This is a genomic window from Parabacteroides sp. FAFU027, assembly GCF_022808675.1.
Classification (GTDB): domain Bacteria; phylum Bacteroidota; class Bacteroidia; order Bacteroidales; family UBA7332; genus CAXXIC01.
On sequence record NZ_JAKZKV010000011.1, the window covers coordinates 1 to 57671 of the forward strand.

Here is a 57671-nt window from a genome sequence, read left to right on the forward strand (position 1 = left end):
GCGTTACTCACCCGTGCGCCGGTCGCCACCCGAAGTGCTGCCCCTCGACTTGCATGTGTTAGGCCTATCGCTAGCGTTCATCCTGAGCCAGGATCAAACTCTTCGTTGTATTATTTGTTTTTTGTGATTGGTAAACCAATCGTTTTAATACCTTCAAGTTAATCCTTACTCCAATTATTGCTAATTGACGGTTTAATTTTTCCCTTGCTTTATTCTTTACCATCACTGGTCTTTATTGAACAAAGCAGTTTTTGTACTACTTGTCTATCTATAATTTCTTCAATGAACTCTTTTCATTTTGCTCCACCAAAAGTTTTAGCGAAACGGCTGCAAAGATAACGCTTTTCTTTTTTATCTTCCAAATCTTTTCAGATTTTTATTTCCAAAAGTCTCAAGCAATCTTCGTTGGGCCGCTGCCCTTCCTGTTTAGCGAGTGCAAAAGTAGTCGGTTTATCTATTCGCTCCAAATTATACGACGCCTTTTTTCTGTTAAAGAACATAACCTACTGAGCGTAAGTATAGGGATTGTGGGGGGTGAGGGACGGAGGGAGTGGCGATTTGTAGAGATTGAGAGGAAAACGGGTTGAAATTCTATTTTTCAGTGGGTGCGTTTTGTTTCCAAATGGAGGAATTTTTGAGGATTGATTACGGATTGGGGGATATTTTGTGGGGAAAAACTTTACCAAAGTTCGAAACTTTGGTAAAGATGGGGTTTAATAAACCTCCAGGGTTTTGGAAACCCTGGAGGTTTGGTGGGGTATCGGAGAGCCTGAAGGTGACTTCTGCGCGAGGGATAGCAGCGGAAAGCCCGCAGCGAGTGCGCGAGCGAGGACTGAAGCGGATAGCCCGACACGACCACCGGAGGGACGCGCCCTAAGGATAGGGATTGAGGGAATGAAGGACTGAGGGATCGAGAAAAACGGCTCTGCATTCCGAAGAAGACAGAGCCGTGGGAAAATTTGCAAAATTAAAGAATGAAATCAGTCGGGGTACAACTCCAGCGAAGCAGGTTTTTTCTTGCGGAAGAGTCGTTTGAAGAAGGCTTTTCCTTTTTCCATCGTTACATAAACGGATGGAACAAGCACTAGTGTCAATAATAAAGAACTGGAAAGTCCTCCGATAATTGCCCAGGCGAGGCCGTTTTTACTTTCAGCAGAGGCTCCGGTGGCCAGCGCTATGGGTAGCATACCGAAAATCATCGCGAAAGTGGTCATCAGTATTGGACGGAGGCGCTCCTTGCCCGCTTCGATGAGGGCTTCGGTGACTCCAAGGCCACGGGCTCGCAAGTGGTTGGTGAAGTCGACAATCAGAATGGCATTTTTCGCCACCAGACCAATCAGCATGATAAAACCGATAAAGGTGAATATCGAAATGGTTTTACCCGAAATGGCCAACGCTATCAAGGCTCCGATAATCGCCACCGGAATGGAAAACAACACCACGAACGGATATAAATAGGAGTTGTAAAGCGCAACCATAATAAGGTACACGAAGATGAGCGCCGCCCCGATAACGAGGAACAAGCTCCCGAATGCTTCGGACTGACGCTCGAGCTGACCTTTATAATCGATGGTAATGTTGCCCGGATGAATTTCTTTCGCAACGAGGTCTTTAATCTCCTGTCCTACGGTTCCCACGGGACGACCAAACACAGCTGCATTTATTGTCAGCGAAGAGATACGGTCGTAACGTTGGAGTTTATTTGGCCCTAATGACTGGTGAACCGTTGCAAAATCGGACAACTGCACCAATTTGCCTGCACTATTCTTAACGGTAAGAGCATTCAGGTTTTCCACCTGACGGCGGTCTGCCAGGTCAAACTGGACATTAATATCGTAGTCTTTGCCCAACTCTGAGAACTGAAGGTCGGTATTTCCGGCGAATGCCAGACGAAGCGTATTAGCCACATCATTTACCGAAAGTCCCAGCAAGGCCATTTTATCACGGTCGAGTGCAATTTGCAGCTCCGGCTTACTTTTATCTATAGAAAGCTTCACGTCGCTGGTTCCCGGCACAGTTTTCATTACCTTCATGACGCTATCGGCCATAACAAACAATTTGTCCACTTCCGGACCGCGTAGCAACACCTGAATCGGCGCATCATCGGCATTACCCATCAGCGAGGTTGCTGTTGCCGTTACTTTAATACCGGGAATTTGCTGTAACTCATCTTTAATCATCGCGGCATATTCCTGAACAGTCTGTTTGCGTTCTTCTTTCGGAATAAGCGTCACCGTAATTTCACTTTTATTCTGTTCGCTTGTTCCCAGTCCGGCCTGTCCGCTGGAGAATCCGATATTGGAAAATACTTTTACCACTTCCGGTTTGCTGTAAAGGATTTTTTCCACCTTTTGGGTTAGCATGTTGGTTTGGTAAATGGTATTCTGTGGGTCGCCTTCAAGCTTGATGGTAAACTCTCCTCGGTCACCATTAGTCATAAACTCGGCTCCGATAAAGCCTTTTGCCACCAGAGCAAAAGATGAGATGAGCAGCACGGTAGTAATTGCATACACGGTTTTGCGGTGACCTAAACCCCATTTCAGAGCTTTTTCGTAAGTATGAGTCACTTTGACAAAGAGCGATTCGAAGCCTAATGCCAGGCGGCCTAAGAGAGAGGATTTATTCAAATGCTCGATTCGACCAAAACGGGAAGCCAAAAGCGGAGTAATGGTAAACGATACAAACAAACTCATCAGGGTAGAGAATACAATAACCAGCGAGAATTCGCGCAACATACCTCCAATCATACCGGTCACCAGTGAAAGCGGTACGAATACCACCACGTCCACCATCGTAATCGCTACTGCGGTAAAGCCGATTTCGTTACGTCCTTCCAATGCTGCACGCTGCGGGTCTTTACCCATGTGCAGGTGTCGGTGAATATTTTCAAGTACCACAATAGAGTCATCCACCAGGATACCGATGACAAGCGAAAGCGCCATCAGCGTCATCAGGTTGAGCGAGAAGTCGAAGATGTACATCGCGGCAAATACCGAAACGATAGAAGCCGGAATAGAAACCAACACAATCAACGAGTCGCGGTAACTGTGCAGGAAGAGGAACATCACGATAGACACCAGGATAATCGCCAGCAAAAGGTCCTCCATTACGCCATGTGCCGAAGCCAATGTATATATAGAGGTATCGGATGCAATATCGAACTTGATTTGTTGCGCAGCGTATTGTGTTTCAATCTTTGCCAATTGCTCACGAACCAGCTTACTCACCTCAACGGTATTGGCATCGGATTGCTTCTGAATCTGAACACCGATAGATGACAGACCATTAATGCGATTCAGGTTGGTCACTTCAGCGCTTCCATCCACCACATCGGCAATATCCATCAATTTCACGACACTTCCGGTCGCTGACTTTGAAATCGCCACGTTACGAAAATCATCGAGTGAATGTGCTTTTCCGGCTAAACGAACAGAGTATTGCTTGGTGTTTCCTTCGATTTTACCGGTCGGTAATTCCAGATTGGCATTACCGATTGCCTGGTAAACCTGTGAAATAGTGAGATTATAGCTTTGAAGCTTCTCCTTATTGATGTCAATCTTGATTTCGCGGTCGGTACCTCCAATCAGATTTACCTGCCCTACCCCATTGATTTTGGCGATTTGCGGTTTAATCTGGTCATCAATCAGGCGGTAAAGTTGCGTTGCGGGCATTTTACCCGTTATCCCCAACTTGATAATGGGCATATCGTCCAACGAGAATTTATTCAACGTTGGGGATTTGGCACCAGTAGGTAGTTGGGAAAGATTGGCATTGATTTTACGTTGTGCATCCTGCAAAGCCAGATTGGCATCGGCAGTAGCCTGCAACTCAATCGTTACAGTTGAAACGCCCTCCATAGACGAAGACTGGATGCTTTTTACATTTTCCAAAGAGGAAATGGCATCCTCGATTTTCTTGGTCACCGAACTCTCCACCTCGGCAGCTGATGCTCCGGGGTATTGTGTAATAACGGTCACCACCGGAATATTCATTTTGGGAACCAGGTCATACTTCAGGTGAGTATAACTGAAGATTCCCAGCAGCCCCAGTACGGTAAAAAGTACAACCACCAGCGTGGGGCGTTTTATGGCAATATTTGTTATGGAAATCATTGCATTTACAATTTAGTCATTTACCATTTACGATTTATAAATGGCTGAAATTTAGTTTGCTACTTTGATGGCTTTGCCGTCTTCGAGATTAATCTGGCCGGAAGTAACCACTACGTCACCTTCGTTAAGACCTGACTGAACTTCAAGATATTTGTTATCCGCTTCCCGCACAACGATATTACGCAAATGCGCTTTGCCGTTTTCATCCACATAAACTTTTGCATCACGGGTGCTTCCCTGAAGAGCTTCACGCGGAATGTAGAGTTTCTTGCCTACAGCCGGTTGGTCGATTAATGCATTGGCAAATGTTCCGGCTTTCAATGGACTCTTTTTGCTATTCACTACCTGAATCTCCACATCGTAATTGTGGCTTTCATCACCTTTTGCACTCACGAAGGTCACTCTACCCTCAAAATTCTCACCCGGATAAATATCGGTAGTGATGGTCGCTTTTTCACCTAACTTAATCTTATACACATTGCTCTCCGAAACACTCAGTTTCAACTTCAGTTTGGAAATATCCACAATAGAAGCGATGGCGGTTCCCACATTAATAAATGCACCTTTATCCACCAATTTCTTTGTAATCACACCGCTGATAGGCGCTTTTACGGTAGCATCGGTCAATTGCTTCTGAGCTTGCTCGAGGGTGATAACTGCATTTTCCAAAGCAGTGCGGGCATCGTCCACCTGTTGTTGGGTAGCACTACCGCCTCTCAAAAGGTTTTCGTAGCGGGAAAGGTCACGTTTTTGCTTCGCCAATGCCACCTTTGCAGAACGAACTGCCAGTTGTTTGAGCTTACTGTCGATAGACGCGATGACCGCTCCCTGGCTTTTTACCTGACCAGGCTCAACATTCAACGTTGTGATTTTACCCTGAGCTTCAGCAGCGATATTCACTTCTGAGTTAGGTGAAAGCGTTCCCACCAGATTGAGCGCCTGGCTGATTTCCATCGGTTGCACGGTGTAGGTCTGCACACTGATAACGCTCGAAATACCGCTATTCAGGTTTTTCGTTGAATTTATCTTATCGTGATTTGCCTTCATTTTGAATCCGGCAGCCAGGATGAGCGCCAGAATAATTACGCCGGTTATTATCTTCTTCATAGTCTAAACGTCTGATTTATTTTATGTTGTTGATGTAATTCATTAAAGTACCCTTTGATTGTTCCAAATCAAGACGGGCGATAAAGAGTGAGAAAAGTTTGTTGAAATAGTTGTTTTGCGATTCACGCAGCGAACTTTCGGCTTGAACCAGTTCGAGCGCCGTGCTGATTCCTTCGTTGTATTGCAACTGGGTGTTGGAGTAAACGTTTTGTGCCAAATCCAAATTTTCCTTCTCGTTGCGGATGTTGTCAATCGCATTTTTATACTGAATCTCGTAGTTGGAGACATTCACCTTGATGGATTGCTCGGTCAGGCGAAGATTTTCCTGCGCTTTGGTGATATTTAAGCGGGACTGGGCAATACGCGACTTTCTTTGTAATCCATCAAAAATTGGCACTTTGAAAGTAAATCCGATGTTGTAACTATTGAACCAGGGCTGATTGCCATCGAAGAAGTTAAACTCTTTGCGCATAGCATTATAGTTATATGCCGCATTGAAACTCAATGTAGGCAAATAACCCACCACATTGCGTTGTTTATCCAACTCCTGAACTTTTATATTTGTCTTTTGCAATTGGTAATCTACACGGTTCTCTACATTCAGGTCACTTTTTGAAGCCAGATATTCGCGGTCGATATCAATATCTAAAGCCGTGGTATCAGACAGTGAAATAGGAGAATCCACCGGCATACCCATCTGATATTTCAGCATATTCAATGACTGTTGGTAACTCAATTCGCTCTGCTCCAGTTGCGAACGGGTATTGTTGCAGCTGACGCGGATTTTATCCACATCAATCTTTTTGGCCATCCCGTTTTTGTACTTCAACTCGGTGGAAGCCAGCAATTTCTCAGAAGCAGTCAGCGTTGCACGCAGGACTCCGCTTCTTTTTGCAATAACCAAAGTCTGATAATAAGTTGAACTTACATTGTAAGTCGTCTGCTCGGTAGTCTTCTGCTGGCTTTGATTGGAATATTGTTCATTCACCTTCGCGGCTTTGAGTGCTACAACCACAGTCGGGTCAAAAATCTTCTGATTCAACTGCACTCCGGCTGTCAGGTTGTGTTTGATTCCCATCTGAACAGCGATTTTTTCACCCGGTTTTCCCATTAATTCACCCGGTAAAAGGGTGGTTGAAAGCTTCAGGTTGTCAGTGTATGATGCCGAACCATCAATCTGCGGCAACATCGTCCCAATCTGCTCACCTACTTTTTTCTGCGCAACAGCTGTTTCATAGCCAGCAATTTTCTGATTTCCGTTGTTATTGCGCGCATAATCAATGCACTCCTTCAACGAAAAACTTTGCCCGAATGTCAGCCAGGGGCTAGCACTCAGGCACAATAACCAAACCATCTTTCTTTTCCTCATATACCTACGTAATAAAATCTTACTTTGTTAGATTACAAAAAACAAATACCTATTGAATGATGCAAAAGTAAACTCATTGAATGATTTGAGACTTACATTTTCTACTTACAAGCGAAATTTACCGATAAACGAACCGATTTTCAGGATAACTAATATTTCGCAATGCTATTGAGAAACCGTTCGATGAAGCCAATATATACCTCACGGGGTTCACGATAAGTCTTCACAATAGATGACGGCGGAGGCATTTTCATTTTCATAAATGAAGAGATTGTACCGTTTTTCAGACACATCCAGTTGAATATTATCTCCAGTACATCATCCTCTGTTTTGCCGGTTAACTGCACAAACAACTCTTTAATCTCAAAAAAACGAGCCAGCATCTCCTCATCATGCACAGGCCGTTCAAGGCTAAACATCAACTGGTAAAGTTCCTGGTTCTGAAAGGCAAAATCCCAGTGATTCAGTGACAATTTCATTATCAATGCCTTGGGGTCTGTTTCTGTCTGACGTTCCTCTGTAAACTTATGATGCAATTCCCTGAAACCACTCTTGATGATTTCATGCAATAAATCTTCTTTATTTTCGAAATGCTCATACACAATCGGCGGTGTATATTCTATCTCGGTCGCAATTTTGCGGATAGTCACCGCAGCCCAGCCTTCCGAGGCTGCAATCTTCCGGGCTGCATCCAGAATCTTTTGCCGGTTAGCTTCTTTATCGCGTTGCTTGCGTTCTATATGCCCCATATTATATTCTTGTTATTATTTCTAACATTGTTAGACAAAGGTAGAGGTTAATTCAATATCAATGGGTAAATCATTAAGAATTAACACATCTTCATGTTGTATCACAACACTCCGGATGATCAGATTCAGGATAAGAGTATAAGCAAAAAAAACGAATTGAATTAAACCTGTTTGCGAAAAACTGACCCGAAAAGTTAATGATGTTACTTGCGATAAACAGACAGAATAAATTATATGTTTGAATTGAATATCAGGGTATAGAGTTTTGAGTAGATACTCTTGGCAAAACGTTCAATTCATTGTAAATATGAGACTTTATAGCATTATCTTACTTATATTACTGGTTACAGTCCCTGATTGTATTGCCTCGACTCTGTCTGCCACAAAACAATCTGTAGCATTAAGCGCCAACCAGCTCACAACAATTGATTTTACCTATTCGCCAAACAATCCATGCTCAGGTACCGATGTCACATTTACCCCTTCAGTAAGTGGAAACGGCTACACATTTAGTTGGGATTTCGGGGATGGAAACACCTCTACAGCTGTAAGCCCAACCCATAAATTTGAATCTTTCGGTACCACCTCTAAAACATTCAAAGTCAAACTTTCGGTTTCCGATAAGGACACATCATTGTCTGTATTTAAAGATGTAACCGTAACTCAATCCCCTGATCCGACTTTGAACGGTACAGGTTCCGGTGAGTTTTTTAATGGAACTCCCGCTTTCAAAGTTTGCAGTAACACGATTTCAACGTTCTTTTTCACAAATGCCTCAACCACAAAAGCCAACAATACCCGATATACAATCAACTGGGGTGATGGTTCTGCTGATTTTATCCAGACAGACTGGACATCAACCACACATACTTACCAGATTGGATTATGGTATCTGAAATATACCGTAGAGGGTTCAAACAGTTGCCCTATCACAAAGACATACATCGTATTTGTCGGTTCAAACCCGGCTGTATCGTTGGGAAACCCCGGTAATACAGATATTTGCAGCAATAATGTGGTAGAATTTCCCATTACCGGTACGCAAAACAACCCTCCCGGTACAACCTATACCGTTACCTTCAATGATGGCTCAACCGAACAGGTCTTTAATCATCCACCACCTGCTTCTGTAAAACATACATTTGTAAAATCCTCTTGCGGAACAACCAGTTCAAACGGAACGATCGCTTTCCCAAATTCATTTTCAGCCAATATTGTAGCCAGCAATCCATGCGGCACTTCTGCAGTCGGAGTGGTTCCCATTTATGTATCCACGACCCCAATAGCCGATTTTATATTGCCCAAAACCTCCACCTGTACAAATACTCCGATTTGTATATTAGACACAACCCAGGGAGGGACTATAGCTACAGCCACAAAATGCCTGAGCCCGAATATTGTCTGGTCCATAACTCCATCAACCGGAGTTACTTTGGCGTCCGGCACATTAGGTAGTGATATGGGACTGTCAGATCCTTCCTTATGGACATCTGGATCCGAACAAATATGCCCCCAGTTTTCCATTCCGGGCACCTATACCATAGCGCTGAAAACCGGAAATCGTTGTGGAGTCATCAGCCAGAAAGAAAAAACCATTTGTGTGGAAGCCCCCCTGGTTCCACAATTTACTGTGAACAACGAAAGCGGATGTGCACCACTGGATGTGACAATAGCCAATACAACCGATGTCTCTAAAAGCTGTGTACCTCCGACCTATTCATGGGCAATCAGCTACACTGCCGCAAACTGCGGAACATCGTCGGCATTTAACTACACGAGCGGAACTTCCACTTCTGCATCCCCTTCAATACGTTTTACTAATCCGGGGAAATATACACTGACGTTAACCACTACCAGCACCTGTGGTACCCTGTCATTCAGCAAAATCATAACGGTCAAGAAACCGCCTACCGTTTTCATTAACACCATTCCTACAGCATGTGGTACTGCTTCAATCACTCCAACCGCAGTGATCAACAGTTGTACTCCCGATGCAGGGACATTGACCTATGCATGGAGTTTCCCCGGCGGTACACCGGCGACCTCATCAAGCCAAAATCCGGGAACGGTTACATACAGTGGACCGGGGACTTACACCGTTTCCCTTACGGTAACAAATGAATGTAATGTGGCTGTTTCCGATTCAAAAAACTTCTCTGTCAAAGAAGTTCCAACCGTTACCAATACCTCTTTGGCACAAACGATCTGTTCCGGATTTCCAACAGTCGCTATTCCATTAACTGCAAGCCTCTCCGGAACAACATTTACCTGGACAGCAACGGGAACAGCCGGTACCAGCGGATACACGGCCGGCTCTGGAAATACAATCCCTGCACAAACTCTTTATACGACCGGTACTACCCCCGGTATAGTCACTTTTGCTATTACGCCATCCAACGGATGTACCGGTCCGGTGACCAACTATGTGGTTACTGTAAATCCGGCGCCGAGAATCAAAGACCAGCCTCAATCCAGCTATGTCTGTCTGGGTGGAAAAGCCACCGACTTATCCGTTACGTATGAAAACGGGACAGGTACACCTTCATATCAATGGTATAGCAATATCCTCAACGATAACCTAACCGGAATAATCATACCCGGTGCGACCTTCTCTGCATATACCCCATCGGTAGATAACGCAGGTACAACCTATTATTATTGCAAAATATCACTTCCATCCAGCGAATGCTCTGATTTGGTCTCCAATACGGCATTCGTTACCGTTGATTCCATTCCCGTCATTAAGACACAACTCCTCACCAACCAACAGGTCTGCGTGGGTGGAACCATAAAATCGCCACTAACACTTTCTGTAAAAGGAGGTGCCGGTACAGTTATATACCAATGGTATCAGAATACCACGAACACAAACAGCGGCGGCACACCAATCAGTGGAGCAAACCTGTCAACATTTACCCCTCCTGTATTTACCTCAACGGGGAAATATTACTATTACGTCGAAGTTTCCTATTCCGGAAACAATTGCGGAAAAGTCGCCAGTAACACAGCTGAAATCGAAGTGGTCGCTGACCCTGTAGTAACCAGACAACCTTTAGCCACTCAGGAACTATGCCAGAATACCAGTTCAGAAGCTCTGTCAGTCTCTGTAAGTGGAGGATTGGGGTCGTTTGCTTATCAATGGTTTAGAAATAGTGCCAATAATACCACTTCCGGCACCCCCATCACCGGAGCCAATGATTCTATTTATGTTCCATCAACCTCAACCATTGGCACCACCTATTATTATTGTATCATAACCCAACCTAACGGTCCCGGATGTAATGCAATTACTTCAGCCTCGATGGTAAAAGTAAATGCAGCTCCCACCATTACGAAACAACCGGCATCTAGCACAGTCTGTCTGGGAAATGCAGCCACAACGCTATCTGTAACTTATACCAATGGGGTAGGCACACCTTCTTATCAATGGTATAGTAATTCAACAAACAGTAATTTAACGGGAACTCCCATTAACGGGGCAACCGGCTCAACATATACCCCACGGACAGATTCCGTCAGTACGAATTACTACTACTGCATAATTAAACTGAGTTCCGGTGGATGTGATATCATGGTTTCCAATACCGCATCGGTTACGGTCAACGCGTATCCCGTGATTTCCGATACCACCATCGAAGTGGCTAGTGAAGTGCCGTTCAATTATACTCCCGTAAATAGTGGCGTTAATATTGTGCCGACAGGAACAACCTACACCTGGAGCGCCCCGGTTATTGCTCCGGCAGGTACCTTAACAGGAGGAAGCGCCCAAAGTACTCCCCAGACCACCATTTCCCAAACATTAAAAAACATAACCACGGCTCCGGCCTCTGCCACCTATACCATCACTCCATCAGCAAACGGTTGTACGGGACAGCCATTTAAGTTGACGGTAAATGTTACTCCGCTGATCAATCCCAAAGCAGTCGTAACTAATTGTACCTGTTACGGGGTAAACAACGGATCCATTCAAACCTCTATCGAGGGTGGAATGCCATTTACGACAGGGGAGCCATATCACATCACCTGGAGTGGTCCGAACGGCTTCACCTCTACTACCGCCACCATTACCAATCTGACGCCGGGCATATATACCCTGAAAATCGAAGACGCGAGCAGCCGTCCGTTTACAACTACCTATACGGTTACCCAACCGGCTGAAGTGGTTATCCAGACCGATTCGCAAAAAGACGTTTCCTGTAACGGGGCGAATAATGGCTCGGTATCCATTACGGTAAGCGGAGGAACACCTCCTTATGTTTACAGCTGGACAAAAGACGGAGCCAACTTTTCAACATCTGAAGATATCAGTGGACTGGCTCGGGGAACTTATGTTGTTTCAATCACCGATAAGAATAATTGCAGTCCGAAAACGGCTTCCTATTCCATCACCGAACCCACCGGACTATCCGTTGTTTTGATTAGTCAGACCGAACTCAAATGTAACGGTGATTCAACCGGGGTAATCCTGATTCAGGCATCGGGGGGAACTCCGATAGAAAAAACGCCCGGTGTGTTTGATTATAACTATACCTGGACGGGCCCAAACGGATTTACCAGCACCAAAGCCAATCAAACCGGTCTGTTTGCCGGAAATTACCACGTGACCGTAACCGATAAGAACGGTTGTATGCAGAACCTCTCTGTTACGATCAATCAGCCCCCGGCTATGGATATCAAAGTGACAACCACCCCTATCACCTGTTACGGGGACAATAACGCATCCATCAAACTTGATGTTACCGGTGGCATTCCACCATATAGCGCACAATGGAGCGATTTCAGCCAGGGGTTATATGAGGATAATCTCTCTGCCGGAAATTACATCATCACTGTGACCGATGCCAACAATTGCCACAAAACTATTCATGTAAACATCCCCGAAGCAACACTCTTCAAAGTCTCTCCGGTGGTGAAGAATGTTTCCTGCCACGGTGCACACAACGGCAGCATCAGCCTGAACTTTGTCGGAGGAAAAGCGCCTGTCAAACTGGTGTGGGATGATAATCCTACTGCCGGAACAACACGTAACAATCTGGGCCCGGGTGCTTATACCGTGACCATCACCGATGCCCAGCCCTGCAACATTTACCGGACATTTGTCATTCAGGAACCGGACGAACTGGTACTTACAGCCGGTATCACCGATGCGCTGGATTGTAACAACATCAGCAGCGGAGCCATTGACCTGACTGTTAATGGTGGCACCCCGCCATTCACCTACAGTTGGTCAAACGGAAAAACAACCCAAGACCTGGCAAATCTCATTGCCGGTACATACATCGTAATAGTCACTGACTCCAGCGGCTGTACCAAAACGGCACAATATACCGTCAAACGTCCGGCACCGCTCACAGTAACCGTGGCGGAAAAGCGGGACTACAACTGCTCTACCGGGGTATTAAGCCAAATCAATACCGCCCAGGCCACGGGAGGCGTTCCTCCTTATCAATTCACCTGGTCAGGCGGCACAACAAGCGGTGCAAACGGTGAAATCATGGAGACTACCCAAAACGGTATTGTCCTGCTTCATGTCAAAGATGCTATCGGTTGCACTATCGATTATTCATTCTATGTCACCATACCGTTTGCCGGAATCAGCTATCAGTTGCTGGATTGCAACGCGCATACCTTCCAGTTTGATGCCGTATCTCCTTTTGATCAAAGCGGTGGGGATAGTTACAATTGGGATTTCGGAGACGGAGGCAGCTCTACGTCGAAAAGTCCATCGCACTCATTTGCCAAAGCCGGTAGCTATCGGGTGCGAGTTACGGTGAAAGATATTCTTTGCAATGCAGTTTATGAGCAAATCATAGTAGCCGAAGAGTCGCCTACGCTTAAACTCGACCGCGAGCCCGTATTCTGTCAGGGAGATACCATCACGGTGCATGTCAGTGGCGCCGATTCGTACAGGTGGGCAAACGGTTCAACTGCCGATAGCATGATGATTTACGAAGCGGGAAGTTACAGTGTAACCGGCATTTCGAAAGCAGGATGTTCAGGCTCCCTCAACTTCACGGCCAAATATCTCGGTCTGTTCAACTATACCATCCAGTCCGATAAGGAAGAAGTTACTCCGGAAAATCCGACGATTCAGGTCTGGACAGAAGACATACCGGGGTCTCTCTATTTCTGGGATTTTGATGATAGTACACAGGTGCAGGGCAATCATCTGGAACACACCTTCAACATCACCCACGACGGATTCTACACCATTAAGCTGAAGGTAATCAATCCCAACGGTTGTACGGAGTGGGCGACCAAACGCATCTGGGTGACGGGGCCGCAACTGCCCAACACCTTTACCCCCAACGGTGACGGAGATAATGATATCTTCATGAAAAACTGGCATATTCAGATTTTCAACCGCAATGGACTGCTTTTATATGAAGGAACAGAAGGTTGGGACGGAACCTACAAAGGCAAACACGTATCCAACGACACCTATTTCTACGTGTTGCAATATTTGACTAAAACCGGATTGAAATACAAAACCGGTTATGTAACGGTCGTTCGATAAAATCATGGAGCGTATGAAACGAATTCTATACATATTCCTGCTGAATATCGTGACGATCGGGGCTGCTGCCCAGTCGAATATCCGGTTAAACAACTACTGGGAGAATCTTTACAGCATCAACCCTGCTGCCATTGACAACCAATACCGTGTACTGGTGAGCCTGGGAGACCGCAAGCAGTGGATTGGTTTCCCCGGAGCGCCCAATACGATGTATGCTTCGGCGACTACGTATATCGAGAAGTTTAACACCCAGCTCGGGGTGCGTTTGTTTCGGGACAATATCGGTTATACCTCGACGACCCACGTTGCACTCTCATACGCTTATGCCGTAAAGCTCGATGATATCTGGACACTCAACATGGGACTTGCCGGCAACCTGCACAGCCTTTCTTATGATGTAGATAAAATAAATACCGGAACCATTCCCGAAACGAAAGTCTATCAGATTCTGCAAAATACGAATGACTATAGTTCGGAGGTGGGAGCCGAACTGGTCAGTACCCAATGGCGATTCGGGGCATCGGGACAGAATCTATTCTCCATTTTCTCCCAAGAGAAGGCGAAGCAATATCCTTATACTACTTTTTTGTATGGAAAATACCGGACCCGTAACGGTACATTGCTTGATACGGGCGCAGGTATCAGTGGTATCCAGGCTGGCAATCTCTACCAGATGGAGGTGAATGCTACTGGATTTCTTAAGAACTATGACCAGGAAGACCTGATGCACTTCGGAATCTTTTACCGTACCATGCGTGAAATGGGCGCGATCTTCGGGATCAATCTGGGCAGCTCACTCTATCTCTCCTACAGCTGCGACTTCAACATCAGCGGCATCAGCCGCAATTCTGCTGGTACGCACGAACTGATCCTCGTACTAAAGCTGAATAAGATTATTAATTGCCGGTGTAATCAGTATTAGCCCCTATACCGGCCAGCAGCTTTAAGCCGCTATCCGGATTGAAAATAGACACACTCTTTTATCGAAGCTTTCTCTATGAGCGAAAGCTTCGAATGGGAATATCAGAGGCTCTCTATGAGCGAGCCTCTGGATAATTGTCGTACCGCAATATTATTTTCATTAAATCAGCGGTTTGATCCCGATAGCTATCGCGGACGCTTCACCCAAGAGATTCTACTTATTCATAAACTTTATTCATTTGTAAGAACAAACGGGTGTCGCGGTTTGTAACCGCGATTATTATCGAATATAATCAGTGCTTGGAACCGCTTCTCCTGAAATAACAATGCAGAAATCACAGTATGCAACAATGATTAGAACTGCATAAAAAATCTTCTTACTACGTGTCAAGCGGCCTGAAGCGGCCAGAACACTAGCGCCCCCACATCCCGATATATCTCTCCACATCAAACTTCCGCTTACACCCCTTATCATTCATAAAACGGATTTTACCAAATACGGGGCGAGTCGTCCAGGGGCGGTCATGCAATCCACAGATGGCCCACTGGCAACCGACATATCCGTTCGGATCGCGTCCGTCGATGGCGTATTTATCATTCAGGTAAATGGCAATTTGCAGTGCTTCCTGCGGTGAAGGCGTCCATTCCAGAATCTTCTTCGCCCAATACATCCGCATATATCCATGAATCTTTCCCGAACGGAGCAGTTGCACCTGAGCCGCATTCCAGAGTGGGTCATGCGTCTCTGCATTTTCAAACTGTGACAGCTCGTAGAGATATTCCCGTTCGTCGGCAGCGTGAGATAGCAAGGTCTCTTTTGCCCAATCCGGAGCACCTTCCCAACGATCATAACTAGTATTGTAATAGCAGAAGTTATCCGATAGCTCCCGCCGCACAATGACCTGCTCAAGAAAAGCAGCCCGGTCATTCTCCGGAACATCGGCTTGCTGTACTTCCTGCGTCAACCTTTGCGCCGACAACTGTCCAAAATGGAGATAGGGTGACAAATCGGACTGATGGTCCAGCTCCGGCAGATTGCGCTGTTCGTCATAACCAGCCAGCCTTCCAGAGATAAAGTGCTGTATCGCTTCACGGGCAGCCTCTTCCCCCGATGGTAGAGATAAAGCGGACACGGTGCGAGCCAACTGCATCTCGTCCAACAGCGCGTTTGCAGAAAATACTTTTGCAGCACTTCCTTCCCCTACCCGCTTCAAAAGCTCTTCCTGCACCAAAAGCTCCGATAGGTCATTCAGGTAAAAAGGAAGCAGCCGGTTGATCTTCGGACGGAGCGTGTAAGCCCCGTACTCCTGCTTCTGTGAAGCCACCCGGCAGGGAACGATATTGTGCGCATCCACCTCGAAGTGGGCAACATGAATCTCCCGGTTGACCTCCTCCTTCCACTGCCGCTTAACCCGCAATGGATCAAAGTCGGAGAATAATGCAGCACAATCATTTGCCTTCAGATACCGGACCACCTCAACGGAGGGTTCCCCCCGAAGCAATTCAATGCGAATCCCCAGCTCCGACAATCCCTGCGCCACCTGCTCCAGTCCCCTCAACATAAAATCAAACGAACGCAGGTTGGCTCCGGGGAACTTTTCATCCAGACAAAAGAGCACGCGGAGCTTTCTATTGCTTTCAGCCGCCAATTGGGCCGCAGCCAAGAGTGCGTGATTGTCCCACACCCGCTGATCACGGCTCATCCAGTAGATGACCAGCTTGCTGTCTGTAACGGATTGGTTATTGAGTAGGTTAATGCGGTCTGACATATCAGATTGAGTTTTTTGCTTAAAACAAAAGTAACGCAATGAAGTTGATGAGAGGCACTGAAAAGTACAAGCCATAGGCTTGTTTTTAAAGAAAGCGTAGGCGGAATCATACGTTAACGGCAGACTGCGGAAATTAAATGTTGTGGGATTGAGTGGCGGATAGGCAACAACCAAATGGGAATTATATGATCGTTGAATATCAGCGGATTACTATTTGGCTACTTAAGATTATTGCGAAAATAGAGAACATTATTCGAGCTTCAATGTACATTATAGCGCCGATAATGTACATTGTAGAACCAATAATGTCCATTATTCGAGCTACAATGGACATTATTCGAACTACAATGGACAAAATTACTTCAATATTGTACAATGTAGAAGCTACAATACGCATTGTAGCTCCAATAATGTATAATGTAGAAGCTACATTGTACATTATTCCGACTGTAATGTCCATTGTAGCTCCGATAATGTTCAGTGTTTGGCCGAAAATGGACAGTAATGAAGCGGTATTACCCTATACTGCCACTCCATTGTGCCTTGATGGGGGAGCATAGCACTACATAATCCTTATCAATCACAATGCAATTATTGCAAGCCATTAACGCCCGACAATAATGTGATTTGTTGCCGGAGTAAAATTGTTTGTTTCTTTTGTGTTTTATTGGTGTGATTTGGTAAAAGATTTGGAAATGTGTGTACTTTTGTGGGGGAAGGGGGCTTTGACGTGGCTATAAGCGGTTGGGATTTGTGGCACAATCCTGATGGTTTCATGAGATGCTTCGTTAAACATGCGCTTGAAAATGTAAACACTGAGATTAAGAACAAAAAACAACGCTTCTATATAGCAGCCCAGATTTCTGTATGCGCAACTGCTTGAAAATAACAAATTTGTATAATCGCTTGGAAAATAGCGGTATAATAATTTTTTATGCTGTTTGTATTGCGGAAATATGCGCAATGCTATTGCGCATACAGGAATGAGTTGCGTATAGGGGGATTTATGCGTCATTTTAAAAAAATGAAAACGAAGATAAGAATACTCGCTATTTTATCGACTTGTGGACTGATTTTCACTGGTTGTTCATTGTGTGCGACAAAACCTAAACAGACAACAACAGTAGAAAACCAAGTAATCTCATTCGACTCTTTGAAATCAAGATTCGAGAAAGGAGACAAAATCATTATTAACGACTGGATTTTAATAGGACCAACGGACTTTTTTGATTCTGTGTCGATTGACAAAAACACTTTAAAAGGAACTCTATTACCAAAAGACACGATTCTAAAACGATTCGGATGCAATAGAGCTTTTTACGAATTGAAAATCAAAGACATGGATTTGCTTCCACAAGGAAACTTTATTGACATAAAAGCTTATAGATTTTTGAATCCAAATGAGGAAATTTTTTATCTTATAAATGGAAGTCCCTGTGATTCATATTCAAAGACTTTACAAAGAATTACAAACAAGCGAATAAAAGAAATAAACAAACTCGACTCTTATTCTGCCACCAAAATTTGGGGTGACAACTATGGTAAAAATGGTGCTCTGATTATAAACACATATAACGAATTTGAAGCGCAAGAGATATTTAGACCATTTAATTCTTCCAGTATTAGTCGAAAGATTACTAAAATAGACAGTTTGGAATTTTATTCCAACAAAGTGATTTATAGCAGAATCAGTCAACCTTCTACAATAAAGAAGAAAAATAAAACAATAAAAGTACCTATTGGTAACTCAGCGATTGAATTTCATGATAACGCTAACATTGATAATCCGATAAACTATATTGTAATTGGACAAGATAAGAAGTACGAATGGATTTTGATTAAAGGAGAAGATGAACTTCAGGACTATTATTATATAGTCAACCAGAATCTGAATAAAATAGACACATTGGTTGGGAATCCAATGATTTTCGGCGACAAATTACTTTGTCAAGAAGGCTCATACACAGACGGCACTGACTTTATTGAACTATGGGACACTACAGACGGAAAGTTGAAACGTATAAAAAAGTTCAGTTTGAGGACTTTTGGCATATATGTAGACGAAATTTATCTTAAAGGCGACATGATATTTGTGAGGTTCAAAACAAACAAATATTTGAAATTGAAAATATAAAAAACGAACGCATAACACCCGCCTATGGTCATTGGCTGGCTGACGTGCATTTAGCAGGTTTTGCTCCCGCATTCACTTTGTCGCAGTGCGACAGCGAATGCTCCCGCAACCCGCCAAATGCCCATAGCCTCAGTCGGTTAGGTGCAGTACTAAAAAAATAAAAACATGAGCATTCTGAATAAGATTAAAGGACTGATTACGAAAAGAGAAGAGATTCCAAACTCAACAACACAAGAGAATACAGAAAAGAAAATTACCGTTTATGACAAAGATGGTAATCAATACGCTATTACTCAGAAGTATTGGATTGACAACGTTCTCCCGACGGAATTTGAGAAAGTATGGAACAAACCAGATGACCTATATAGTTTGATTGTAATGTGTTTACAAGACGAAGTCTATGATTCTACGATTTTACCAGCCCAACACTTATTTGAAATTGACTTTGACAAACAAAGAGCAATTTTAATTCTAGGCTTAGTCTATCTGAAAAACAATAAGCTTGAATTATCTGAAAAGACATTTAAAGAAGCGATTGAATTATTCCCTAATGACGGCTACTTACAGACAAATTTAGCAAAAGTGTACGCAGAGAAAGGAGATGAAAAACTATCATATGACACATTATGGAAGGCATTATTAACTGACCCGAATCAAGAAAATGCAATCATTTGGATTGCAGCAATTCATTACGAGAAAGGTGGAAACACCGACAGACTAAAGATTTTAGACAGTTTATCTATGATTCCAGGTAGTTGGCGACCACAACTTTGGATCGCAAGAGATCTATTAGAGAATGGAAAATTTGAAGAAGCGAAAACAATGTATAAATCAGTCTTAAGTGTAGCTTCTAAGTATAGTGACGCTATGTTGATGATTTCCGGTGATCTCGGCAAAAACAATAGAGTTGAAGAAGTATTTGAGCTTGTATTTCCACTATTCAACATAAAACAACATGGAATTAATACTGCACTTAATCTTGTACAGTCAAGTATTATTAGCGGACGAAAAGAAGTTGGACTTGAAATTCTTGCTGACATAAAACAAGAGCAAAGGCTTGACTATGCAGAACTTGTAAATCGATTTGAGAAACAACTTAATGAAATATAAAGTACTAGCACTAACCCCTCTTTCGCGCGAGTTTAAGAAGTAACTTCTGGCGCGGGTTTAGCGAAAGCGTAACCCGTGCCCAAAACTCAGACAGCTTGTAGCTGTCGTATTTGAAAAGTCTCAATGCGCCTAAGTTGTTGCCTTCTGGAGTACAGAATTCTTCGAATTCTAAAACAGCTACAAGCTGTTTGGATTTCCAGCACGAGATATGCTTCGCTAATCTCGCGCTAGTGGGAGTAGGCGGAGCCATATGTTTAACGGCAGACTGCGAAAATTAAATGTTTTGGGATTGGGTGGTAGATAGGCTCCATCCAACCGGGGAATGTGATATTTATACCCTATTATCAGACAAAATAAATGCTCCGACTTACCACAATAGTTTAAGTCGGAGCATTGAATAAAGTGAGCATGTACGTATTTACTCTTCTGAATTCTTCTTGTGCAAATACTTCATTTCCACAATAAAAGCAATCAATAATCCCAGTCCGCCGAATAGTAGTACCGAAGCACCATAAATAACTCCTACTGCCTCATAGGCATTATGGCTCATATTCTCATAGTTGAATCCCACCACAGTGTTTAGGCAGATAAAATAACCGATCAACAAGCCCAATCCGATGCCCAGTAATAAACAGGCGATTTTCAGAGTTCCGAATCTTTGCAATCCTTCCAGTCTTATCGGAAGCGAATGTTTTAATTCGAGCATCGAAGGGTCAAGTTTATCACCGAGCTTTTCAATAATCGTAAGACGCTCTTTTCTTCGTGCAAAAAGTTCAAACAGTTTGTAAATTCCCAGGGTAATGATCCCGACAACCAAAGGGACTGTAATAAATTCCATCATAGTGTTTTCATTTTAGGTGAATAATTTGGTTCTTTGCAAGGTTTGACGCAACTTCACGAAAACGGTTACAGGATTTGTCTGTTTTTTATTTTTCCTATTCAAGACTGTAACCAAACCGGAACCATTGCGTCTATTCTCTATATGGACAATCAGGAGGAATTAAAATATATTCAACGCATTTGCAATGGAGAGACTTATTTGTTTTCGTCTCTTCTCAATCGCTACAGCCGTTCTATATATTCGCTAATTGCGCGGATAATTCCTTCCCGGGAAGATGCTGAAGAGTTGACACAGGACACTTTCATGAAAGCGTTCAGGAAACTGGATTCCTTTAAAGGTGATTGCAGCTTCTCTACCTGGCTTTTTCGCATCGCCTATAACACGGCAGTGTCTGCCACCCGGAAAACCCGGATTGTGTTTCCGGTTATAGATGAGGCTATTATCGACCGGGTTTCTGATGATGCTGCGGAAGCTGCTTTCGAAGAAGATGCAAATGAAGAACTGTTGCATAAACTCGAAACTGCCATTGGTAAGCTGAATATAGAAGAAAGAATGTTGATCACACTTTACTATTCAGAAAACAAACCGATTGCGGAAGTGGCATCCATTCTGGAAATGTCCACTGACAATGTGAAGATTAAACTCTTCAGGGTCAGAAAAAAGTTGTATGTATTAATGGATATAAACAAACCATCATGAAACGGGATAAAGCTATAATCAAAGCATTGGATAAGTTTGAAGCACCGCCGCTTTCGGCTGATTTTAATACTCAGCTGATGAAGAAGATATCGGAGGCTGCTGCCCAAAAAGAGAAACGGGCTTTTATCGTCAATATCTGTATAATATCTGTCGTTTCATTGGGGCTGGTAGCTATGGCGATTTATCTTCTCAGGGATTATATCACTTCAGACATAGCCTTTCGAATGCCGGTATTTCATATTGTTTCCGGTCCTGCATCGCACTATCTCTTTTTTGCTTACATTGCGTTTCTTGCTTTATTATTGTTGGGACTTGACTATTTCTTCCGTCACCTGAGAGAGAAAAAGAAAGATAAGTACCTGAAGCATTCCCATTGATGGTGAGAATAAGCTAAATGTATGACCGGTGGCCTCCCTTTTCACGCAAGTATAAATACATGCCGTGTATAGCGCAAGAGTCTTGAGCTCCTCTTTCGCGCGAGTTTGAAAAGTAACTTCAGGCGCGGGTTTAGCGAAAGCGTAACCCGTGCCCAAAACAGAGACAGCTTGTAGCTGTCATATTCGAAAAAGCTCAATGAGCCTAAGACTATCGTTTTTCTTGCAGTCTATAGGAATGCAGAATTCATCGAATTCTAAAACAGCCACAAGCTGTTTGAATTTCCAGCACGAGGTTCGCTTCGCTAACCTCGTGTCAGAGGGGATTCTTAGGTTTTGGTTACAAGCTAATAGGCTCAGAAGAATCTACATCCGGATAAAGGCAGAGTTATGTATAGTCTAAAATCCGGAAGAAGAGAATAATCAATCATGATTTAAGCACTAATTTCTTCCCTTTGTAAATACGATTCAACATATCACTAATTGGAGAAATCGAATGATCATGTTTGTTGAAATCACGTTTCAATTCAATCATCCTGATTCGGATAGAAATAGCGTCTTCAATAGAAGAGGATCTTTGCAATTGAGTTTTTAGGTCTTCAAGGGTTTTCATTGTTATATAAAGAGTGAAGGGTTACTTCTGTAGTACAACTATCTTCCGGCACTTCTAATTCATCTATATAGCAAAGATAGTTCAGTGCTGCACTCGTATCCTTTCACTTTTAAATATTCAATTTCGGATTTTGAATAATTCCCCTTTAAGCACCGTCCACATGCTGCCGTTTGGAAAAAGCTCTGCTTTAGCCATTGCCTGAAAACAGTCTCCCGGCAAGCTCAGGCATCTACATCAAAAACCTCGTAATGTAACTCTCAGAATCCCGTATTCTGCATTGCTTTCTTTTCATCGGCTGTGAGTGGCCTGACATTTTTATGAATGGCGTCGAGCCAGGATTGCGGTATCGGGCGCAGGCAGTGATACGGTTGGAGGTTGGTCGCATCGCTCTCCTTCGCATTCGGGAATCGATTGAAGGCTTTGGTGCGGAGATAAAACGTCTCCGTGCGTTGCAGATCAGTCCAGCGGTTCAGCTCACCCGTCATTTCGCGGGTCCTTTCATTGAGCATAAAGTGGATAAAGCGCTCCTGCGGGGTCTGCGCATTTACCTTATCAAACATCTCCTGACGATCGTAGCCTGACGTGGTAAAATATTCCGGTGTCACTTTGATCTTGTCATAAGTTCCGGTTGAATTCATATTTAACCCATCTTCGAAGTACCAGTGCAGGGGCTTCGTTTCCCCTTCCTTGAAGGCGGCTCGTTTACGCAGCACATTGATGTAATCGCAGGCAGTTTGATAGTCCCCTTTACGACCATAAGCTTCTGCGATGATCAGGTTAGTCTCCCCCAGTCGGGCCAGAATGCCGTCTTTGGTTCCCATCGTCTCATTGACACTGGCACGGTAAGGATCCACCTGCTTGATCATGCAGGGAGAGACATCACGGGTAAATCCGCTCACCACTTTTCCCGAAAAATCTTTCTTATAACGCGGCCACACCTTGTAACGAAACTTCTTATCCAACTCGTTATCGGTAAGCGTCTGCAGGCTGTCATTCAACACCAACACAAAAGCTGTATCCCCCAACGCAAAGCGGGGCTTACCCACCATATTCGGTGTGGGGGCATTCACACTCGTCCAGGTATTATTATCGGCACTGGCCTTGCTGTTGCTGTTAAACATCAGTTTGAAGGTTTTGGAAAAACGGGAGTCATTTTCCCGGTCAAAAACATCCAGCGCATAATCGGTCACGGTCATCCTCCGGTAGGGGCGGCCAAACATATCGCGGGTCATTCCGGCCTGCGTGTCATACTGGATAAGCCAGTAGAGGTGAGACGAATTACCATAACGTCCCATATTGGCTTTGGCATCATCAAACTGAGCCGAGAAGATCACCTCTTTGCTCCGGTAGTTTTTCCCGGTAGAGAGTGCATAAGAGTTGCTCGAACGGGTATAAACAGGCACGCCATAAATCTGGCCAAAATCTTCCTCCAGTGCATACCGGTTACTCTTGATTACGCGGTCGGCAAAGTAGATACAGCTATCGAGATCGGTCGGACGCATCCCCCGCTCTTCCTGCACTGCACTGGCACGGGTCAGGTAAACCTTCGCAAGATAGTGGTAAGCCGCCCCCTGTACAGCCCGACCATAATCGGTAGTGGTCTCTGGTAGATTTTCTGCCGCATATCGCAGGTCGGAAATGATGGTTTTATACACGTCTGCCACCGAAGCACGGGTAAATTCCCATTGCGGTTCGGTGGAGCTTTTCAGCACCAATGGAACGCCTCCGTATTGCTGCACCAGATTGAAATAGTAAAAGGCACGCAGAAAACGCAGCTCACTCAAACGGATCGTGGCATTGGCCGGATTCTTCTCAAACTGCACCTGCGGAATTGCGTCAATTGCAGCATTGCAGTTATTGATCATGGCGTAGGTAACATTCCATAATTCAACAATACCACCGCTTCCAGGCGGTGCAGAATTATAGTTGGCCGGATCATAGGTATTGTAATAAAACCAAGTGGTCTGCGAGCCATAGGTATATTCATCCAGGCCAAAACTGGTCAGGCAGTAGCTCCATTCATAACTGAAGATAAAGCGTACCCCTTCATAACAGGCTCGTGTAAGATCCTCTATCCCCTGCTCGGACTTGACGTAATCGGCAGTCAGGGTACTCACCTGTTCCTCTTTCAGGTAATCGTTGCAGGAGGAAAACAGCATGGCTGTCAGAAGGAAATATAATATTGAGATTTTCTTGTGCATTTTTCCGGATTTCAAATAGATAGCTTAATTCCACACACAACACTCTTATAGCTCATGATATCCCCTTCCGGGTCCAATCCTTCAAAGTGATCCGAGACAACAAACGGGTTGACCATTTTCAGGTAAAGACTAAGCTTCTTTGCTTGGAGTTTTTGTGTCCAGGTTTTAGGAATTGCATAGCTCACGCCTATATTCTTCACTTTTAAAAAAGAGCCTTTGCGGTACCCCATGGAAGAGATATAATTGGGAGATTCCTGCAACACATTCGGTCGGGGATACTCCGCATCCTGATTATAGGGCGTCCAGTAGTTTACATTGCGACATTGAAAAATGCCAGACAAGGTAGGTTTATAGTAATTACTGTTCAACATCTGTCCGATCCGGGCAAACAACATACAGGAGAGCTCGATGCCTTTATAGGAAAAAGTGTTGGTCATACCGGCTGACCATTTCGGGACGCCGGTGCCAAGAATCACTTTGTCACTCGCATCGATCTTATAGTCGTGATTCTGGTCTTTAATGCGGATAGAACCGGGCGAAAAGCTGGATCCCTTTGCTGCAAACTTTGCCATTTCTGCTTTATCGGCTTCGGAAGTGCTCCAGATTCCGTCGTACTGGTAATCATAAAAAACGGTGATAGGCTGTCCGATAAACCAAAGGTTGGCAATATCATCCTGCTTGCCGTTTGACAATGCCGCGATCTCTTCCTTGTTTTTGGTAAATGTAACGTCAGTCGTCCAGGTCAGTTTCTTTTTATCGATATTGACAGTATGCAACGACACTTCGATACCGCGGTTTTGAGTAGCGCCAATGTTATTGATCCACGAGGTAAATCCATTTGTGGAAGGGATAATCTGATTCAACAGGAGGTCATACGTTTTAGCCAGATAGAGATCAACCGTACCGCTGACCCTGTTTTTCCAGAGACCGAAATCAACACCGAGGTTGTATTGCGAAGTCTTTTCCCAACCTAGTCTTTTATTAGCCATACTGCCCTGGGTAGCTCCCAACGAGCCGAAACCATAACCCGAAGCGGCAGATTCTCCAAATACATACACAGTGCGGACCAATGTTCCGCCGGTCTGGTAAGGATTGATGGCCGAGTTGCCAGTCTGTCCGTACCCGATGCGAAGCTTCAGGCTATTGATCACTTTATTGTTTTTGAGAAAATCCTCTTCATGCATCTTCCAGGCCAGGGCCATCGAGGGAAAGGCTGCCCACTTATGCCCCTCTGCCAGTACCGACGAACCGTCCCAACGATTCGAAACTGTCAGCAGATAACGGTTATTGTAGCTGTAATTCAACCGCCCCATAAAGGACTCACGCGCCTGATGGCTGTACCAGGAGCCAAAGTAGTCGGCAGCATTCTTATCAGTCGAACCGATATTGAACCACTTTTGAGATGAATAAGGAAGTCCGGATGCCCGTATCTCAGAACCTTCCGTCCAGGCCCCCTCCATACTCTCCAACAGCGTGAGACCGACCGAATGGTTTTTGATCTTTTTGTCGTAATAGAGCAGATTATCCCAGGTAAAAGCGATATCCTGATTTTCGTAATACCGGGCATTACTTTGGGTAATCACGCTGACCTGAGTATTGGTCGCTCCAATATCATTAAACTGCCCGTTACGGAGCAATTTGAAGTCCAGCCCGATATTGCTGCGGAAGCTCCATCCCAACGGCAGTTTGATTTCTCCGAAAATGGTTCCCACATAACGGGTAGTCCGGTCTTCATTGAAGCTGTATTTCGGATCATTGATCGCATTATAGATGCGCCCGCTCCCACCCGAATACTCGATAAAGTTTCCGTTTTCATCATAAGGCACCGCATAGGGTACCTGACGGGTCATTTTGGCAAACATATCGACATCAGTCTCTTTCACTGACAGGGAAGCCATATTCTGCACACCAAATTTCACATTGTCATTGACCTGAAAGTTGGTATTCAGTCGTAAAGTGAGTCGTTGATAACCCTGGGTCTTTACAATCCCCTGCTGATCAAGATAAGCAGCAGAAAATAGTGCCCTGACTTTGTCGTTGCCAAACGTGGTGCTGAACTGGTGATTCTGAGTCACGGCTGTTCGTAGCGCGTGGGAGAGCCAGTCGTATCCACCCACGTTGGATGCGTTATACACCGGTACTTCATTGACTCCCCACATCGCTTTCTCGGTTGGAGTCGTGGCCCGTATTTTGGGAATAAGATTAGCCTTGTCCACCCATTCATAAGCACGGGCGATTTGCGCCCATCCTGCTGGATCTCTTGTTGCATAGAAGGTGGAGAAACCGTAATAGTCCTGTTGTGGATCAGGATAAGGTGTACTATATCTGCCTGCTGCACGGTTGGCTTCACGCACCATCTCTGCAAACTCACCACCGGTCATCATGTCTGGCTGTACCAACCGGTTGTCTATGGAAAGGTAGCTGTCATAAGAGACGGTTGAAACTCCTTTAATCCCCTTCTTTGATGTAATTAAAATCACGCCATTCGCCCCGCGTGAACCATAGATAGCCGTTGCCGACGCGTCTTTCAGTACCTCCATCGACTCGATATCTCCGGGGCTGATCTCTGCAATGCCTCCTGTCAAAGGAATGCCGTCAAGTACATACAGGGGCTCATTGCCTGCTGTGATGGAACGGGATCCGCGGATACGAATCTGGGGAAGCGAACCGGGTTGCGCTGCTGTATTGCCAATATCCACACCGGCCGCAGCACCTTGTAGAGCGGAAGTGATATCTTTTACCGGAATGGCCTCTATCTGCTTGCTGGTGACAGAGGCCAGTGCTCCCGTCACATCGCTTTTGTTGACCTGTCCATAACCGATGACGACGATTTCTTCCAATGTCTTGGCTGCTTCCTGAAGAGTTACCTCCAGTATTGCGTTTTTCCCAATCACTTTTTCCATCGTAGAAAATCCGATATAGGAAAATTGCAACACACTCTTTTCAGATATTCCCTCCATTGAAAAATGACCGGTATTATCGGTGATAGTCCCAATGGCCGATCCTTTAATACGAATATTGACACCAATCAATGGATCACCTGATGGACCTCTGACAATTCCGGTTATTTTCCGTTTCCGGTTATTTGTTTCGTCGGCGACATTCACCGTCGGCTCATTGGTCACAACGATATGGTTCTCTACAAGAGTAAACCGCATCCCCGTTCCCCGAAAGACATCATTCAACACCTCTGTCACCGGCTTATTGGTTGCTGATACCGTTGTGAGCAGTTCGGTATTTATTTTATCCTTGGAAAAAAAGAAGAGGTAGTCGGTCTGCTTTTCTATCTCATTGAAAAGTTCTTTGATTGGGGTATTCTTTAGGTTTAAGGTAACTTTCTGGTTTTGTGCAAGGCAATTGTTTATTGATATTAGTAGTAATTCTATGACAAAAAATACTGTCTTAAGTTTCATGGTTATCAGTATTATTTGTTTCAAAGATAATAATCTGGAACAGAAATCGGATACTTTAAAAGAGAAAATATAAAAGCCTGCATATCTGAATTCATCAGATATGCAGGCTTAATAACTACTATAGAGGTTAAATCTTTCTTTTTTTACCAGCCCTGGTTTTGCATTGCTGCTTTTTCTTCAGCAGTTAGTGCTCGTCCGCTTTTTTGAATCGCATCAAGGAATGATTGCGGAACAGGGCGAAGATAATGTTTAGGATCAACTGGTTTAGCTTCATCATTAAATAGTGTTGCACGTGAAATCAATGTCTTAGTCCGGGATAAATCCTCCCAGCGCATTAATTCACCCATCAACTCACGAGAACGTTCATTCAAAATAAACTGAAGAAATTTATCTGCATTTGAAGCTGCTCCCAAAACGTTATAAAACTCTTTTGTAGAGTTAAAGATGTCGTCCACACTATTCAGGTGCAGGCTAGAAGCTGCAGTAGTGACAGGAATATTATTCGATAAATAGTAAGTATTCTTATCAGAATAAGAAAATGCAGTAACACCGGTAGTTGCAACTGTATTAGTTTTATAGGATACTCCACCATCGACATAGAATGAGCGATCTTCTCCAGATTTATAGGCAGCTCTATCTCTAACTGTATTAATGTACGGTAATGCTTCAGCGTATTTTCCTAGACGGCCATATGCTTCAGCTGCAATCAAGTAAGTCTCAGATAAACGAGCCAAAATACCGTCTCTCTGACCAAACTGAGAGGCAACTGAATTTCTTGAACCATCCATAAACTTGCTTAGTGCAACATAACGTGTAGGAGAAACCTTACCATAATTACCATGTGATCCAATCAAATTCTGAGCTTCTCCATTAAAATACCGAACAAACGTATGTGGAGCAAGATAATTAATATTATCAGACGTATATCTTGCATCACCGGCATCATTTACAATGTACTGAATTGAGGTTTCATTAGCGGAGAATTTAAATTTTCCAACCATATCATTACTTGGAGCATATTGAGTAGTCCATTTAGGTGCACTTGCAGGTTTATTACAAGAATAGCAGGTCTTGAAACTTTTCCAAAAACGAGAGTCATTTACCCGATCGTACACATCAATTGCATAATCTGTTGTTCTGCATCGTTGGAATTCACGACCGCCGGATAAGTCACGTTGCATGCCTGCCAGGTTATTGTAAATTGAGGGGAAATGTAAATGCAACTGATTTCCAAAACGCCCCTGAGTGGTTGTATTATTGGAGAATTGAGCCGCAAGGATAATTTCCGACAATTTTTCATTAGCACCGTCTGGAGTGGTAAAATTCCATAAGTCGCTAAAATTCGGTGCTAAGGTTTTTCCACTTCTTACAATCACAGAATCGGCATAACGGACGGCGTTATTCAAATCATCTGTTTTAGTTTCTGCATTCCAGTCACTGTACAACTCACTGGCACGATACAAATAAGCTTTAGCAAGGAAGTGCGCAGCCGCCCATTTTGTAATTCTTCCAGTAGCTTCCGGTGTTGCAGGAAGTAATTTATATGCTTCGGTAAAATCACTGATAATTTGATCATAAACCTCTTTCGCACTGTTGCGGGTATATTCATACTGAATATCGGTTGTTTGAGTCAGTTTAAGCGGTACCCCACCATATTGTTTTACCAATTTGAAGTAGTCAAAAGCCCGCATGAAATAACCTTCACCTAATCTGGTATTCTTTGTAGCCGAGATTGGATCATAATACTTCGGTACATTCTCTATAACGGTATTGGCAGAGTTGATACCTCCATACATGTTATCCCATACAGACTTAGGATCAGCATTGAAAAGAGACAACGCAGAATTAAGATTAGTACCATAAGAGTTCCACATTTCACAGGTTCTATCACCACCTACACTAAATTCATCAGTACCATAAATCGTGGTTGCATATGCCCATTCATAATTAAAATGGAACTTAAGGTTTTGATACATCCCCGTAACAAGATCATCAAGTCCAGGAGTTGTGGTGTAATACTGGCTTGTAAGTTTGTGAGATGCATCTTCTTCTAGAAAATCGGAGCATCCTGTCGTTCCAAGCATTGAGCCCGAAAGTATCAGGCTGAAATATATTAATTTCTTAAGCTTATTCATAGTATTGAGTTTTAGATTAGAATTCTACATTCAGTCCGAATACAAAACCGCGGTTATAGGTTGAGCCTCCCAAATCCGGATCCAACCATTTGCATTTTGCATACAATAATCCGGGATTCATCATTTGAGCTGTAAGTTTAAGGTTTGAAATATTAAACTTACTCAAAGCTTTTGATGGAATAGTGTATGCCAAAGAAATGTTTCTCATCTTAATAAATGATCCATCCTGATAATTCATTGAACTTTTGTATGAGTCACCAGCTGCACTTCCATAGTTTGGAGCCGGATAATCGTTAGTTGGATTATTTGGAGTCCAGTAATCAACTACACGTTGAGCATAACGTCCCTGAAGAGCTTCAGCTCCACCAAGTACAGTAAAACCCCAACGAGAATATATAAAGAATGATAAATCCCAGTTTTTATAGCTGAATGTATTGTTAAAACCGGCTGTCCAGTCTGGGCTGGAATGTCCTATAATTTGACGGTCATTATTAGCATCAATTTTATAATCACCATTCAAATCAGCTAGTTTAATATCGCCTGGTTTGAATACGACTTTTCCATTTGCAACTGTATATTTTGCCAGTTCTGCTGCATCAGCATCATTGTTTTGCCAAACCCCCACTTTCTTATAATCATAGTAAACTCCTATTCTTTGACCGATAAACCAAAGGTTGTTAACATCATCTACTTTACCATTTGCAAGAGATACAATTCTGTCTCTATTTGCACCATAACTGATATTAGAAGTCCAGGTAAAATCCTTTGTCTTGATATTAGTTGTGTTTAAAGTGATTTCAAATCCCCTGTTAGCAGATTCTCCGATATTATCCCATCCGTAGGTATAACCAGATATCGATGGAACGGCTTTTTTCATTAAAAGATTCTTCGTATTAGAAGTATAGTACTCAACCGAACCGTTAATTCTGCCTTTGAACACACTGAAATCCAAACCAATATTTCGTTGAGTAGTGTACTCCCAACTCAACTTTTTATTGGGTAAAGCTGAAGGACTAGCTAAAGTAGCATCTGACAGTACATAACCAACATCCGTTGTTGCACCCCAAGTATAATACAATGGAGTAAGAATACCTTTAGTCGTATAAGGATCAATCGAAGATTGACCTGTCGTACCAATACCTAAACGAAGCTTACATTGATCAATCCAGGTAAGTGACTTCATAAAATCTTCCTGCTCAATACGCCATCCAAGAGCCAATGAAGGGAAAGCGTCTCCCCATTGATAACCTTCGGCTAATACAGAGGCTCCATCCCAGCGAGTAGATGCTGTAATTAAGTATTTATTATTGAATCCGTAGTTTATGCGAGCCATATATGACAACATTTTTGATTCAGATAAATCAGAACCAAATGCTGACAATGTACTAACTGAACCCAGTTGATTCCATTTCTGACCTTCATAAGGAAGATTTTCAGCAGTCATACTAGAGGATTCTCTATGAAATGACTGGCTACTTTGAAGTAAGGAAACACTTACAGAATGTTTCTTTGCAAAAGTCTTATCATAAGTAATAAGGTTGTCCAATGTCCAAGTAAAATCAAGCTCCTTATCTAATCGGGCCTGATCAGTTGAACCAGCTTCACCGCCACCACGCATCATCGAACGTTTATCATAGTAAATACCATTTGTTCTGTTATAAATATCAGGGCTAAAGCTGACTTTATATTTCAGACCATCCATAAACTTAATTTCAGCATAAGCGCTTGCTAAAGTTCTTAATACGTTACGTTGGTTAGTACTATACTTTTCTTCTCCAATCGGATTTAGAATATTCACATCTCCTCCTGGATAATTGATCCTGGAACCATCTTCTCTGTATGGAACTGCATAAGGAAGCATGCCTGCAGCTGCAAAATATAGATTACCTGCTCCAGATCCACTCGCTTTGTAACCATATTGTTGCTCACTCCATGAACCATTAATATTAACCCCCATTGTAAACCAGTTAGTAGGAGTTATATCAACTTTGAGGGCTGTATTGTATCTTTTATATCCTTGTCCAAGTTGAGTTCCTTGTTGATTTAAATATCCAACAGAGGCATAAGATTTCATTTTATCTGTTCCTCCACTTACACTTAAAGTATGATCCTGAGTTACACCTGTCTGTAATACCATTCCGGTCCAATCAGTTGTAGGAACTAAACTACCATCCCAAGTTCCGCTTGCCCAGCCTTTTTGGACATTCGCCCAAGCATATGGATCTTGTCCGAAAATAACTTTATCAGCTGCTTCTGTCGGAGTACTAGGATAACCACCATTTGTATACCCATCTTGAGTTATTGTTGCTCCCATACGTCTATATGCCCATCTGCGAAAATCAATATACTGAGCGGAATTCATCATTTGACTACGATCATACATATTTTCAACAGTCATAGAACCGGAATAATTCAACGTATACTTACCTGCTTTTCCTTTCTTAGTTGTAACCAAAACAACACCATTGGCAGCTCGTGAACCATAAATAGCCGCAGCAGATGCATCTTTTAAGATATCTACAGACTCAATATCGGAGGGGTTAATTGACTCAAGACCTCCTGATAATAGTGGAATTCCGTCAACAATAATGTAAGGGTCACTTGTTGCTGCAAAAGAACGAACTCCTCGAATTTGAATTTTACCCATTTCACCAGGACGTTCATTTGAGGTAATATCCACTCCGGCTGCTTTACCTTGCATACCCTGAAGAGCATTTGTCACAGGCATTTTTTTAATATCCTTTGCACTTACACTGGTTAGTGAACCGGTTACATCACTTTTTTTAGCGACTCCATATCCAATTGCCACAACCTCACCAAGCGAAACCGATGAGTCTTGCAGTTTTACGTTGATAGTCTGCTGATTACCCACTGTCACTCTTTGTGGTTCCATTCCTACGAATGTAAATGAGAGAACTGATTTTGCCGATGTAGCAGAGATAGTGTAGTGTCCGTTGATGTCGGTTATGGTGCCCTGTTTAGTACCTTGTACGGCAACGGTTACGCCGGGAAGCGGATTTCCCTGGCTGTCTTTCACGGTTCCTTTCACAGTGACATTCTGTGCGAAGGCTAATTGAGCGGTCATTAAGCATAGAAATAAACAGACCGTCTTGAATAAAAAGAAGCCGGAGGCTCTTTTCGTTGTAAGAGTTTTGTTTCTCATAAATGTTAGTTTACATATTAGATTGAATTTAAGCTACATAAATTCGTAGCATACAATGGATAGCAATGGGTTAACAGGAATATTTTCTGCCTCAATTAGATTTTGGTTAACATCAAAAAAACAGAGAGAAACCGGGGCGGCTTTTTCCCCGATAAATCTCTAACCTAAACAATCACTGCTGTACTCAGCAGCCTTTTTTACTATAAAAAACTACCTATTAGTATATCGTTACGTGTTGTTTTTCAGCGTTGTACTGGTATCTGAAGTTGGCTTCCGCCTTTATTACATCCAGAATGTGGGTAATTCCTTCGTTTTTCCTGAATTTGCCTGTACAGGTACTGCTCAGGATGTTCTTATTTTGAATAACGATAGTCACATCGTAATATCTTTCAAGCCGTTCAAGGATATCAGCCAGAGTCATATTATTGAATGAATAAACTCCGCTTTTCCATAGCATATCTTCCGCAGTGGATGTGGATGTCGCTTTCAGTTTTCCGTGGTCAACCTCAGCTTTCATATTGGGTGTCAGGATAACCTGTTCATTTGTAGAGGTATTGGCTACGCTAACCTTTCCCCGGATAAGACTGGTGGAAAAAAGGTCTTCACCACTTTCGTTATAAGCATAAACATTAAAAGCCGTTCCCAGCGCCGTTACATCATATCGTCCTGCCGAAACAATAAACGGGTGTTTCTTATCGTGAGCAACTTCAAAAAATGCTTCTCCGTTAAGCTTCACATTTCTTGTTACATTCCCGTATGAAAAGTTGTAAGAGAGTTTTGTTCTGCTGTTCAACCAGACTTTCGTCCCGTCAGGCAAAGTGACCTTTACCATCTGACCGGCGGGTGCTTCAATCGTTTGGCTGAATTGGGCCATATTATGTTCCTGCCTTTTGTATAATGCAAATGCAATCGTTGAAACTACAATAACCGCCGCAGCGATTTTACCGATTTCAAGTGAAATACGACGGAAATTCCAACGAACGACACGCTGTTCTGTCTCCACCGGAGTAGTCAGAATCAACATATCCCAGGCACGACGGGCTTCGATAAACTCCTGCTTATTCGCCTCGGACTCGTCGATCCAGTCGAGCAGAATTTTTTCATCTTCCGAAGAAATCTGGCCTTTAAAATAGTGGACAAATATTTCCCTGTTCATAGATGTAGGAGTTGGTTCTGATATGTAAACAGATTACAATAAGATACCCCTAAAGGGAATAGCGATTTTTTTTTCAGAAAAAGAAAGTATAGGCAGACATGTAGTCTTTCAGGCCAATACGAAGAGATTTCAGGCCTTTGGTAATGTGATATTCCACACCTTTGACGGAGATATTCAGGCGCAGAGCGATCTCCTTATTACTTAAATTGTCAAAGCGGCTCATTTCAATCACCTGGCGGGTTTGTTCAGGAAGTTTGTCTAAAGTCTGACGGATAAGAGATTGTACTTCATTGCTGAAGATAGATTCAGGATCGGTAGCACGCAGGGTAAGGCATCGAAGTTCGATCTCTCTGGTCTGCTGTGAGAGCAGCTTCTCTTCCACAGCATAACGGGTCTGGAGGTGTGAAAGGTGGTTTAGGGCTCTGTTTTTAATAATTGTGAGCAGATAAGATAGTACATTGGAGTTGTCAGCCAGCGTTTCCTTATTTTCCCAAAGGGTGGTAAAGGCATCCTGCACAATATTTTCGGCAACAAACTCATCCCGCACATACGAGTTGGCAAAACTACGAAAACGAGGGAAATAAGTCCGGTATATGGCTGCATATACCCGCTCGTCACCCTGTTTTAGCTTTGTCAGATCTTCGGAATTATACTCGTATGCTTTCATAGAAGGTTAATCGTTACAAAACTACTCCCTTTTTTTTGATGTCATACTTTGAAAAATGATGGAGTAGCAAAAACGGATTACCCTGATGTTTTGATTATTAGGTTATCGTTTTTAATTGAACAGATTACTACAAGCCTGTGTTCACCCACCATTCCCGGCAAATAAACGGGAATATTTCCCTACTCCGGCCTTTTATGATGCATGGTTGCTTCGGGCTTGCTCTGATGATGTTCCGCTGATGTTAGTATATTGTACATAGCTATAGGTATGATTCTTCCAATATTTTTTCATAGATATCCCATACTTAATAAGTATGGGATATCTATGAAATATGTATGAATTGTCTATGTGATATGTAAGGAATATATGTTTATCATCAGCGGAACAACCCCGGAGCATCATCGGAACATCCGTCTATCAAGATGATATATAAACCGGCTTATCATACTTCTCTTCAGGTTAAACCCAAAAATGACACACTCTATACCAAAATGTACACATCTGGATGCCAGCAAAACAGTAATCTTGCAATCTGAACGAGGCAACCAACCTTATTGTACAATTCAATACATTAACTACATGAAAAACCTACTACTTCTTTTCGCATTTACCCTACTCTTTCCGGTATTTATATCAGCACAAAGTGTTACACTCAATGAATCCTCCGGTTGGTTAGAATCAGCCTATATAAAATGGCAGCCTGTCGCCGGAGCACAGAGCTACAACGTCTATTACAGCGGAGAGGGAATTACCGATAGAAAGATTGACAATCAACTTATTCGCAGTTACGGCACTTATTATCGCGCAGATGTGATGGGACTCAAAGCAGGAACCTATGCCCTCAAAGTGGCACCTGTCATTTCGGGAGTGGAAGGAACAGCCACCACTACCGGAGCATTGACTGTACTGGCTCAGGACAGAAGTGGCTTTGCTTTTGAAGGCGGTCACATCCCCGGAGGGTACAAACTTGATGGTACGCCCAAAGACGGAGCAGTCATTGTCTATATTACCGAAAACAATAAAAATACCGTTTCGCTTGTAGTGACCGGAGCCACGACTAATCCATGTGTTGGTTTACAAACTATCCTGGATGGTTTTAAGAAAGGGAAAGACAACCGTCCTTTAATCGTTCGACTGATAGGCAATATCACCGATCTGAGCTATATGGCTGACGGCGATATATGTATTGAGAATGCTAATAACGCATCCGGTTCAATTACTTTTGAGGGAGTTGGTAACGATGCTGTCTGCAACGGCTGGGGAGTGCGACTGAAAGGCGCAACCAACATTGAGGTTCGAAACCTTGCTGCCATGAACTGTAACAGCACTGCAGGTGATGATTTCGGATTACAGCAGGATAATGACCATATCTGGGTACATAACTGCGATATGTTTTATGGAAATGCAGGAAGTGACGCCGACCAGATAAAAGGGGACGGAGCATTGGACTGTAAAGGTTCTACTTACGTGACATTCTCATACAACCACTTCTGGGATAACGGAAAATGCAACCTGTTGGGACTAAGTGAAGGTACTACCACCGGATTGTATGTCACTTTTCATCACAATTGGTACGACCATTCTGACTCGCGACATCCGCGCGTCCGTTTCTATTCCGCTCATATTTACAATAATTACTTTGACGGTAATGCCAAATATGGCTCTGGCTCAACGATGGGCTCATCCCTGTTCGTAGAAGGGAATTATTACAGGAACTGCAAACACCCGATGATGATTTCGATGCAGGGAACCGATGTGTGGAATGAGACCACGAAGAAAAACGACCCGACAAATATGGGGACATTTTCCGGTGAAGATGGCGGTATAATCAAGGCGTTCAACAATACGTTTGATGCTTCCATTGGCACAAATAATATGCGTTTTGTGGCTTATGGAGATCCTAGTGCAGCATATAATATCTCCGGAGTAATCAGTTCAACGGTTGATTTCGACGCTTACCTGACAACATCAAGAGACGAACAGGTTCCGGCTTCGGTCAAATCGTATCAGGGAGCCAATACCTACAACAACTTCGACACCGATGCCGCTTTATACGTAAAAACGCTGGTTCCCGATGCTCCGGAGGTTGCTAAAGCCAAAGTGATGCAATACGCAGGACGCGTAAACGGCGGTGACCTGAAATGGACGTTTGACAACAGTGTGGATGATGCTTCTTATCTGGTAAATGCACCTTTAAAAGCAGCAATTACAAACTACGCCACCACGCTGGTTTCGGTACAGGGCGAAAGCGGCTCATCAAGCAGCAGCCAGACACTGAGCGCTCCATCCAACAACCACCAAACCGTTGCGAGTGGCTCAGCAATCAGCCCGATTGTCTTCACTTGGGGCGGTGATGCTACAGATGCCACTGTGACCGGATTGTCCGCTTCTGGCATTGACTATATAAAAGATGCTACCGCTAAAACCATTACCATTTCGGGAACTCCCACGGCAACCGTTTCATACACCATTTCCACTACAGGTTCAACGGGTACTCCGGCAACCGGCTCAGGAACCATCACCGTATCAACAAGTGGTACAACAACCGGCGATATGATTCAAAACTTTACAGCATCGGGAACAGCCAGCACATTCTATACCATCAATGGCAATCTTTCTACCAGCTATGGTTCGGTTACTTATGCAGGATTGGCACTCACCCAGTGTCTGAAAATGGAATCCAGCACCAACATTGCATTTACCACCGCAGCTTCAAGTACATTGACATTGGTATTCAACAGCGCTTACACCGGAACAGTAAAAATTGACGGAACAACTTACACTCCTTCTGCCGGAATGATTACATTAAATCTGACTGCCGGTTCGCATACCATTCTGAAGGGAAGTGGTTCCAGTTACTTGTTCTATATGAGTATTTCGTTCGGAACATCGGGAGTAGAAAGTTCTGAGACTTCAGAACTGAAGCTATATCCTAATCCTGTGGTAAACAGCCTTTCTATTTCATCTGATCTCAATGTGGACAAAGCAGAAGTTTACAGTGTAAACGGAACCTTGATGCTTAGCAAGTCAGTAATTATTAAATCATTAGACATGAGCGGATTGAAAAGCGGAAGTTATCTGGTAAAACTTTATTCTGAAAAAGAGGTAATCAAACAGTCCATCATAAAGAGATAGTCGCAAGGGAGAAAGTAGAATATCTTCTTTCTCCATTAAGCGGTTTCGGTGAATTCCGGAGCCGCTTTTTCATGTCTATGAACCTGTAAAATTCAATAGTCTTGAGCTCTGCGGCGACATGTCCTTCCGGTGTGTTTATTTTGTTGAGCCCGCCTTGGAAACAAAGTTTTTCAGAGCGGACTCAACAAAATAGCTTTAAAAAGTCAATTCCCCACTGACGATTTTCTCTATCATTCCTTCGTAAGGAGCTTCCGCAATAACCTTTTCGTTATTCTGCCCTTCGTTCTTTTTGAAAAAGATTTGTCCAAACTCGGGAACTACATATTTGGGATAGGTTTCATATTTTAAGCGGGACTCTTCCATCAGCCCGATATGATCGTTTTGAAAACATACGGTGATTTCAGGGTGTTCGTGTACCCATTTTGGGAAAAAGATAATGCCGTGCAGTTTGTTTTCATTCGGGATAAAGTCCAGACTTACATCTGTACCGGTAGGTTCGGTCCAGGCAATCTTAAAAACTCCGTCCACCAGCTTCACGATGTGTACTTTCTGGTTGCGCACCCAACGGCCACCCACCATGCCGCTATGAATCCGATAATCAATCGTATCTTCATTTTTTACATACATTTCGTAGTTCCAGCCATTTGCGTAGGTGTAAAGAAAGTGGCCGCCTAAAAACTCATTTAGATCCTTAATTGTTTCCATTTCATTTTATATATTTACGATACGAAGTTAGACAAGTAAGAATAGGCGCTACTTGTAGATATAGACACATTCTTAACAAAAAAGGACAAGTATGAACAATGCCGGAGCAATGGAAAAAGAGTGCATCTATACACAAGCTACCCAAATTGAGTATTTATCGTTGGAGACACATATCCACCCTTGCCATAATCAATTGATATACATGATCAAGGGAACGTTGTACGTGCATACGGGTGAATATGAGTACTTTCTGCCTGAAGGATTTATCGGGATAATACCCCGAGGCAGAGCTCATAGTTTGCGGAGCGGAAATGAGCAGGTTAAGATGTTCTTAATCTATTATCCAGAGCCGATGAAGAATGAAGAACTAATCGTATTCAACTCCAATGATTTCATTATAGAAAATATAAGGTACATCAGTAAACAAGCTCATGTGCTGGATAAAAAGAAGCACGAAGTATTATTCAGATTTACCGGTTCTTTCCTGCGTGTATTGGAACAAGGCAGTTCCGATATTTCATTTCCGGTGAAAGGATTGATTACTCCCCGTAATGAGCGACTCGCTCATGTGATGCAGTACTTAAAGTCGAATTTCAAAGAGGATGTCAGCCTGAAGACTGTGGCTTCCGAATTTGGGTTCACAGAAAGAAATCTGACACGACTGTTTAAGAAGGAAAATATCAGCTTCAATAATTGTCTCAACTATATCCGGATTGTGAAAGCACTGGAGCTTTTCGCAGAACATTCCAGCCATATTGAGCAGGTGGCGTATGATGTAGGCTACAATTCAGCCGGCAATTTCAGCCGGACCTTTAAAAAATTCACCGGTTATACACCGAGCGAATACCTCAAAAAGAATAGTAATAACAGCATCAGTCCATAATCCCCTCTTTCACGCAAGTATAAATGACATGCAGTCTGTGCCTAGCGCAATTCTTGACCGCAGCGGTCGAGTGCAAAGGGAGATCGGGAAGAAGAGGCGAATTCCGGGAAAGCCAATATTTTACTCCACCCCTCTTCTCCTCATTACAGCCTTCACACCTCTACCCATACCATAAAAAGCAATCAAGACCAGAATGATAAAGGCCCCCGAAGGAACATTGAGGAAATAAGAGATAAAGAGACCAACCAGACAGCCAACTACACCGATAAGTACAGAGTAGATGATGATTTTGCGGAAGTCGTAAGTAAAAATATTGGCTGTAATCTGGGGAATGGTGACCAGCGACATCAGCAGAACAATTCCCACCAGACGGATGGAAAAGACAATGGTGGTAGAGATGAAAAACATCATCAGATATTCGATGAATTTCACTGGCAGTTTCTGGATACGGGCATATTCCGCATCAAATGCGGTATAGAGAATGGAGCGGTAAAGCAACCCAAAGGTAAGAATCAAAGCCACAGCCAGAGCGGCAAACAATAGAATGTCTTTGCCTGTAATCGTCAGTATATTACCAAACAGGAATTCGCTCATGCCCACCGTATAGCCAGGGGTAAGAAATAGGAAAAGAATTCCCAGAGCCATTCCCAGAGCCCAAAGCACTGCAATGGCAGAGTCTTCCCTCAGTTTATGTTTGGTAGATAAGTATTCTACCCCAAAGCCGGATGCAATAGCAAAACACCAAGCGGTAAAGACCGGATTCATCCCGAGAAATACTCCCAACCCGATTCCTCCGAATGAAGCGTGCGTAATCCCCCCGCTGATAAAAACCAGACGACGAACCACGATGTATGCCCCGACAATTCCGCAAGCTATACTGACCAATATCCCGCCTATCAGAGCATTCTGGAAAAAATCGTATTGAAGTAGTTCAATCATAAGGACAAGGTGTGGTGTAAGTTACATTGTATGCAATAACAGGCTTTCCGCTCAATTGTTTGCCATCGACTCGATTTTATCAACCAGTTGCGCCACAATGCGGTCAATATCTTCGCGGGTGTTGAGTTCTGAAGCGTCAAAGACCAGCGTTGCTCTTTCGTAGAAAGGCTCTCTTTTGGCGAGGGCATCCGTGATAAAGGCAAGAATCTCTTCATCCGACTTATCCTTGAGTAACGGGCGTGACTGCTTGGCCTGGCAAAGACGTTCTGACAATACTGTCGGACTCACTTTCAGGTAAATGGAAATGCCATTTTCTCCCATAAACTCAATGTTGTCAAAAAAGCAGGGAGTACCACCACCGACTGAAATCAATGCGTCTTCAAATTCACCCACTTCGTGTAGCGCCTCTTTTTCAATTTTACGAAAGCCTGCTTCACCGCTATCGGCAAAAATCTGGTTGATGGTCTTGTGGTGACGGTGCTCGATAAACCAGTCGAGATCGGTAAAAGAGAGGTTCAGACGCTGCGCCAGCTTCTTGCCCACTGTCGTTTTACCCGCACCCATATATCCCATGAGGAAAATTCGTTTCATTGTCTTACTTTTTTAGGTATCACAGAGAGCCACGGAGTTTTTCACAGAGAACCACAGAGTTATGTAAAGTATCTACTCTGTGGCCCTCTGTGCTGTTCTCTGTTTTCTCTGTGATATACATCCGCGTCCGGCAAAATTAGCTCTTTTTGCCTCCAGCCGGATAAATATCTCTATTTTTGTAAATATAATCAGAGAAAATGAGCAGTAAAGGTACAAAATATTACGTGGTGTGGGAAGGGCACGACCCGGGCATCTACCACAGTTGGGCCGAATGCAAGAGTCAGGTGGATGGCTACGAAGGGGCGAAATACAAATCCTTTGCTACCCGTGACGAAGCCGAAAAAGCTTTTGAAGCAGGCTTTTACCAATCTATTCGCCAGAACCAGACTAAAAAGCCAGCAACTCCCACCGGCAACTACATCATAGAAAGCATTGCCGTGGATGCCTCCTGCCTGGGAAATCCGGGAGTGATGGAGTACCGCGGTGTATATGTACGTAGCGGACAGGAGCTGTTCCGCATCGGCCCGTACGAAGACGGGACCAATAACATCGGTGAGTTTCTGGCTATCGTACACGGTCTTGCCCTGCTCAAACAAAAGAACAGTTCGCTGCCCATCTATTCTGACAGCATCAGCGCCATTGCGTGGGTACGCAACAAGAAGTGTAAAACCCAACTGGAACACACGGAGAAAAACGGTCCGATATTCGACCTGATTGAGCGTGCCGAGAAGTGGCTTGCCAACAATACATATTCTACAAAAATCATGAAGTGGGAAACCCAGGTATGGGGAGAGATTCCTGCGGATTTCGGGAGGAAATAGATTCATGCATTACGCCATTATCGCCGCGGGAGAAGGTTCCCGCCTGAAAGAAGAAGGAATCACATCCCCCAAACCATTGGTAAAAATCAACGGAGAAACATTGCTGGAACGGTTAATCCGTATTTTTTGGAATAATCATGCCGAGTCCATCAGCCTCATCATCAACGAAGAGATGAAAGAGGTGCAGGAGTTTGTTGCCCAAATGCAGCTTCCGGTGCCATTGCATTGCGTTGTAAAAAGCACACCCGGTTCCATGCACAGCTTTGCTGCACTGGCCCCTTATCTTCATTCCGGGAAATTTATCCTGACCACAGTCGATACTATTTTTCATGAAGATGAATTTGCAAAGTATATCGGGGCCTTCGAATCAGATAACACGCTGGACGGCCTAATGGCGGTAACGGACTTTATCGACGATGAAAAACCGCTCTACGTCGGCACAGACGAATCACTCACCATCACCGGATTTCATGACCGGAATGTGGATTGCACATATATATCAGGTGGCATTTATGGATTGACCCCAAAGGCATTGACAGTACTGGAGCATTGCATGGAGACGGGTAAACTCCGTATGCGCGAATTCCAGCGGGAACTGGTTCATGCCGGATTACACCTGAAAGCAATGCCATTTTCCAAAATCATCGACGTGGACCATGCCGGGGATATTGAGAAGGCGGAAGCGTTTGGAAATAAGGAGTAATAGGGAATCCGAAGTAGTAAAAGGAGTCAAATGGAGAACAGAATTATTGCAGGTATAAAACGCCGTAAGGAGTTTTCACCGAATCATGTAGATAATGATGCGGCGATATTTGCGCTTTGCGTGGAAAATCTGCGGATAAATGGATTTCAGGTAAATCTCTATGAAGAAGAGGAATTCCTGACCGCAGACAATGGGGAACAAATCATTTTCCACATGGCACGCCATCATTCCACTTTACTTAAATTGAAGGAGCTGGAACAATCTGGTTGCCGGGTGATCAATTCCACCCGGGCAATTGATAACTGCGGTCGGCTGCCCATGACCGGATTATTCTCAAAAGCCGATATTCCTCAACCCCGCACGGTGGTCATTTCCACCGATTCCCTTACTCCAATTACGCCTTTTCCCCAATTATGGCTCAAACGTTGCGATGCCCACACAATAAGTGCAGATGATGTCTGTTTTGTAGAGACGGAAGCTGATTTTAATCAAAAGTTGGCCGGATTTGCAAAACGGGGTAGTACGCAGATAGTGGTTAACGAGCACCTCGAAGGAGATTTAGTCAAATTCTATGGGGTAAGCGGAACTCCGTTCTTCTTCTGGTTTTATCCCTATGAAATGAATCATAGCAAATTCGGGCAAGAGGAGGTGAATGGCGAGCCGCGTAAATATGCTTTCTCTGAGACTGAGTTTGCCAAAATCAGCCATAGTGCAGCCCATGTCCTCCAACTCGATATTTGGGGAGGTGATGCCATTATTGCTCCGGATGGTAAAATACGGATCATTGATTTCAATGATTTTCCGAGCTTTAAGCCTTGTAGGGAAATCGCTGCTAAAGCAATCGCTGGTAGAGTAATGTTTTTATCGGGTGAGAGCTAAAGGAGAGCTATGAATCTATTGTTATTCCTATCAGCATTATCCTTATTCACAATTTCGAGGGAATGACAACCGGGAACATGGGCACTATACAGGCATCGATAAGTACTTATCGACGACATCGACAAGCGTTTATCGACGGCTGCATACAGAACTATATTTAAATGACCATTCGTGCAAGACATATATATCTTATAAATCAATGAGTAAACCGACATTAGAATCTACCTTAAAATCAGCCGATACCGAAGAGTGGCTCGATTTGGTCTTTTACCGTCCGATAGGGTATCGTTGGGCTTTGCTGGCTCAGCGGTTGGGGATAACCCCCAATTCAATTACCATAGCCTCGATGTTCATCGGAGCAGCTGCGGGATGGTTGTTTTATTTTCCTGATTTGAAGACCAATATTATAGGCATGCTTTTGCTCATGCTGGCAAATTCGTTTGACAGCGCAGACGGGCAACTGGCACGCATGACCGGACTCAAAAGTCCGTTGGGGCGCTGGTTAGATGGATTCTGCGGAGATGTTTGGTTTGCAGCTATATACATTGCAATATGCCTGCGTTTCCAGCAGGAAGGTGGAACCATTCTGATTTGGGCATTGGCAGCCGGAACCGGATATTTCCATTCGAAGCAGGCTTCGATGGCGGATTATTACCGCAACTTCCACCTCTTTTTCCTGAAAAATAAAAACGGAAGCGAGTTTGACCAAAGTGCTGATATCCAGAAAAAATACGATGCAATGTCCTGGAGAGATGACTTTGTGGATAAACTCGGTCACTACTTCTACATCGGCTATACCCGCGGACAGGAGAAACTCGCCCCTTCCATGCAAAAGTTTGTGGCTTTGTTGAAGGAAAAATACAACGACGAATTACCGGTAAAACTGCGTGAAGAGTTTCGTGGAGCCAGCAAACCGCTGATGAAATATACCAATATCCTGTCGTTCAATACGCGGGTGATCGCCCTGTTTATCTCCTTATTTATCGGAAAACCCTGGCTTTATTTTGTGTTTGAATTAACCGTTCTGAATGCACTGTTGGTTTACATGGTCATTCGCCATGAATCAATTTGTAAGCACTTTTCTGCTAAAATACTTCGGGAAGAGTTTTAGAAACTCTACATTTGCACCGTTATGATAAAAGCACTGTTGTTTGATTACGGAGGAACTCTTGACACCAATGGACACCATTGGGCAGAAGTATTGTGGAATGAATATCTGGCAGAAGATATTCAGGTCACCAAAGCGCAATTCCGGGAAGCGTATGTCTATGGAGAGAGAACCCTGGACAAAAAACCATTGATCTGTCCTGAACACAACTTCCTGGATGTTCTTCGCATCAAATGCCATCTGCAAACCGATTACTTATTAGAAAAAAAGTACCTTATCTGCCCGGTTGAAGCTGATCGGTTGGCCAATGCAGTCGCCCTGCGCTGTTATCAGATTGCCAGAAAACATACAGCTTCTACCCGTGCAACACTGGCTGCCTTCAAGCAAAAATACAAGCTGGCACTCGTTTCCAACTTCTACGGAAACCTCTCATCGGTACTGCGTGATTTCGATCTCTACCAATATTTCGATAAAATCATCGAATCGGCACATGTAAATCATCGAAAACCAGATCCGCAGATATTCCGTATCGCCGTGGATGACCTGGAGCTGGAATACGATGAATGTGTGGTTATCGGGGACTCTTACACCAATGATATTCTCCCGGCTCAGGAGATCGGTTGCGCTACCATCTGGTTACGCGGCACCGGCTGGGATGAAAAACCGATGCTTGACGATAACGCCGTGGATAACTGTATCGCGGTGATTACCCACTTCAATGAACTCGATTATTACCTAAAATAGAATTGCATTATGAAAATCACAGAAATAGAAAAAGCCGAAGGGAAACTGGGGGTTTTGATCGTTGGTGTAGGTGGTGCAGTAGCATCTACCTTTATTGCCGGAACATTGGCTGCCCGTAAAGGATTGGCCAAACCGATCGGTTCTATTACCCAACTGGCGCATATCAAACTCAAAAAGAGCGAAGGCGTTACAAACCCTAAAATTAAGGAGGTAGTTCCTTTAGCAGATTTAAATGATATCGTTTTTGGTGGATGGGATATCTTCCCTGAGAATGCCTATGAGTCGGCCCTTCATGCAGAGGTGTTGCAACAAAAAGACCTTGAAGGAATCCGTTCGGAAATGGAAGCTATCAAACCGATGAAGGGAGCTTTCGACTCCAACTATGCCAAGCGTCTGAATGGTACATATACCAAGACCGGTACCCGCTGGGAAATGGTGGAAGCGCTTCGAAAAGATATTCGCACATTTAAAGCAGACAACAACTGTAGCCGTCTGGTCATCATCTGGTGTGGCAGTACAGAAATATACACCCAACCGGGAGTTGCACATTCTTCATTCTCCAACCTCGAAAAGGCACTCAAAAGCGACAATCACGACATCGCTCCAAGTATCTGTTACGCTTATGCTGCCATCGCAGAGGGTGTTCCATTTATCAACGGTGCACCAAACCTGACTATTGACTTTCCGGCATTGATGGAGTTTGCCACCCTGGAAGGAGTGCCTCTTTGCGGAAAAGACTTCAAAACCGGTCAGACGATGATGAAAACCGTCCTTGCTCCCATGATTAAAACCCGCATGTTGGGTCTTGACGGATGGTTCTCTACCAACATCCTTGGAAACCGCGACGGCGAAGTGCTTGACGATCCGGACAACTTCAAAACAAAAGAGGAGAGCAAACTTTCGGTTATCGACAATATCCTTGATCCGGAACTTCATCCTGAACTGTATGACGATATTTTCCACAAAGTACGCATCAACTATTATCCTCCGCGCAAAGACAACAAAGAGAGCTGGGATAATATCGACATCGTAGGCTGGATGGGCTACCCGATGCAATTGAAGGTGAACTTCCTTTGCCGTGACTCTATCCTGGCAGCACCGCTTTGCCTTGACCTGGTACTGTTTACCGATCTGGCACAACGTTGCGGATTCTCCGGCATTCAAAACTGGCTTTCCTTCTACTTCAAGAGCCCGATGACAGAAATTGGTGCAGAGCCCGAACATGACCTCTTCGTGCAATTCATTCAGCTGAAGAACACGCTTCGTACCATCATCGGTGAAGAGACCTTTGATTACGTGGATGCGATGTAAATATCAGCGTTATAATATCCGGAACAGCCAATACAAAGCTTCCCCAAGCAGATGTATTGGCTGTTTTTCTGTTGTAGTGGTTATTATTCCCGAATGCTTATCTTTGCAGGGCAATTCTGCCAATAACATGACAAGTCTGAAAAGAATCTGATTCAGAGCAATATTCAGTCCGTCAGCATGAAGAATAACAAACTGATGGAATGGCAGATAAACACTCCGGTTACAAATTGATTTACAACCATTCAACAAGTTATTTTGCAAATGAAAATATTATATGATTCGAATATTTTTTTGAGCTATAAGGCCGGAGGAATAGCCCGATATCACTATGAACTCTATAAAGGAATAACCAACAACAGCCATCATGAAATAAAGATGGCCGGTAAATTTATAAAAAACGATTATCTGCGTTACGACCCGCAATTCCGGAATAAATTCATTTACGACCCGTCGGCATCATTTGCCTGGCTAAACAGATACCTAGTCAAAAGGGCTCTAAAGAATTCAGATTCGTTTGACCTTTTTCATCCGAGCGCACCCAATTACTATCAGGTAAGTGATATTCCCGCAGAATGTAAAGTAGTCTTCACCATACATGACCTGATTCTCGAAAGGGAATCAATCGATGCTGGAAAGAAGAAACTCGAACTGGCCAACAGAGCGGATAAATTAATTGCCGTTTCACAAGCCACAAAGAATGACATCATTGAACTTTTCGGGATTCCGGGAGATAAGATTGAAGTCATTTACCACGGTTCATCTCTCTTTCCAGAGCAGGCGGATTTGATTAAGATAAAACCGGAAGGCCTACCCGAAGAATATTTATTGTACGTCGGAAATCGGAATGGATACAAAAATTTCAACGGATTTATCAACGGCGTTGCGCCTCTACTGAAGAAGCGCTCTTCTTTACATCTTGTTTGTGCCGGGAAAAAGGCTTTTTCGCAAGAGGAGCAGGAACTATTCAGATCATTAGGAATCGACAGCAAGGTGGTAAGCTACTCCGGAATTGACGACAATCTACTCGCATATTTATATTGTCACGCCAAAGCATTTGTGTTTCCGTCGTTGAACGAGGGATTCGGCATTCCGATACTGGAAGCGTGGTCATGCGGTACTCCGGTTATTTTGAGCGAAAATCCCTGCTTCAGGGAAGTGGCTGCTGAAGCCGGCTTTTACTTCAATCCGACTGATCCGGATTCTATTTTCGAGAATATTGAAAAAGTTGTGACTGACAGTAATTTGCAAAAAGAGCTGATTGAGAAAGGGAAAAAGAGACTGAAACTGTTTTCGTGGGAAAATACCGTACGTCAAACCATCCGGTTATACGAATCGCTTTTATCCTAAAATGATTAAGTCACAAATAAATATAGAGACAAACCATAATGAGCAACGCTAATAGCTCTCCGTCAATCACCGTAATCACGGTTGTTTACAATGGGGCCGATCTGATTGAAAAAACCATCAAAAGTGTAATCAATCAGACTTATCCATTGGAATACATCATCGTGGACGGCGAGTCGAAAGACGGAACTATCGACATAATCAAACGCTACGAAAAGCAAATTTCGCTCTGGAAATCGGGAAAAGACCGCGGTATTTACGATGCCATGAACAAAGGGGTAGATATGGCCTCGGGGGAATGGATCTGCTTTCTCAATTGCGGGGATGTTTTTTCGGATGAAAATACCGTGGCTGCTGTTGCAGAGAATATTTCTGCCAACAACCAACCGGATATTATTTACGGAGATATTTTCACTAAAAACACAGATGGTAGCCTGAGACTGAAACCGGCAAAAGAGCCCTGTAATCTGCACAGGATGTATTTTTGCCACCAGGCCTCTTTCTCGAAAAGAATATTGCACCAAACATTTCCATTTGATATCAGGCATAAATTATCAGCTGACCTGAAGTTCTTCAAAGAATGTTTTTTCAACAATTGCCGTTTTGTACACATGCCGCTACCCGTTGTTATTTACGACACAAACGGAATTTCAAACACCAACCGGGAAGCCGGATTGAGAGATAATATCGCGGTAATCAAATCTGTCGACAAGCATTTCTCTAAATACCTGTTTCTCGCCCGGTTATATTTTGTGATTTACTGGAGAAGACTAAACCGAAAAAATTGACTTCCTGATTATTTGAATTTGAACGATCCAATAAATATGTTTCTTGAAATAAATCCCGACTATCAGTTCCTGAAAGACTTTGTGCTCTCCCTTCCCCAAACCTTCGGGACGGAAGGAACTGTATTGTATAAAGTAAGGAACGAGGTCCGGCTGATAGAAGTTGCCGGTATAAAGGTGGTGGTGAAGAAATTCAAGGTTCCCCATCTGATTAACCGGTTTGCCTATTCGTACATCCGGAAAAGTAAGGCTCGCCGTTCTTACGAATATGCCATGATGTTGAAACAAAATGGCTTTGGCACGGCTGATCCCATCGCCTGTATGGAGTTTAAGCAAGGGGGCCTGCTGGCAGATTCCTACCTCATTACACTGCATTGCCCCTACAGCCGCGACTTCAACGAGTTTCGTGAGACACCGCTAAATGGCCGGGAAAATATTTTATGCGACTTTGCTCAATTTACAGCCCGTCTGCATGAAAAAGGAATCCGCCATCTGGATTATGGGGGCGGCAATATCATGTTTGAACAGACTGACAACGGAACCGAATTCTGCCTCATCGACATCAACCGGATGGCATTCGGTAAAGTCGGTATAGAGAAAGGTTGTGAAAACTTTAAACTACTCTATATGCTGGATGATTCATTTCACTTTCTGGCAGAAGAATACGCCAAAGCCCGCGGCTTTGATACTGAAAAATGTTTTGAATTAATAAAACCTCACATTCGAAAAAACGGATAATATGAAGATATCAGGATTTACTTTTTTGCGAAATGCAATCCAGTTTGACTTCCCGGCAGTAGAATCCATCAAATCGGTACTTGATCTGGTCGATGAGTTCGTCATTCGCCTCGGAGACAGTTCCGATGAAACCGAGCAGCTCATCCTATCCATCAATTCACCCAAAATAAAAATCATTCGTTGTAACTGGGAAACCTCCAAATACAATAAAAACGGAATGATTTACGCCCATGAAACTGATTTGGCCATGGAGGCATGCACCGGCGACTGGTGTTTTTACATTCAGGGCGATGAGGTGTTACACGAAGATGCGATTCCAGTGATTCGCGAGGCCTGCGAGAAATACCTGGATGACAAACGAGTGGACGGCTTCCTCTTTAAATATGTGCACATGTACGGTGACTACAAGCATTTTATCGATGCCCGTCACTTTGCCTATCCGCGCGAAATCCGTATTGTACGGAAAGATTTCGAAATTCACTCCTGGCGCGATGCCCAATCATTTCGCCGGATTCCCAATTTTGACAGGGAAGATTATTTCCAGGAAAAAGAGACCTATAAACTGAACTGTGTATTGCTCGATGCTTATATGTTTCACTACGGTTGGGCAAGAGACCCTCGCTGTATGGTAAAGAAACAGGCTCAGCAACTTGAAGTTTATATTGGAGCTCCAGTGGAACAGAAAGAAGAGTTTTATGATTACGGCAACATGAGCTATATGCCTCACTATAAAGGTTCACAACCGGCCATCATGAAAGAACGCATAGAGAATATGAGCTGGGAGAAATATCTTCGTTACGATGGGCCCCGTATTGATATGAAAAAGAAATTCGGTCTGAAGTACCGCATCATCAACTTTATCGAGAACAACCTTCTCGGGGAGGGACAACGCATTGGTGGATTTAAAAACTATAAGCTGGTAAAATAAAGATCACATCCTGATTTTTTTGTACTGTATAAATACGGCTCTGATTGGATCTCTTCCGGTCAGGGCTTTTTTCTTGTTATTCAAAGCCCATTTCCTGTAAGAGAATGCTCTTTTCCTTTAAAGAAATCCTCATTTCCCTGAAGGAAATCCCTATCTAATTAAAGTAAAAACGAATTTCCTGTTTTAATAAGCTCTCTTCCTGTTTGGAAATACCCTTCACCTAAAAGGAAATCCTCATATCTTAAAAGGAAACAGTCTTTTCCAGTAAGTCAATGAACATTTCCTGTTAGGAAATTGACAACTCCTCTTAGTTGAAGACCTTTTTCTGTTAGGAAATCAACATTTCATGTAAGAAAATGATCGTTGCTCGTTAGGAAATTGACATTTCCTGTAAGTCGAAATACATTTCCCAATAGTAGAAGCCTTTTTCCTATTAAGAAAAGGCAATTTCTTGTTAGAAAATGGCCTTTGCGTAACAGGAAATGGCGATTCCCTAACAGTCTAAACCCTTATTAGTGTCTAATTTTACAAGGCTTTTCAAGGCAATAATTAAGAGAACTCGTCCTGTCTGATTCTTTACGAAAGTGTCAGGCAATTCTAAAAGAATTGTTTGTTTTCTCACAATCAACCCAAGGTATCAAGGGATGATGCCTTAAGTCTAAAAAGGTTTAAATACAAGTGTGTTAATAATTTCACTCACTTTTGGTAGGGTGAATCATTTCATACTCTCTTTCGCGAGAAATATATTTGTAGTTTTGTCCGGCTTTTTTGAGCATTGGGATTGTCAAAGAAGATTCAGAACTTTAAAAATCATAGGTTTCTTCAGAAACCCCATTTACTATGAACTTAAAATAGGGATGTTATTTTCGATAGTATCATTATATGATATATAACCGGAATTTTATGACGTCAGTTAGTTGAACGATATATAAGGGGAATGATGATTTTATTGCCGGTTTTCTTTAGCAATTCCTTTTTGAGAATCAAAAGATTAAAGTAGATAGTCAAAAATACATTCAATATAGAATCCTGAAAATATTATAACCTGAAATGCCCTCAAAGACAATTCTCCAAAAAACATTGGATTTCTTTCAGAAGCCATTCTTTACAAGATACAAATCATTGCTTTATATATGGCTGGGATCAGCTTTAACGCTGGCAATCATAAGAGTAGTTTCTCATAAACTACACAATAATTACCAGGTATATAAATATGTCTTCTGGAATATGATTCAGCAATTTCCGCTTTATAATCCCAGACCGGAGTTTTATAAGGATCTAAATCATTATGGACCTTTATTCAGCTATATTATAGCTCCTTTTGCTCTTTTACCGGATTACATAGGAGCACCATTGTGGATGCTGGCATTAACTTCCATATTGTATTTCTCTATCAAAGACCTGAATTTAAAAACCTGGCAACATATTGTCATTTTTTGGCTTTGTCTTAATTCTCTTATCGGATCGCTGACTAATGTCCAGTTTAATATTGCCTCAGTTGCATTAATCATTTATTCTTATACTCTAATTCGAAAGGAAAAGGATGTCTGGGCGGCCTTTGTCATCATGTTGGGAGTATTTGTAAAGTTATATGGTATCGTAGGATTTGCCTTCTTCCTATTTTCAAAGCATAAGCCAAAGCTGATTTTATGGAGTTTCATCTGGGGAGCTATCTTCTTTGCATTACCCATGTTAATCTCTTCACCGGATTTCATTATCAAACAATATGTTTGCTGGTTTCATGATTTGATTGCCAAAAATGGAATTAATAATACCTCACTAATGCAAAATGTTTCGGTCTTTGGCATGATCAAAAGAGTTTCGGGACATTATGAATGGTCTAACCTGCCAGTATTGCTTGGCGGATTATTGATTTCGGCAATTCCTTACGTCCAGTTCAGAAAATACAAAGAAGAACGTTTTCAACTTCTTACACTTGCTTTGGTTCTGATTTTTACTGTAATCTTTAGTACTGGGAGCGAACCTAACACATATATTTTCGCCATTGTGGGCGTTGCCTTATGGTTTGTAATTCAACCCCGTCCATTTGACAAGATAGTTTGGATATTGCTTATACTTGTTATGTGGATTACAAGTTTTGGAAATTCATTTCTGTTTCCACACAGCATATACCGAACCTATATTCTCCCATATGCTTTTCAGGTAATTCCCTGTGTCTTGATATGGTTGAGAATAGTTTACGAATTAATAGTTACTCCAACAAGGATACCTTCAAATGAAGCCATTAATAGCAATAGTCGTACCGGCTTATAATGAAATGAAAAATATCCCGGCTCTGGTCGAAAAGCTGGATGAGGTATTGGTGAATTCAAAATATGAATTCCGGTATGTTTTTGTAGATGACGGAAGTAAGGATGGAACAGCTTTCACGCTAAAAGCATTGGCGGAAAAGCATAGAAAAGTCTTTTACATCCTGCTCTCCCGTAACTTCGGAAAAGACGAAGCGCTGAAAGCCGGTGTGGATGCCTGTCATGACGCCGCAGCAGTCATTACGATGGATGCCGATTTGCAGCACCCTCCGCTATTGATTCCTGAAATGATAGCGAATTGGGAAGAAGGTAATGATATTGTTTATGCTTATCGAAAAGAAGCGAATCCGCATACGTCATTTGCACATAAGATCTACTCAAAATGGTTTTACAAGTTAGCTAATATGCTTTCAGAAGTACAACTTGAGCAGGGCATTTCTGACTTCAGACTTATGGATAAGAAAGTGGTGGATAACTTAATCTCAATCGAAGAGAGCGGCTTGTTTCTGCGCGGTTTGGTGAAGTGGGTCGGATACGAACAGAAGGGGATCGAATATATGCCCGATGAACGCTTCTCGGGAGATACGGCATACTCCAAAATAGCCTTGTTGAAGCTGGCTATTAAAGGGATGACAGCCTTTAGTGTGAAGCCCTTATATCTAGCGGTTTTTCTCGGTTTCTTCTTTTCACTGGTTTCTTTATTATACATTCCCTATGTGATTATTTCATTAATCATGAAGTTTTCCGTTTCAGGCTGGCCTTCCATAATTTGTACCATTGTTTTTCTCGGAGGATTACAGTTGATCATCCTGGGGATTATAGGTATATATATTGGTAAAATATTTATAGAAGTAAAAGGCCGCCCGCAATATATTATAAAGACAAGTAATTTGGATATTCAACAGAAACTGTAACCGATGATATTTCTTAGTTTTGATATCGAAGAGTTTGACAATCTTTTCCCCTGCTCTCAGAATTTTACTTTAGAAGAACAAATGAGTGTCTCAAGAGCTGGAACTACCCTGATACTTGATTTACTGAAACAAAAAGGAGTAAAAGCGACTTTCTTTTGTACGGCCAACTTTGCCCTTCATGCCAAAAATCTAATCCAACGAATGGTGGATGAAGGACATGAAGTTGCCTCCCACGGATATTATCATAACTTGTTTAATCCCGGCGATAAAAAACGGTCAAAAGAAGTTTTGGAAGAACTGATCGGACAAGAAGTGGTGGGTTTCCGCATGCCCAACATGATGCCTGTCGATAATCAGGAGCTTCTGGACTGTGGTTTCAAATACAATTCTTCATTAAACCCCACTTGTTTACCGGGAAAATATAACAACCTCGGCTCTCCCAGAAGAATATTCAAAGAAGAAGGTATCTGCCAGATTCCGGCATCCGTGTCCCCACTCTTCCGGATACCACTTTTCTGGTTGTCACTTCACAACTTTCCGATGCCATTATACAAGCTATTGTCAGGTTGGGCATTAAAGAAGGATGGTTACCTAAACCTTTATTTTCATCCCTGGGAGTTTATTGCATTGGACAAAGACAAACTTAGGTTGCCCTTTTTTGTTAAGATGAATTCCGGTGATGCTCTTTTAAAACGCCTTGATGATCTTATCTCTTTTTTTCAAAATAAGAAAATTCCTTTCAAATGCCTGAAAGATTGCGAAGCTATGTTTCTTGAGAAATAAGTCTGCTCTTTTCAATTGATTTTTACAAGACGCTTGAGGGGATAATTCTATCTTTACCGAAAATTTTGGTATATGAATCTTCTCGACCTGATCCGATCCCGGCAAAGTGACCGTGCTTTTGATATTTCCCGTCCGATTGAGCTGGAAAAACTGGAGCGAATCCTGGAAGCCGGACGCCTTGCCCCATCGGCCTGCAACGCACAACCGTGGAAATTTATCGTGGTGAATGACCCGGAATTGAAGAATAAGGTGGCCGACAGCACCTCCAATCGTGTGCTCGGGATGAATCACTTTACCAAGCAAGCTCCGGTGCATATTCTGATTGTAGAGGAAAGAGCCAATTTCACCTCGACAATCGGTAGTCTGGTCAAGAAGAAAGAATTTCCGCAGATCGACGTCGGTATTGCGGCGGCACACATTTGTCTGGCTGCCAAAGCGGAGGGAATCGGAAGCTGCATTATCGGCTGGTTTGATGAGAAGAAACTACGACCGTTATTGGGCATTCCTTCTTCGAAACGCATTCTACTGGATATTATCCTCGGATACTCTACTCAACCTTTGCGAGAGAAACAGCGTAAGAGTGCGGATGAGGTGATTTCTTATAATAAATACTAGAGCTTTTACGTCATTCATTCCCTCAATCAATCATTCCCTCATTCCCTTACATATGATCATTGGATACGACGCCAAAAGAGCTGCCTTCAATCGTACCGGACTGGGTAACTACAGCCGGTATGTGATTGATATTATGTCTGATCTTCTCCCCGAAGAGCAGCATTTGCTTTACGTACCTTCGGCAAAGAAAGCTCCGTTTCTTGAATCTCTGTTACAAAAAAAGCAGGTGATTCGTCGCGATCCGGATTCTACCTTCGGGAAAAAACTCTCAGCAGCATGGCGTACAAAGGGAATCATTAAACAGATGCAACGTGACGGCGTGGAGCTTTTTCATGGATTGAGCAACGAACTTCCCATCGGTATCCAACATTCGGGCGTAAAATCGGTAGTGACCATTCACGACCTGATTTTCCTGCGCTATCCCCGTTTCTATAAACCGATTGACCGGTTTATCTATAACCTGAAATTTCGCTACGCCTGTAAAGTGGCGGATAAAGTGATTGCCGTCAGCGAACGGACGAAACAGGACATCATTGAACTTTACGGAACTCCCGCTGATAAGATTGAAGTGGTGTATCAGGGATGTGATCCGGTATTTACCCAACCTGTCGAACAGGAGGTTTTGAATTCCGTTCGTCAAAAATATAACCTTCCGGCAGAATTTATTCTTTATGTCGGCAGTATCGAAGAACGGAAGAATCTGCTTCTGGCCGTAAAAGCATTGAAGCAGACTAAACAGGACATTCCGTTGATTGCTGTCGGGAAAAGAACAGCTTATACCGCTTTAGTGGAAAAATATATCGCTGAAAATGGACTTCAGAACCGGGTGAAGCTGATTCACAACGTTCCTTTTGCCGATTTGCCGGCCTTTTATCAGTTAGGGAAAATATTTGTTTATCCTTCGCTTTACGAGGGTTTTGGCATTCCCATTATCGAAGCCATTCATGGGGGCTTACCGGTGGTCGCGGCTACAGGTTCTTGTCTGGAAGAGGCAGGCGGCCCTGATTCCATTTATGTAAATCCGCATAATGAACATGAACTGGCGGAGGCTTTTGACCGCATCTTATCCGATGACGCTTTACGTGAACAGATGATTTCTAAGGGAAAAGAGTACGTAAAACGCTTTGATCCCCAACAACACGCCCGTGAAATTCTGTCGGTTTACAAGAGTTGCTTCTGACATCGATTGAACAATCATTTCCCCGAGCTGTTATTTTGAGAAATAACTAATAATCCAAACATTATGGCACTACAAGTAGGAGATAAAGCCCCCGAAATTCTAGGCGTGAATCAGGACGGAACTGAAATAAAACTGAGTGACTTTGCCGGAAAAAAGCTGGCGCTCTATTTTTACCCGAAAGACAATACGCCGGGGTGTACCGCTCAGGCATGCAGTCTGCGTGACAATTATACTGACCTGAAAGCGGCAGGATACGAAGTGTTGGGCGTAAGTACCGACAGTGAAAAATCGCATCAGGGCTTTATCTCAAAACAAAACCTTCCTTTCCAGTTGATTGCCGATACAGAGAAAACGCTCAGTGAGCAGTTCGGAACCTGGGGTGAAAAGATGAACTATGGAAAGACCTACATGGGCATGCTTCGTACCACGTTTATCATTGACGAAAACGGAATTATCGAGCGAATCATTTCACCAAAAGAGGTAAATACGAAAGAACATGCCTCGCAGATATTAAATGGTTGAGACATTGAGGGGTTAAAGGTAAAGCACTTTTAACCCCTCTTTTTTTGATTCAAAAACATACCGGATTAACCCGGATTTTGAAGATATTCTTCTATCTTTGGAGAATATTCTCCGGGAAATCAGCCCCTGAATCAAGGGCTATTTATCAGTAAATCAAATTAAATACATTATAATCATGTCAAAAGACTTATTTGAAACGACAAGGCCGGCTCCGGCAGCAGAGAAGCTGAAAGCCCTGCAGGCAGCGATGGACAAAATCGAGAAAAGCTTCGGTAAAGGCTCCATCATGAAGATGAGCGACGATACCATCGAAGAGGTGGCTGTAATCCCTACCGGCTCTATCGGACTGGATGCTGCACTCGGTGTAGGCGGTTTCCCACGCGGTCGTGTCATCGAAATCTACGGTCCGGAATCGTCGGGTAAAACGACCTTAGCGATTCACGCAATTGCAGAGGCTCAGAAAGCAGGTGGTATTGCTGCCATCATTGACGCGGAGCACGCATTCGACCGTTTCTATGCAGAAAAGTTGGGTGTGGATATTGAAAACCTCTGGATTTCTCAGCCAGACCACGGTGAGCAGGCGCTTGAGATTGCCGAGCAATTGATTCGTTCTTCTGCGGTAGATATCGTGGTAATTGACTCGGTTGCTGCTTTGACTCCGAAAGCGGAAATCGAAGGAGAAATGGGTGATTCTAAAATGGGTCTTCAGGCACGTTTGATGTC

At 43.3% G+C, this 57671-nt stretch carries 41 protein-coding genes and 1 rRNA gene (1 of these 42 running past the window's edge); 26 read left to right on the plus strand and 16 right to left on the minus strand.

Annotated features, from left to right (window positions below):
• The 5 genes from MLE17_RS14925 to MLE17_RS14945 all read right to left on the minus strand — a co-directional run.
• Positions 1 to 109: ribosomal RNA gene (locus MLE17_RS14925) — 16S ribosomal RNA — on the minus strand; the annotation flags it as partial.
• Between the two features lie 871 nt (positions 110 to 980).
• Positions 981 to 4112, minus strand: coding sequence for an efflux RND transporter permease subunit (locus tag MLE17_RS14930; protein ID WP_243349511.1), 3132 nt, complete (start codon positions 4110 to 4112; stop codon positions 981 to 983).
• 51 nt (positions 4113 to 4163) lie between these two features.
• Entirely contained in the window at positions 4164 to 5219 is a 1056-nt protein-coding gene (locus tag MLE17_RS14935) for an efflux RND transporter periplasmic adaptor subunit (protein WP_243349512.1), read from the minus strand.
• 16 nt (positions 5220 to 5235) lie between these two features.
• Positions 5236 to 6588 carry a TolC family protein gene (locus MLE17_RS14940; protein ID WP_243349513.1) on the minus strand — a complete coding sequence of 451 codons (1353 nt, stop codon included), beginning with the start codon at positions 6586 to 6588 and terminating at the stop codon, positions 5236 to 5238.
• A 149-nt stretch (positions 6589 to 6737) separates the two neighbouring features.
• Positions 6738 to 7337, minus strand: a complete 600-nt coding sequence (locus MLE17_RS14945) for a TetR/AcrR family transcriptional regulator (protein ID WP_243349514.1) — start codon at positions 7335 to 7337, stop codon at positions 6738 to 6740.
• Between the two features lie 307 nt (positions 7338 to 7644).
• Here MLE17_RS14945 and MLE17_RS14950 point away from each other — a divergent pair, with 307 nt between their 5' ends.
• Complete coding sequence (locus MLE17_RS14950) at positions 7645 to 13854, plus strand: PKD domain-containing protein (RefSeq protein ID WP_243349515.1); 6210 nt, start codon at positions 7645 to 7647, stop codon at positions 13852 to 13854.
• A gap of 13 nt (positions 13855 to 13867) precedes the next feature.
• Entirely contained in the window at positions 13868 to 14776 is a 909-nt protein-coding gene (locus MLE17_RS14955) for a PorP/SprF family type IX secretion system membrane protein (RefSeq protein WP_243349516.1), read from the plus strand.
• Positions 14777 to 15188: 412 nt separating this feature from the next.
• Here MLE17_RS14955 and phrB read toward each other — a convergent pair whose 3' ends face one another.
• A complete protein-coding gene (gene phrB, locus MLE17_RS14960; protein WP_243349517.1) occupies positions 15189 to 16544 on the minus strand; it encodes a deoxyribodipyrimidine photo-lyase in 1356 nt (451 codons plus the stop codon).
• A gap of 326 nt (positions 16545 to 16870) precedes the next feature.
• On the opposite strand from phrB, the gene MLE17_RS14965 reads away from it, so the two are divergent.
• The 3 genes from MLE17_RS14965 to MLE17_RS14975 all read left to right on the plus strand — a co-directional run bounded on the left by MLE17_RS14965 (position 16871) and on the right by MLE17_RS14975 (position 19788).
• Complete coding sequence (locus MLE17_RS14965) at positions 16871 to 17104, plus strand: hypothetical protein (protein WP_243349518.1); 234 nt, start codon at positions 16871 to 16873, stop codon at positions 17102 to 17104.
• Positions 17105 to 17568: 464 nt separating this feature from the next.
• Positions 17569 to 18678, plus strand: coding sequence for a hypothetical protein (locus tag MLE17_RS14970; RefSeq protein WP_243349519.1), 1110 nt, complete (start codon positions 17569 to 17571; stop codon positions 18676 to 18678).
• Between the two features lie 165 nt (positions 18679 to 18843).
• Complete coding sequence (locus MLE17_RS14975; protein ID WP_243349520.1) at positions 18844 to 19788, plus strand: tetratricopeptide repeat protein; 945 nt, start codon at positions 18844 to 18846, stop codon at positions 19786 to 19788.
• Between the two features lie 418 nt (positions 19789 to 20206).
• Here MLE17_RS14975 and MLE17_RS14980 read toward each other — a convergent pair whose 3' ends face one another.
• Positions 20207 to 20626 (minus strand): DUF6249 domain-containing protein, encoded by a 420-nt coding sequence (locus MLE17_RS14980; RefSeq protein ID WP_243349626.1) that lies wholly within the window; start codon positions 20624 to 20626, stop codon positions 20207 to 20209.
• A 144-nt stretch (positions 20627 to 20770) separates the two neighbouring features.
• On the opposite strand from MLE17_RS14980, the gene MLE17_RS14985 reads away from it, so the two are divergent.
• Together MLE17_RS14985 and MLE17_RS14990 are read left to right on the plus strand one after the other, a co-directional pair.
• Positions 20771 to 21328, plus strand: a complete 558-nt coding sequence (locus MLE17_RS14985) for an RNA polymerase sigma factor (protein ID WP_243349627.1) — start codon at positions 20771 to 20773, stop codon at positions 21326 to 21328.
• Positions 21325 to 21705 carry a hypothetical protein gene (locus tag MLE17_RS14990; protein ID WP_243349521.1) on the plus strand — a complete coding sequence of 127 codons (381 nt, stop codon included), beginning with the start codon at positions 21325 to 21327 and terminating at the stop codon, positions 21703 to 21705. The genes MLE17_RS14985 and MLE17_RS14990 overlap by 4 nt, the downstream gene beginning before the upstream one ends.
• Before the next feature lie 867 nt (positions 21706 to 22572).
• Here the strand turns inward: MLE17_RS14990 and MLE17_RS14995 are convergent.
• The 6 genes from MLE17_RS14995 to MLE17_RS15020 form a co-directional block, all read right to left on the minus strand.
• Positions 22573 to 24516, minus strand: a complete 1944-nt coding sequence (locus MLE17_RS14995) for a RagB/SusD family nutrient uptake outer membrane protein (protein ID WP_243349522.1) — start codon at positions 24514 to 24516, stop codon at positions 22573 to 22575.
• Positions 24517 to 24527: 11 nt separating this feature from the next.
• Positions 24528 to 27929, minus strand: a complete 3402-nt coding sequence (locus tag MLE17_RS15000; RefSeq protein ID WP_243349523.1) for a TonB-dependent receptor — start codon at positions 27927 to 27929, stop codon at positions 24528 to 24530.
• Positions 27930 to 28072: 143 nt separating this feature from the next.
• Positions 28073 to 30064: a RagB/SusD family nutrient uptake outer membrane protein gene (locus tag MLE17_RS15005; protein WP_243349524.1), complete on the minus strand. Its 1992-nt coding sequence runs from the start codon at positions 30062 to 30064 to the stop codon at positions 28073 to 28075.
• Positions 30065 to 30080: 16 nt separating this feature from the next.
• Positions 30081 to 33227, minus strand: coding sequence for a SusC/RagA family TonB-linked outer membrane protein (locus MLE17_RS15010; RefSeq protein WP_243349525.1), 3147 nt, complete (start codon positions 33225 to 33227; stop codon positions 30081 to 30083).
• A 217-nt stretch (positions 33228 to 33444) separates the two neighbouring features.
• Positions 33445 to 34383 (minus strand): FecR family protein, encoded by a 939-nt coding sequence (locus MLE17_RS15015; RefSeq protein WP_243349526.1) that lies wholly within the window; start codon positions 34381 to 34383, stop codon positions 33445 to 33447.
• A 73-nt stretch (positions 34384 to 34456) separates the two neighbouring features.
• Positions 34457 to 35050, minus strand: a complete 594-nt coding sequence (locus MLE17_RS15020) for an RNA polymerase sigma-70 factor (protein WP_243349527.1) — start codon at positions 35048 to 35050, stop codon at positions 34457 to 34459.
• Between the two features lie 579 nt (positions 35051 to 35629).
• On the opposite strand from MLE17_RS15020, the gene MLE17_RS15025 reads away from it, so the two are divergent.
• A complete protein-coding gene (locus MLE17_RS15025; RefSeq protein ID WP_243349529.1) occupies positions 35630 to 38185 on the plus strand; it encodes a T9SS type A sorting domain-containing protein in 2556 nt (851 codons plus the stop codon).
• Between the two features lie 195 nt (positions 38186 to 38380).
• Here MLE17_RS15025 and MLE17_RS15030 read toward each other — a convergent pair whose 3' ends face one another.
• Complete coding sequence (locus MLE17_RS15030) at positions 38381 to 38890, minus strand: phenolic acid decarboxylase (RefSeq protein WP_243349530.1); 510 nt, start codon at positions 38888 to 38890, stop codon at positions 38381 to 38383.
• A gap of 91 nt (positions 38891 to 38981) precedes the next feature.
• Here MLE17_RS15030 and MLE17_RS15035 point away from each other — a divergent pair, with 91 nt between their 5' ends.
• A complete protein-coding gene (locus MLE17_RS15035) occupies positions 38982 to 39773 on the plus strand; it encodes a helix-turn-helix domain-containing protein (RefSeq protein WP_243349531.1) in 792 nt (263 codons plus the stop codon).
• Between the two features lie 120 nt (positions 39774 to 39893).
• Here the strand turns inward: MLE17_RS15035 and MLE17_RS15040 are convergent, their stop codons facing one another.
• Positions 39894 to 40709, minus strand: coding sequence for a metal ABC transporter permease (locus tag MLE17_RS15040; protein WP_243349628.1), 816 nt, complete (start codon positions 40707 to 40709; stop codon positions 39894 to 39896).
• 54 nt (positions 40710 to 40763) lie between these two features.
• The gene (locus MLE17_RS15045; RefSeq protein ID WP_243349532.1) at positions 40764 to 41303 is read right to left on the minus strand and encodes a shikimate kinase; all 540 of its coding nucleotides are present in this window, start codon (positions 41301 to 41303) and stop codon (positions 40764 to 40766) included.
• A 197-nt stretch (positions 41304 to 41500) separates the two neighbouring features.
• On the opposite strand from MLE17_RS15045, the gene MLE17_RS15050 reads away from it, so the two are divergent.
• The 17 genes from MLE17_RS15050 to recA all read left to right on the plus strand — a co-directional run.
• Positions 41501 to 42124 carry a viroplasmin family protein gene (locus tag MLE17_RS15050; protein WP_243349534.1) on the plus strand — a complete coding sequence of 208 codons (624 nt, stop codon included), beginning with the start codon at positions 41501 to 41503 and terminating at the stop codon, positions 42122 to 42124.
• Between the two features lie 4 nt (positions 42125 to 42128).
• On the plus strand, positions 42129 to 42827 hold the full coding sequence (locus tag MLE17_RS15055; RefSeq protein WP_243349535.1) for an NDP-sugar synthase: 699 nt from the start codon (positions 42129 to 42131) through the stop codon (positions 42825 to 42827).
• Between the two features lie 30 nt (positions 42828 to 42857).
• Positions 42858 to 43706: a hypothetical protein gene (locus MLE17_RS15060; protein ID WP_243349537.1), complete on the plus strand. Its 849-nt coding sequence runs from the start codon at positions 42858 to 42860 to the stop codon at positions 43704 to 43706.
• A gap of 199 nt (positions 43707 to 43905) precedes the next feature.
• Entirely contained in the window at positions 43906 to 44817 is a 912-nt protein-coding gene (locus MLE17_RS15065) for a CDP-alcohol phosphatidyltransferase family protein (RefSeq protein ID WP_243349538.1), read from the plus strand.
• A gap of 21 nt (positions 44818 to 44838) precedes the next feature.
• Entirely contained in the window at positions 44839 to 45558 is a 720-nt protein-coding gene (locus MLE17_RS15070) for an HAD family hydrolase (RefSeq protein WP_243349540.1), read from the plus strand.
• A 9-nt stretch (positions 45559 to 45567) separates the two neighbouring features.
• Positions 45568 to 46869, plus strand: coding sequence for an inositol-3-phosphate synthase (locus MLE17_RS15075; protein WP_243349541.1), 1302 nt, complete (start codon positions 45568 to 45570; stop codon positions 46867 to 46869).
• Positions 46870 to 47130: 261 nt separating this feature from the next.
• On the plus strand, positions 47131 to 48216 hold the full coding sequence (locus MLE17_RS15080; RefSeq protein ID WP_243349543.1) for a glycosyltransferase family 4 protein: 1086 nt from the start codon (positions 47131 to 47133) through the stop codon (positions 48214 to 48216).
• A gap of 38 nt (positions 48217 to 48254) precedes the next feature.
• Positions 48255 to 49001 (plus strand): glycosyltransferase family 2 protein, encoded by a 747-nt coding sequence (locus MLE17_RS15085; protein WP_243349544.1) that lies wholly within the window; start codon positions 48255 to 48257, stop codon positions 48999 to 49001.
• 36 nt (positions 49002 to 49037) lie between these two features.
• Positions 49038 to 49736 (plus strand): lipopolysaccharide kinase InaA family protein, encoded by a 699-nt coding sequence (locus MLE17_RS15090; protein ID WP_243349545.1) that lies wholly within the window; start codon positions 49038 to 49040, stop codon positions 49734 to 49736.
• Position 49737: 1 nt separating this feature from the next.
• Complete coding sequence (locus MLE17_RS15095; protein WP_243349547.1) at positions 49738 to 50664, plus strand: glycosyltransferase; 927 nt, start codon at positions 49738 to 49740, stop codon at positions 50662 to 50664.
• A 1227-nt stretch (positions 50665 to 51891) separates the two neighbouring features.
• Entirely contained in the window at positions 51892 to 52938 is a 1047-nt protein-coding gene (locus MLE17_RS15100) for a glycosyltransferase family 87 protein (RefSeq protein WP_243349548.1), read from the plus strand.
• Positions 52901 to 53848, plus strand: coding sequence for a glycosyltransferase family 2 protein (locus MLE17_RS15105; RefSeq protein ID WP_243349549.1), 948 nt, complete (start codon positions 52901 to 52903; stop codon positions 53846 to 53848). The genes MLE17_RS15100 and MLE17_RS15105 overlap by 38 nt, the downstream gene beginning before the upstream one ends.
• 3 nt (positions 53849 to 53851) lie before the next feature.
• Positions 53852 to 54631: a polysaccharide deacetylase family protein gene (locus MLE17_RS15110; RefSeq protein ID WP_243349550.1), complete on the plus strand. Its 780-nt coding sequence runs from the start codon at positions 53852 to 53854 to the stop codon at positions 54629 to 54631.
• Positions 54632 to 54703: 72 nt separating this feature from the next.
• Positions 54704 to 55246 carry a nitroreductase family protein gene (locus MLE17_RS15115; RefSeq protein WP_243349551.1) on the plus strand — a complete coding sequence of 181 codons (543 nt, stop codon included), beginning with the start codon at positions 54704 to 54706 and terminating at the stop codon, positions 55244 to 55246.
• Positions 55247 to 55298: 52 nt separating this feature from the next.
• Complete coding sequence (locus MLE17_RS15120; RefSeq protein WP_243349552.1) at positions 55299 to 56426, plus strand: glycosyltransferase family 4 protein; 1128 nt, start codon at positions 55299 to 55301, stop codon at positions 56424 to 56426.
• 63 nt (positions 56427 to 56489) lie between these two features.
• Positions 56490 to 56948 (plus strand): thioredoxin-dependent thiol peroxidase, encoded by a 459-nt coding sequence (gene bcp / locus MLE17_RS15125; RefSeq protein WP_243349553.1) that lies wholly within the window; start codon positions 56490 to 56492, stop codon positions 56946 to 56948.
• 175 nt (positions 56949 to 57123) lie between these two features.
• Positions 57124 to 57671, plus strand: partial view of a recombinase RecA gene (recA, locus tag MLE17_RS15130; RefSeq protein ID WP_243349554.1) — the 5' portion only. The gene runs 475 nt beyond the window's last position; 548 of the gene's 1023 nt are visible here — the first part of the coding sequence; the start codon lies at positions 57124 to 57126; its stop codon lies off the right edge, out of view.

Bases quoted from the DNA above. Each gene is read 5' to 3' on its own strand.
- MLE17_RS15100 (WP_243349548.1), top strand. From the start codon at position 51,892: ATGATTCAGCAATTTCCGCTTTATAATCCCAGACCGGAGTTTTATAAG.
- MLE17_RS15075 (WP_243349541.1), top strand. From the start codon at position 45,568: ATGAAAATCACAGAAATAGAAAAAGCCGAAGGGAAACTGGGGGTTTTG.
- MLE17_RS15060 (WP_243349537.1), top strand. From the start codon at position 42,858: ATGGAGAACAGAATTATTGCAGGTATAAAACGCCGTAAGGAGTTTTCA.
- MLE17_RS14980 (WP_243349626.1), bottom strand. From the start codon at position 20,626: ATGGAATTTATTACAGTCCCTTTGGTTGTCGGGATCATTACCCTGGGA.
- MLE17_RS15010 (WP_243349525.1), bottom strand. From the start codon at position 33,227: ATGAGAAACAAAACTCTTACAACGAAAAGAGCCTCCGGCTTCTTTTTA.
- MLE17_RS15120 (WP_243349552.1), top strand. From the start codon at position 55,299: ATGATCATTGGATACGACGCCAAAAGAGCTGCCTTCAATCGTACCGGA.
- MLE17_RS14930 (WP_243349511.1), bottom strand. From the start codon at position 4,112: ATGATTTCCATAACAAATATTGCCATAAAACGCCCCACGCTGGTGGTT.
- MLE17_RS15070 (WP_243349540.1), top strand. From the start codon at position 44,839: ATGATAAAAGCACTGTTGTTTGATTACGGAGGAACTCTTGACACCAAT.
- MLE17_RS14990 (WP_243349521.1), top strand. From the start codon at position 21,325: ATGAAACGGGATAAAGCTATAATCAAAGCATTGGATAAGTTTGAAGCA.
- MLE17_RS14975 (WP_243349520.1), top strand. From the start codon at position 18,844: ATGAGCATTCTGAATAAGATTAAAGGACTGATTACGAAAAGAGAAGAG.
- MLE17_RS15030 (WP_243349530.1), bottom strand. From the start codon at position 38,890: ATGGAAACAATTAAGGATCTAAATGAGTTTTTAGGCGGCCACTTTCTT.
- MLE17_RS15035 (WP_243349531.1), top strand. From the start codon at position 38,982: ATGAACAATGCCGGAGCAATGGAAAAAGAGTGCATCTATACACAAGCT.
- MLE17_RS15005 (WP_243349524.1), bottom strand. From the start codon at position 30,064: ATGAATAAGCTTAAGAAATTAATATATTTCAGCCTGATACTTTCGGGC.
- MLE17_RS14950 (WP_243349515.1), top strand. From the start codon at position 7,645: ATGAGACTTTATAGCATTATCTTACTTATATTACTGGTTACAGTCCCT.
- MLE17_RS14985 (WP_243349627.1), top strand. From the start codon at position 20,771: ATGGACAATCAGGAGGAATTAAAATATATTCAACGCATTTGCAATGGA.
- MLE17_RS14940 (WP_243349513.1), bottom strand. From the start codon at position 6,588: ATGAGGAAAAGAAAGATGGTTTGGTTATTGTGCCTGAGTGCTAGCCCC.
- MLE17_RS15110 (WP_243349550.1), top strand. From the start codon at position 53,852: ATGATATTTCTTAGTTTTGATATCGAAGAGTTTGACAATCTTTTCCCC.
- MLE17_RS15080 (WP_243349543.1), top strand. From the start codon at position 47,131: ATGAAAATATTATATGATTCGAATATTTTTTTGAGCTATAAGGCCGGA.
- MLE17_RS15085 (WP_243349544.1), top strand. From the start codon at position 48,255: ATGAGCAACGCTAATAGCTCTCCGTCAATCACCGTAATCACGGTTGTT.
- MLE17_RS15020 (WP_243349527.1), bottom strand. From the start codon at position 35,050: ATGAAAGCATACGAGTATAATTCCGAAGATCTGACAAAGCTAAAACAG.
- MLE17_RS15065 (WP_243349538.1), top strand. From the start codon at position 43,906: ATGAGTAAACCGACATTAGAATCTACCTTAAAATCAGCCGATACCGAA.
- MLE17_RS14965 (WP_243349518.1), top strand. From the start codon at position 16,871: ATGGACATTATTCGAACTACAATGGACAAAATTACTTCAATATTGTAC.
- bcp (WP_243349553.1), top strand. From the start codon at position 56,490: ATGGCACTACAAGTAGGAGATAAAGCCCCCGAAATTCTAGGCGTGAAT.
- MLE17_RS15055 (WP_243349535.1), top strand. From the start codon at position 42,129: ATGCATTACGCCATTATCGCCGCGGGAGAAGGTTCCCGCCTGAAAGAA.
- MLE17_RS14955 (WP_243349516.1), top strand. From the start codon at position 13,868: ATGAAACGAATTCTATACATATTCCTGCTGAATATCGTGACGATCGGG.
- MLE17_RS14995 (WP_243349522.1), bottom strand. From the start codon at position 24,516: ATGCACAAGAAAATCTCAATATTATATTTCCTTCTGACAGCCATGCTG.
- MLE17_RS15000 (WP_243349523.1), bottom strand. From the start codon at position 27,929: ATGAAACTTAAGACAGTATTTTTTGTCATAGAATTACTACTAATATCA.
- MLE17_RS15115 (WP_243349551.1), top strand. From the start codon at position 54,704: ATGAATCTTCTCGACCTGATCCGATCCCGGCAAAGTGACCGTGCTTTT.
- phrB (WP_243349517.1), bottom strand. From the start codon at position 16,544: ATGTCAGACCGCATTAACCTACTCAATAACCAATCCGTTACAGACAGC.
- MLE17_RS14970 (WP_243349519.1), top strand. From the start codon at position 17,569: ATGAAAACGAAGATAAGAATACTCGCTATTTTATCGACTTGTGGACTG.
- MLE17_RS15105 (WP_243349549.1), top strand. From the start codon at position 52,901: ATGAAGCCATTAATAGCAATAGTCGTACCGGCTTATAATGAAATGAAA.
- MLE17_RS15045 (WP_243349532.1), bottom strand. From the start codon at position 41,303: ATGAAACGAATTTTCCTCATGGGATATATGGGTGCGGGTAAAACGACA.
- MLE17_RS15050 (WP_243349534.1), top strand. From the start codon at position 41,501: ATGAGCAGTAAAGGTACAAAATATTACGTGGTGTGGGAAGGGCACGAC.
- MLE17_RS15090 (WP_243349545.1), top strand. From the start codon at position 49,038: ATGTTTCTTGAAATAAATCCCGACTATCAGTTCCTGAAAGACTTTGTG.
- MLE17_RS14935 (WP_243349512.1), bottom strand. From the start codon at position 5,219: ATGAAGAAGATAATAACCGGCGTAATTATTCTGGCGCTCATCCTGGCT.
- MLE17_RS15015 (WP_243349526.1), bottom strand. From the start codon at position 34,383: ATGAACAGGGAAATATTTGTCCACTATTTTAAAGGCCAGATTTCTTCG.
- MLE17_RS15025 (WP_243349529.1), top strand. From the start codon at position 35,630: ATGAAAAACCTACTACTTCTTTTCGCATTTACCCTACTCTTTCCGGTA.
- MLE17_RS15095 (WP_243349547.1), top strand. From the start codon at position 49,738: ATGAAGATATCAGGATTTACTTTTTTGCGAAATGCAATCCAGTTTGAC.
- MLE17_RS14945 (WP_243349514.1), bottom strand. From the start codon at position 7,337: ATGGGGCATATAGAACGCAAGCAACGCGATAAAGAAGCTAACCGGCAA.